The following is a 46,873-nucleotide window of genomic DNA, read 5'->3' on the forward strand; positions in this document are numbered from 1 at the left end:
TTAACATAATCGGCAGGTTAAAAATCCAATGAGGTCAGGATGGAAAGCAAGACAGAGATCGACGAAGAAAGATATATTATTCCGAATAAGTTACACGCTGTTTGGCTTGGTAAAGTTCTAGATGAAGAAGATCGATCTAATATTCTTGCCTGGAGCTCAAAAAACAAAGATTACGAAAGCAATTTATGGATAGATTCATCAACGTACGCTCCGGACGCTAAACCCGAACTCCTGGAGCTCTTAAGCTGGGCTAAAAAGAATAACATTAAACTATGTGATGTAAATCCCAATCCGCCTTGGAAAATTAAACATGCCAATTACATTCGTCGCCCTGATGTCTATGCAAGAATGATCTACAGACAATATTACGATGATGAGATTGCAGGCCAGTACCCGAATTTTGCCGCAGCCTCTGATATGTTAAGAGCAACCATTTTGGATACTGATGGTGGAGTCTATTACGATGCACGCGATATGCCGCCAGGTAAACCTCTGCCTAAACTATTTAAGGCCAAAAATGATTTTTTATTTCATAGTTATCTTGGTACTTACAACAATGATTTGCTAGCGGCTGCTCCAGGCTCAGTCGACCTTCATAATTACATGGAATCAATAAAAGAAAATTATAGGCGTTTGTATAAAGGTTCGCCTCAGTTACTCGAAGCACACCGCAATCCCAATCGAGAAGCTGTTAGCTCAGGATTTAGTGCCCGAAGAAGTTCTACTATCAACGTATCAGGTCCCCTGGCACTGGTAAACTCCCTCAAGAAAGCTTATCGGGACTGGACAGATGCGTTACATCTTTGTAGTTTTCCTCAAGCATACTATACCCAACCCGCGACTCAGGACGTCAGTTGGTTTGATCCTAACTTACTCGAAGATCAGCAACATATACTCATTATTTTCGGTAACTCTATTAAAGATCACCTGGCAGATAATTTTCTTAAGACCAAAATTCAGTCCCTTTCCAACCAGCCAATGTTTCAAAACTCTGCTTTGAAGAAGGCATTAACGCAGCTTCAGCAAGGTTTATTGGCTTTTGATAGTTCACAGATGACACTTACTGAACTTTATAAGACCTGCACCTCTGACATAGAGCGCAGCAAACACTATCAAGAATTAAGCCCCAAAGACAAAGCACTGTATGAGGATATATCGGGTACTATAGGAAAATGCATGGAGTCTGCCAGCAAGTTCATTGAGTTGGGTCAACATAAGCAACTGGATGCAAATACAGTCTTTGAAATGCTCAGCCGAATTGGCCCTCACGCTAAAGTAGATATGTCACAACGCGTCGATCTGAGCCAATTTATAACTGATGTATTATTAACAGAAGATGGCAATCCTAATTTAAAAACCCTAGACGTATATGGTATTAAGTACACCCCTCCAGAATCGGAGCCGAACCAGACTACCATTTCTAATATCTAGCTGTTGGCTCTAATGAGGATGGATACTGCATTTTCTCACTCTTATCTTCTGAGGGCAGCAGCTCCAGCGATACAAGCACCTACAGCCGCTACACCGAGTACTAGCGCAGGTTTGAAGAAACTGAAGTGATTTGGTTTTTCTTCCGCTCTCTGCGCTTGCAGCTCTTGCAGCATCGTTGGACCATTGGGCGGGCTTGCGTTCACAACAACCCCTTTTCTCGCTTTAATAGTAACTTTAGAAAATGGGATATTGTCTTTTGTTACTTCCAAGGTGTAATCACCGGGTGGGACATTGAGAAAAGCAACACCACCATCCAGTGAAGTCGCTTCCAGTGTTCTAATAAAGGGATTGGTTTTATGGATAACAGGGAATATACCAAAATAAAAAGGCTTTCTATTAACATCCGGTGATAAAGTGGCTTTAACGCCTTCAACACCTTGTGGAATATCATCCATCGTTGTGTCTGGAGGTGTAATGGTTGCAGCAATCTGGCAGGCTTGTGGATCTTCAGTCACACCCATGGCGAAAGAAAGGAATGTATAAGCCAGGTTTGAAGGCACCTGAAATGAAATGTTCTTTAAATAATTTTCATTGTTTATTCCCTCTGGCGGGGGTATCAGCGTTGCTGTTTGTGTTGTCCTATAGCCAGACCAGAAAGACCCTGGCTTCTCAAAACGTAAGGTAATGGCTTTCCCAACAGGCCATTCAAAGGGCCCAAATCGTCCATTAGCATCCGTCTTAAACGCTATCGCTTCATTTTCAACAACAGTAATCGTTGCATCCGCGATAGGCTCACCGGATATAAATGAACGGGCAAATCCAGAGATTAGGACAGTACTCATCATAATTCCTTTTAAAATGATATTGAAATCAATACGGTTAGATATTATTTCACTGTAAAGATTTCCACCGAAAATGTAAATCTTAGACCCGAATACGAAACCTGGGATAAAGATTCACACCAGCATTCCATCCTAATTTTATTGAATGACTAAAAAAATTTATCTGTGTTATTTTTTGATACAATCAACTCCTGATAAGATCGCTGTGCTTTGAAAACAACCTGTCAGTACTTGCGTAATTAGCCCTCAAAAGCGTTCTCACAATCTGCTGAATCAGTTTATTTAATCAGGAGTTTAAAACTTGAATTATTCATTTCATTTTAAAAAAAATACTCAACTCATTATTAATACAGGTATTTTTTTATTTTTATTAAGTCTATCCTCTTTTGCAAAACCACCTCATGACTTTCAACAAGCCAAGCGTCAAGCTACAGCGATTTTTGATTCTCATCGTGAAACACTCTATTGTGGCTGCACGTACAATCAGCAACATCAAATTGATCTGGCAAGTTGTCATATGAACGCAGCACAGCCCCATAAACGTGCTGCACGTGTTGAATGGGAACACATGATGCCAGCTGAAAATTTTGGCAAGCAATTCAAATGTTGGCGAGAAGCCTTATGCAGGAAAGACGGTAAGCCTTATAAAGGACGACGATGTTGTGAAAAAATAGATCCTGATTTTAAGCAAGCCGAAGCCGAGCTTTATAATTTATGGCCTGCTGAAGGAGTCGTCAATCAGGCGCGTTCTAATTACCGCTACGCTGAACTGGCAGGCAATACCGATTTTTTAGGTTGCTCTTTTAAGATTGATAGAAAATTACGTCAAGTCGAGCCCGATGATCACATTAAAGGAGTCGTAGCACGTGCTAATTTATTCATGGCTGATAAATACAACATCAAGCTCAGTGCCGCGCAAAGACAATTATTTGAAATATGGGATAAGCGTTTTCCTCCCGACGCCTGGGAAAAACAATGGGCATCCAAGGTCGCTGCCATTGAAGGTTATACAAATCCCTATATTCAGGCCTGGACAAGAGTAACAGCGTAGACCCGAATGCCATTACATGCTACCTGAGAGGCCATCGCGTGTTGGCCTCAACTTAATCTAAAATAGAGTTGCCTAAAACTGAAAACCTAAAGTCACGGCGACATCATTATTATTTGGCATCATCTCTCTTACGCCTGATTTAACTGCTTTTAAGGATTCAGATTCAATAAGTTGAAAGAATAAATGCTCTTTACCTACAGTAGCAAAGATTTTATTAGCAAAGGTTTTAAGTAAATTTTGGATATAATCACCCCAATCAAGATCATTTTCCAAAATTGGTTTGGCAATTCTTATCGCGCTCACACATTCTGCTTGAAAGTCTTTTTCCATTTTAATGCTAAATTCTTCTTTAGATAACTTATCTCTGTATCTATCCCGGCTTGATTCCAATCTCTCTAATAAGCGATTGGCTTCTTTATGGGCTCTAGCATAATTATACTGATCTACAACAGTCAATTTTATTCTTAGCTCCACTAAAGCCTGCTCAACAGGAGCTAATCTCGTAGTCACCTCTAATTTCTTTTGGTCTTCCAAATAATTAACAACAGCTTGACTCTCATATTTTCTTGCAAATTCCAGGAGTTCAAAGATGCCTTTATTAGGAAGCCCCTCTGCCTGTGGTAATTGAAAAAATTGGGTTACCAAGCCCAAATCAGACGTCGAAATAACGGATTTCATCAATTCGATAAATTGCTCACTTTCTAAAGACTTATCAACCTTTTGAATACCAAGTAATAATTGCTTTAAAAAATTAATGTTTACTTAAGAATAGGGGAATTTTTCCTTTTTTATGCATCACTTTGAATAATCCGATGATCTGTAGTGCTCAAGTAACACTATATTCCGTTGACGTTGCTTCTAAGGCACACCAATATGAACTAAGGATAAATAATGAAGCGTCAAAATGCATATTAATTAATATCCCTGTTTCAAGCTCCAAGATACTAATTACAGATAAAAAGAACTGGGCGTAGAAACATTCCCGGTCCAATTTGTAACTTGACAGCACCGTTCAGAAACTACATTCGTATCCAGTAAATACATTAATCCAATTCCTCAGCTCGATGCATTTCTTTACTTAATTTTAGAGCCTCAAAATCAATATTCGTGACATCAGGAATAGCCAGTAAATCGACAATAGTTTTTTCGGCTTTATCAAGTTTTAAATAATCTTGCATTGCAAGAAATACAAAGATAGCAATAGACATATTAACGTCTCACAATGCAATTATTTACCTGCCTATATTGTAGCCAAATAGTGGGTACATAATTCCCGCAACGCGGAGAGCCATCGTTTAAAAAATTTCGCTGGTTTTAAATACTTTATCAATCGCCATTAGGCTTTCCAATAAAGGTTTTATTTTGTCCAATGGCCAGCTATTTGGCCCGTCGCTAAGTGCTTGATCAGGGTTCGGATGGGTTTCCATAAAAATACCAGCAATCCCTGCGGCGACAGCTGCCCTGGCCAATACAGGGACGAATTCACGTTGCCCGCCTGATACGCCATTATTGCCACCAGGTAGCTGAACAGAATGGGTGGCATCATAGACCACAGGACAGCCTGTTTCACGCATAATTTGTAAGGAGCGCATGTCAGAAACTAAATTGTTGTAACCAAAACTTACACCACGTTCACAAACCATAATCTGTTCATTCCCCGTTGCCTTAGCTTTGGCAACAACATGTTTCATATCCCAAGGAGATAAAAACTGCCCTTTCTTGATATTCACAGGCTTATTCATTGCGGCCACTTTTTGAATAAAATTGGTCTGACGGCATAAGAATGCGGGGGTTTGTAATACATCCACAACACTGGCAACCTCTAACAAGGGGGTATCTTCGTGAACGTCAGTCAATACAGGCACACCAATCTGTTGTTTGACCTTTTCTAAAATCAATAAACCTTTCTCAAATCCAGGGCCACGATAACTGTTCATTGACGAGCGATTTGCCTTGTCGAAAGAGGATTTATAAATAAAAGGTAATTTTAACTGGCCGCATATTTCTTTTAGATAACCAGCTGTTTCCAGAGCAAGTGCTTCACTTTCAATAACGCAAGGGCCTGCTATCAGAAATAAAGGAGAATCAATACCTACTTCAAAATCACATAATTTCATGCTTTCTCCTTTTGTCCGTGATAACTACGCGCCGCTAAAATAAACTGCTGGAAAAGTGGATGGCCATCTCGCGGTGTAGACGTAAATTCCGGATGAAACTGACAAGCCACAAACCAAGGATGGTCGTGTAGCTCAATCATTTCAACCAAGGTATTATCCGCAGAACGTCCCGAAACAGTTAACCCATTTTCTACCAACGCATCAACAAATTGATTATTAACTTCATAGCGATGCCGGTGCCGTTCCACAATTTGTGGTTTGTTGTAAATCTTATAGGCCTGGGAATCCACATCAAGTTGACACATCTGAGCACCTAAGCGCATGGTGCCGCCAAGATCCGTATTTTCATCACGCAGATTGATACTGCCATCTTCTGCCATCCACTCAGTGATCAAGCCAATAACAGGATAAGGTGTCGTTTTATCGAATTCAGTCGAGTTGGCTCCTTTAAGCCCCACGACATTACGAGCATATTCAATAACCGCTGTTTGCATGCCTAAACAAATACCCAGGAAAGGAATTTTTTCTTCGCGCGCATATTGTACTGTTCTGATTTTTCCTTCAATACCCCGCTCACCAAAACCGCCAGGTATTAAAATGGCATCAACAGAAGCAAGCAATTCAGTACCATGTTTTTCTATTAATTCAGCATCGATATAAACAATTTCCACTTTTGTTTGTGTATGAATCCCTGCATGCAGCAAAGCCTCATTAATCGACTTATAGGCATCATTTAACTCGGTATATTTACCCACCATAGCCACTTTGACCGTCATTGTCTGGATAGCTTGCGCATCGACAACTCGTTGCCACTCATGTAAATCAGCCGGCTTAAGCGTCAGGCCTAATTTTTTCACCACAATCTCATCCAAACCTTGGTCATGCAGAATCATGGGAATTTGGTAAATACTCTTGGCATCTTCTAAGGAAATAACCCCTTCCTTTTCTACGTTGGTAAATAGCGCGATTTTTGCTCTGTCACTTAAAGAAAGAGGTTTCTCAGAACGACAGATCAAAATATCGGGTTGAATACCAATCGAGCGTAATTCTTTTACTGAATGTTGTGTTGGTTTTGTTTTTGTTTCACCTGAAGTAGCGATATAAGGAACTAAAGTCAGATGAATAAACAGAGAGCGCTGTGAACCAAGTTCAATTCGCATTTGACGAATAGCTTCAAGAAAAGGCAAGGACTCAATATCTCCAACAGTACCCCCAATTTCAATCATTGCCACATCAAAGTTGTCAGCACCTTGCTTGATAGAACGCTTAATTTCGTTAGTGATGTGAGGAATGACTTGTACTGTTCCGCCTAAATAATCACCCCGACGTTCTTTTTTGATCACTGTTTCGTAAATTTTTCCGGAAGTGAAATTATTGCGCTTGGTCATGGTAGTACGCACAAAACGTTCATAATGACCCAGGTCAAGATCTGTTTCGGCGCCATCGTGAGTCACAAACACTTCACCATGCTGAAAAGGGCTCATAGTCCCAGGATCAACATTAATGTAAGGATCCAGTTTAATAAGCGTGACTGTTAAACCACGTGCTTCGAGAATGGCTGCTAATGACGCTGCAGCAATACCTTTACCCAGCGAGGAAACTACACCGCCGGTAATGAAAATATAATTTGTCATAGATGACCCCGTTTGGAATGCCGAAACCGCCGCACAAGCGGAATAAAAAGATCGCATGTAAACGGGATTTAATTTTAACAAAAGAAGAACAGAAATAACACACTATTTCCTCATCAAACTAAAATCCCTTAATTTGATCAGGAAAATCTTAATGCTTTGGCCTTATTATTACATTTTGCCAGTTTAAAATACCGGCTTTCATCCAGGCTATTATAAGCGTACCCATCGAAGCCCGGGAGCAGCCATAGCCGAAACCCGGGATTCAATATTACTTAGTCAAGGTATCCAATTGATTTAAAATTTTATACATTGCAATCGCACAATCGACCGCCTCTACCCCTTTATGACCATGTTTACCACCAAGACGATCCCAAGCTTGCTCATCACTGTCTGTCGTCAAAACACCAAAAATAACAGGGATATTGTAATCCAGGGCTACACGCTGACAACCATTACTGACTTGCTCGCACACATAATCATAATGACTGGTTTCACCCCGAATAACAGCGCCTTGGGCAATGATTACATCGGCTTGTTGTTGCATTGCCAAGCGTTTAACAACAATAGGAATCTCTACAGCGCCAGGTACTTCGACCACAATAATATCCTTCGCCTCAAAACCACATTCATTTAATCTTTGCAACGCACCACGTTTCAACTCTTCTGTCACTGCATGGTTAAACGAACTCACAACCAGTGCGATGGGGAAGGATTTTACCGTGCCAGACGCTTCAGCTCTAATATGCTTCATAATCATCCCTATTCAACTGTCAATAAATGACCAAGTTTTTCTTGCTTGGTTTTTAGGTAACCGCGATTTTCCCGAGTGGGTTGAATCAATAAAGGAACTCGTTCACTTACTTTCAAACCATATTTTTCAATGGCTTCGACCTTATGCGGGTTGTTCGTTAATAAACGCAATGTATCCACACCTAAATATTTTAGAATTTGAAACGCAACGGCATAATTGCGATTATCAGCTGGCAATCCCAACTGCAAATTCGCGTCTACAGTATCAAACCCTTGCTCTTGCAGAGCATAAGCCTTGAGCTTGTTAGCCAAACCGATCCCCCGGCCCTCTTGACGCAAATAAAGGAGAATACCGCCTTCCTCAGCGATCTGACTTATAGCCTGCTGTAATTGTGCGCCACAATCGCAACGGCAAGAGCCAAATACATCACCAGTAATACATTCAGAATGAATACGCACCAACGGTATTTTATTGGTTACTTTGGGCGCTTTAATAAGGGCAAAATGCTCTGCTAAATCCAGCTTATTGTGAAAAACAGTCATGGAGAAATCGCCATGATTCTGCAAAGGAATACGTGTCGTCGCAGCCTCTTCTACCAACGTTTCATGGCGAATACGATACTCAATCAAATCCTTGATAGTGACCATCGGAATATCATGTTTGCGAGAAAAACACGCTAATTCATCACGCCGGCTCATTGTGCCATCATCATTAATAATTTCACAGATGACCGCTGCAGGTTTCAGTCCTGCAAGAATGCTTAGGTCGACACTGCCCTCTGTTTGGCCTGCCCGTTCTAAAACACCACCTGCCCTCGCCCGCAAAGGAAATACATGTCCAGGAGAAATAACTGATTCAGGTCCACTGGCAGAATCAATCGCCACTTGAATTGTGTGGGCACGATCGTAAGCCGAAATCCCAGTCGATACGCCACTGGCAGCCTCTATCGAAACAGTGAATGCCGTACCATAGGGGGAACGATTTTTCTGTGCCATCATAGGCAACTGCAATTTATCAATCAATTCACTAGCCATTGGTAAACAGATAAGGCCCCGACCAAAGCGAGCCATAAAATTAATTGCTTCAGGGGTAATATGTTGCGCAGCAATCACTAAATCCCCTTCATTCTCGCGCAATTCATCATCCAGTAACATAATCATACGACCCGCTTTTAATGCCGAAATTGCCTGCTCAATGGTTGCAAAGGGATTTGTCATGCTTCAACCTCATTTTTTAATTGTCCTGCGATCTTGAGCTGATGTGCCACGATCCGAGTCAAATAATCAAATTCCACATTTAAACGTTGACCAATTTCTAATTGGCCCAATGTGGTCTTTGCCAAAGTATGTGGGACTAACATCAACTTGATGTTGTCTTCGTTCACTGCGTTGATGGTTAAACTCACTCCCTCCAAAGTAATGCTTCCTTTAGGCAAGAGATACATGCTAGCACAGGTTGCAAAATCACCAACAACCAACTCTACATACTCACCTATCGGGGCAATAGCCTTCAGACGCGCTGTCGTATCGACATGCCCGCTCACATAATGCCCCCCAAAACGAGCGGAAGCCAGCATAGCTCGCTCAAGATTCACCAACATACCAGCGCGGCATTGCCCCAGTGTAGTGAGGCGCAGTGTCTCAGGGGAAACATCAAAAGCTAATGATTGCTCATAATCGGGTAGCAAGGTTAGGCATACACCATTCACAGCAATACTTTCGCCTGTTTGTAAATCAGCAAAGGGAGATTTAATCAACAGACGATTGGCTACCTTACCGCTAATATTAGCCAACACCTCCCCCTGCTGTTCTATCAAACCTGTAAACATGTCTCCTCCTCTTGCCAATCAAGACATGCTATTACATTGTCAGACTTCACCTGCCACGATACGGCTTGCTTGGTAGTAAAACAGACCTCTCCCTGGAATGCTGGCGTTGCATTTTCTCCGAGTACCTCAGGAACGAGATAAAGATAGGTTCGCTGCACCAATTTCTCACGATGCAAGGCAGAAAATAATGCGCCCCCTGCTTCAACCCAAACATCATGGTATCCCAACTCGCCCAATTGATTGATTACAAGCGCCAAATCAAGTAATCCTTCTCGAGCAGAAATACCGTAATAGCTGCAATTAGAGAAAGGGTTAGTTACTGCATAATTTTCATCATGAAAAATATGACAATGTTCAGCACTGCTAAAAATCCTGGCATTTTTACTTAAAGACAAGCGACTATCTATAATTGCCAGGCGTTTACCTTGCTCCCTATCTTTTAAACGAACATTCAGTAAGGGATCATCCTGAGCAATTGTTTTCGCTGTAGTTAAAATCACATCGGTATACAAGCGATGCTGGTGGGTAAATTCAGCGCAATCTGCATTCGACAATCGACACCGCTGCCCATCAACGCCGGCAATTTTGCCATCCAAAGTCTGTGCTATCTTGGCCGTAACCCAGGGGCGTTTTGTCTTTGTCCAATGATTGTAGCTTTGATAGAACGCATCAATTTCCTGTATAGGATAATGTAAGGCTTCAATGCCATTCTTGCGTAATATTTCAGGGGTATTATTTGCCCGGACAATAGGATTAGGGTCAGAAAAACCGTAAATCACCTGTGTAATACCATGACCAAGAATAGCCATCGCACAAGGCGGCGTTTTTCCCCAATGATTGCAAGGCTCCAGAGTGACATAGAGACTGACATCCTGTAAACCTGCTGGAATTTTCGCTACCAGAAGTTGCTCGGCATGGGCAGTTCCAGCCCCTTGATGCCAAGCACGAGCGATGATTTCGCCTTTGTGTACAGCAACAGCTCCAACGCTGGGATTTGGCGCACAATTACCCCGTCCGAACCAGGCTTGTTCGAGGGCGGCCAGCATAAAGTATTTGTGCATAGTTAAATCACTACAGAAAAATGCGGAGATGATAACAAATTATTCAATTTTTGAGTAGTCTGAGGTTGATGTAATGTCATGTAAGATAAGGTAGTAAAGTTAGAGGGAATATTGTATATATAAAAAAATATTTTTCCGCTAATTTTTTAATTTTCTCGAAAAATCATTATGTTTGAACAAAATACCAGCGATCTGCATTGCCATCTCAATGGAAGTTTTAGTCTTCCATATCTCTATGAGGTTGCCAAAAAGAACGGTTGTTTAGATAAATATATGAGACTTGTAGCCTTGCGAGAGGCCTATCTAAACAAAACCCAAAAGCAACCTGAAGAAGGTTATGCCAAGGAAGATATCAATTCTATCTGGGAAATATTTGCTTTAATTCAAGCAATTATACAAACTCCCGAAGATATCAGTTTGGGTACGCTGGATGTTATCCGTAGTTCTGCGGCTAAATATATGGAGATAAGAACAACTCCAAAAGAAATGACCGATAAATCCAAGGATGATTATATCGATGCGTTTGAACAAGGCTTATTGGCTGCAACCCAATCCACGTCTAAAAAAGCGTTTGGTTTGTTAAGCCTGGATAGAACTGTCCATAGTTTTTCAGAAGCACAACATTTTATCAAGCGAGTCGTTCAAAGCCCAGAAGGCGTGCTTAAAGGGATTGATATCTCTGGCAATCCGATTGCACCAAGAACCTTACGTGGTAAGGAGCTGGAGCAATTAATCGAGTTGGCACTGAACTCGAAGGTTGGGTTGGCAATTCATATGGGAGAGGCTGATACGGCTGTTGAACGCGAAGATACAGATACCATCTTATCCGCTCTGGAGGCTTGGGTAAAAACCAATGCCCCACAACAAGCAAATCCACTTTTTGGCAAAGTGAGGCTAGGTCACTGTATTTTTTTAACTCTCGAGCAGAAAAATCGAATTCGCGCATTAAATATTCCTATTGAAGTATGCCCTACCTGTCATAGCAAACTTAACTGGCATAAAGAAAAATCGCCCCATCCAGTGACAGGGGTTTATTCTGATGTCGAACAGCCTGTTACCTTTGCAACTGATGATGAATTTGTTTTTGGTGCTGGTATAAAAACAGAATATCTCAAGGGATTAGGACTTTTCAGCAACAAGAATGAACTATCCAAAAAGCAAATCAAAGAAAATCAGGCACAATTCCGTTTTGCCTAAAAGCATAAATTTAAAAAGGGCGATTATTTTTCATCGCCCCTGTTGTCTATGGTATGATAAGTCCATGTTACTATTGTCATAGACCTTGGATGCCAGATTGTAACCAATCAACGCTGAAAGCCATTTGGTCGCCACTTGGTGAGCCGTTAATAATTGCTCAAGTAATGAGCTTGTTTAATCGAAGAGCAAGTCTATGAACTTATTGCGACTTTTTAAACGACAGGGATTTTCTTCAGGTTTCATGCGCGGCTGCTTGTGTTTTTTTCTCGTTTTTATTCAGCTATTACCAACTACAGGGCTTGCTTTTTCCCCTTATTCGACTCGTGAGCTTGAAGAGTTAGAAAAAGAATTTATTCAGTTAATTAACCAGTCAGACAGTATCGAGCGCGATGCCCTGGCCAATCAGTATATTAATCATTTAGGTAAAAAACTGGCACGCTTAGCCCATATGCCTACGCCCTATTTTTTTATTGTTAAATCAAATGAGATCAACGCCTTTGCCGGTCCGGGCGGTTATATTGGTATTAATACGCAATTAATTCTTGCCACTGATAATGAAAGTGAATTAGCCGCTGTTATGGCTCATGAAATTGCTCACGTTCGCCTTCATCATCTCTACCAGAGGATTGAGCATGAGAAACAGATGCGTATCCCCCTCCTTGCCTCGTTGTTAGCATCCGCCGCCTTGGGCGTCGTTAACCCTACGCTAGGTAGCGGAGCATTGATGGCCTCCATGACTGGTTTTGCGCAAGATAATATTAATTTTACCCGTGCCAATGAAAAAGAAGCGGATCGAATCGGCATTGGTATGCTTATAAAATCAGGTTTAGATCCCCGTGGTATGGCTGGTTTTTTCAAGAAAATGCAACAGAACTCTCGTTATTACTACACAGCCAATATTCCTGCCATCTTAAGAACTCACCCCCTGGATGAGGAGCGTATTGCTGAGGCAGAAAACCGCAGTCAGAATTTGGGGAAAACACAATATACAGATAGTCTGAATTATCGTTTGTTTAAAGAATTGATTCGCGTTTCAGTCACCAACAATAACAAGCAATTGCTTGATTATTATCAAATTCAATGTCAAAAACGCAATAGTGGTCCAGCCTGCCAATATGGTTATGCATTAGCACTACTCGATACAAATCAGTTCCAACAGGCACAGGCACGTTTAACTTCCCTACTCGCCCAGGATCACGATAATCTTTTTTATCAAATTGCCATGGCGCAGGCCGAAACCGGGAGCAAGCAATTTGAAATTGCGTTAAAACGACTGAGTGATCTACAAGCCAACTACCCGGAAAATTACGCGGCAATCATGGCTCATGCTCAGGGATTGCTGGCAGCAGGGAAAGCTGAGCAAGCAGCCTCTGTATTACTCAAAGGCTCAAGACTATTCAAAAGAGATTTACCCCTTTGCGAAGAGCTTGCGCAAGCACAAGCTGCATCCAAGCAAAAAAGTTATGCTTATTTTACTCAGGCGCAATGTCAACTTTTACAAGGCCGCCGACGAGATGCTATGCGGCAACTAAAACAGGCAAAAATACTCGCCAAAAATGACCGTTATCTACAGGCTCGTATTAGTGCCATGATGGAGGAAGTTAAGTTTCTCTCCGAGGACTAAGCTTTAAGCGCGGTTTGATTTCCGAGCATCGCAGCGATGCATACACGCCAGTAGGATAAGTACCAAGATATAGAAATAATTAAGGACGGCGTCCTCCCTTAGGGTTGAATACCAAACCAACCACCCGTATCCCCCCCTGCCCAACATTCAGTTGCTCTACAAGCATCTATCTTTTGCGAACACAGTCTTTTGAATTCGCCAGCTGCACTAATATCCTGATTTTTATAGCCGTGTGGTTGACAGATCCGCCCCAGATAAACTCCGCGAACACGAATTTGGCCCATCACTGAAATATTTGGCCCTACCTCATAAATACCGGGACTATGTGAATAACAAGCAATATAACAACCTGGGACTTGGTTATAACTATTGTCTGTGGGTAGCATTCTTTGTATTGCGCCGGGGTAGGGGTGATTGATAACGCCCTCACTTTCGAGAACATAAACAGGATACGGCGAAGGTAAGAGGTATTTATTGGCTGTATTTTCGCTACTGAAAGCCGCTCCAAGTAAAGTAAACAGAAAAATGCTTACTAATCCATTTAGTAATGTCTTCATGATTCGTCCATTAATCGCTTGCTAGACACCCATAGCCATAGTATAGAACCGATTATTGAATAAGAAAGAAAATGGATTAGAATACCTGAAAAATAGATCAGTTGAGATTCCTGATGTCCGAATCGAGCGAATTAATTATCCGTCAAACTCAGAATTGGATTCATTCATTTATTATCAAATTCAATATCTGTCCTTTTGCTAAAAGGGAGATAAATAAAGGCTCGGTGAGATTTCAGGTCAGTTTTACTGCAAAAGAAGAAGCCGCCCTCACTGAGGTGATGTCAGAAATTGAGGTTTTAGATCAACAACGAGAAGTAGAAACTACTTTGATGATTTTTCCCAGATTATTTACAGATTTTTTTCATTATCTGGATTTTGTTGATCTGGCTGAGCAACTACTGGTGCAGAGTGGTTATGAAGGCATTTATCAAATAGCCTCTTTTCATCCCGATTATTGTTTTGCTGATGTTGATTTCAATGATGTTTCAAACTATACAAACCGATCACCTTACCCAATGCTCCACTTGTTGCGCGAAGAAAGTGTTGATAAAGCGATTGATTATTATGGCGATACGTCAACAATCCCCGAAAAAAATATTGCAACAATGCAACAATTAGGTTTAGAAAAGATACAAAAACTACTGTCAGATTGTATGAACACCAATCACTCTTCTTAGCCAGTCTTAGAATGTATAGGCTATGTGAATCCTGGTTGTTTTATAGGCAATTTTATCTATACTTTTAAGTAATCATCCCAAATACGATGATAAAGGACATGAAAATATATCGTTTCACGATGATTTTATTCTGTATTTTTATTTCACCATTGCTAACGGCTCAAGAGAAAGTGCTTAAAATTGCTGTTGCAATTTATGATCCCCCTTTCGTCATGCAAATAGGCAATAACCAATTCTATGGCTTTGATATCGCTATGATGGAGGATGTTTGCAGGAGGATTAACTACACCTGTCAATTTATTGCTACACCAAACAATCGATTGATTGAAAGAGTCCGAAACAGGCAAGCTGATTTGGCAGTAAGTTCAATTATCATCACGGTAAAAAGACTCCAACAAGTTAATTTCTCCTTGCCCTATTTAGTTAGCCAGGCTCGCTTTCTTGGTCCTGCAAAATTAGCTGCTCAACCTTTCGATATCGATTTGTTAGATAATAAAAAAATTGGTATTACTGATAATGCCTTTTTATCACTTATTAAAATGATGGGAGTCAAGAAGCCTAAAGTTATCTTATTTGAGCATGATAACCTGATGATTCAGGCTTTAAGATCGGGAGCAATAGACATTGCATTCGTTGATAACCCTACTGCGCATTACTGGCATATGAACTCATCGGGATCCTTAAGGGCTATGGGCGAACCTATAACTTTTGGTGCTGGGATAGGTATAGCGGTGAATCGAAATAATTTCAAGCTATTAAGTATTATTAATCCAGCCTTACTTGACTATCAAAATAGTGAAGCCTTTAAAGAGGATTATCACAAATACCTGCTTCATTTTTCTACTGACACATCCCCACAAAATGCTACTAATTTGCCATAACACTAAACAGTCCATAATCAACTATACTAATTAAATAACATTCATAAGAGGAAAGGTTCGATGCTTTATAGATTATTAATTAATTATCTACGTATAAAACTCATGCGAATTATTCTAAATCGTATAGCTAACAAGCTCGTACAGACAAACTATATGGGGCAGACAGGATTTCTAGCCACTATAGCCAGGTTTATAGCCACTCATTTTCTGAATTCTCCCCGGGGAGCAAAATGAAAGATAAACCGCTTGGAGGTCGTTACAGAAAAGTAGAACACAGTAATCTATTTCACCGGTTAATTGTCAAGTTTAATAACCACGGAAGAGGAGTGGCAAATGGCCCAGTATATTTATAAAGGATTTAAAGTTTTTTATGATATAAAGCCTGTATCCGGCCCTACTAACTTATATAAAGCGGATGGCTATGTAGTATGTTGCCTGGACAAAAAAGGACTTACACCACCTCAAAAGTTTCACACAGAATACCGTACTAAGACAGAAGTGCAAAACGAAATTAAGAGACTACTTGAAAATTATGTAGATTTTGAGTGGAAGGAATTTCATGAAATGCACGGATAATTTTAATTCGTTTATCTACTGAATAAAAAGCAAGAACCACCAACAGGTGGTTCTTGTTGCTGACCAGGAGCTTTACTAGCCTCCCAAGGCCATACACTCTTAGTATAGCCAATAATCAGCATTTTGTCTGAGGCTTATGTTCCCTCTAAAATATTTCTTAGTTTCAGAGCTAATTGGTTTTTTGAAAAACAACCAAATTTTTCACGTAAATTTTCAAAATGACGTTCAACAGTACGTCTCGAAATATTCAACAAACTCGCAGTTTCATCAGAAGTTTTACCTTTGACAAACCATAATAAAATTTCTTTTTCACGAGGAGTAAGCTGTACATAATTATTTTTATCAAAATCTCCATGAAAAGTAGTTTTCAAAAAATTATTTTCGAAGAAAGTATTAATCAGCCCTATGCATTCTGCGTAATTATCACTATCTATATGGCATTTTATTAATTCGTTTTTAACTGGGGCAATTCTCTCATCAAAATAAATATTAAATTTTTTAAATATTTCAAGATTATTGAGATAAACATGATTAATCTCATGTTTTTCAAGTGGAGCATCAAATGAATAAAGTTTGAATCGCTGGTTATTAATAATTTCAAGTATTCTAAATGAATGGCCATAATTAAACTGGCTCAATAATTCAAAAACCGGCAAACTATGTTGTTTATATTCCTCTTGATAGACATCAATCAGGTAAAGTCCGCTTTTAGGATAGGTTTTTAAAATACTAAGAGGTGCGTTTATAACCAATTGATTATCAATGCATTTTTCTAAATAATCCCCATTACTGCCTACCCAAAAAAACTGTCCCTGCTCATTCATCTCAACATAACTGAAATGATTAATACCCGTTATTTTAAAAAGATGTTTGCAAATTTGTTGAACAAAATCGGTATAATTAACTAATTCGTAATTATTAATAGGACTAGAGGGGACTTTACGATACTTCATGATTGCTCATTCTTTATAAAAAAGACACATATTGTATAATAATACATCATTATGTTTACTTTATAGTAGCCAACTGAATAACGCTATCATTTTTATATTATATCAACTATAAGAAAAGAATAAAAAAAATATCTCTATTATTATGCATTTAGCGAGGAACTAATCGTTTAGAAATAAGATGTTAAACGAAAATTATTGCTCGTTAATTTCTTCACAGAATTCACCCTGGGGACAACAAATATTTCGGATTTTTTTTAATCATGCCAAATAAATTTAATTCACTTAATATTTCTATAAGACTATTGCGCTAGAATTAGGTGTAATTGTTTAAGAAATAGAACAAACTAATGACTGACCCTCATATGAATAAAAAAGTTAAAACGCTTGATAATGGCCAGACTACTGGCGAGTTGATTGCAAAGTCAAAAGAACCCGGTCGACCAGGCCTGGTCAGAAGTGACTCATTTAGCAATCGCATCGCTTTAAACCACTCTCGTTTTGCCAAGAGAGTCCATGACATTGGTTATGTCTATACTTTATATGCATTATTAGATGCTGAAATCCTGGCCTATACTGGTCTTAAATGGTTTTCTGATATCTTTGCCTCTAACAAGGGTTCTGCCAATCCACTACGTGACTGGCTTTTAACTCCTAGTGGAATAGCTATTGCCTCTGTAGAATCAGTCGCATTCATTGGTCTATCACTGCTCGCCAATAAAACGGAAGAAGATGATCCGAGGCCTTACAGGCAGGCTATTATGACCTTATGGCCCTACTGCCGGAATGTCATTAGTGAATTGAAAAATGCGAACAAAGGCGTACGCAACGCACTGAAAGTTGCAGCACTATTCCACGAAACCAGCTTAAATTCCATGATGATGCCTGCCGGATTATTGGTAGGTAGCGCATCCGTACTAAACCGCATTTGGTTCCGGCGTTTGCAAGATCAACGAAAAGAATTAAAGAATAATTTTAAAACTTTGTTAAAAGACATTGCTGCGCATGAATTGAATGACGCTGAAAAGCTGGATATCAATCTACTTAAAGAGCGAAAAGGTACTCTTAAAGAGTTTTACGATAAAATACCTTCCGAAATGAATGCTCAGCAAAGATATGCTTATTTATCAGCTGCTTATAATGGAATGCTCGAAGGCTTGGCCTATTATATTGCTCCACTGGCTTTAATGGGTTTTACATCTCCGGCTTTTATTCCTGTAGCATCCGTTTGTATTGTCTTGTCAACTGCTGCTATTACTGCTCGGGTTTATGAAGAATATGAATACCAACGCGGTTTGGAACTCGAAACGTTGGGAGTCAAATTACAACTAAAGAGACAGGAACTGGGCATCTTGAATGCTCAATTAGCTCTTTTCAAGAGTACTCAGGTTCCAGAGGCAGACAAAGACTCACAGCGAATACAACAAGAGGAACTCACTCGGCAATATGCAGAACTTGCTGCAGAAATTATCCATCTCGGTGACGAGCTGAATGCTAAAACTGCGGGCATGGTCAATCATGCTCTTCGTGGCGTAAAAAATGGTTTGGCAGTTTATGCCGTTGTTACCAAAATGCTTATGACTTCCTTGATGTTCTTTAGTGCCGTCCCTACTGCTTTATTAGTGAGTAACGCTGTTATAGGGGTCGCTCTTTTAGTGGGCTCTACTATTTACTCTTTATCGCAGTATTATAAAAAACTAACTAAAGCTCAGGAAAATCCTAATCAGCCACATATGGCCTTGGAAGATGTTTACTCCAAAGCCAACCGAATTTTAGCAGAATTAATTGAGACTCATACCATGGCGGCGACCCCTGGTACTGGATTTTACACGGAATGGCTTGATGTGGTACGTGCTTTCTTCTCCGGATTAAACAAGGGTCAAAAGCTGATTGGTTATATTCTTACTATCTCTTTCCTCGAAGTTAGCTTACATAATGACTTCCAGGATAAACCGATTGTATTAAAGACCTCTGTAGCACTTGGAATTTTCTGTTCGGTAGTACTCTCTTTACGTGTGTATGCGTTGAATTTTGGCTCTAAAGCCAACCTTGAAGTCGTGGATGGCATTGAAGAAACTTCAGAGGAGTTATTGTTTTTAGAAGGCATTGAAGACTTAATTGATGGCCAGGCAAAAGCAAAAAAACTAGAAACCGACAAGCAACCGAGTTTAGAAGAGTCAACTGAGACTGACTCTGGCATTTCAGAGATAGGCTACGAAATAGAAATGGTAGCACTGGAAAGTAATAGCCACGAAGCTGGTGATGATGTCATAACAGTTGGTCATGAAAAGAACCATACTGATAAAGCTGCTACAGTGATGCATGCTGTCGATAAATCGGCAACTGAATCTGCCAAATCAGAACCAAACCCTCCTCATGGTAAAAGACCTGGTGAAAGCGAAATTGATACAACAGCAATGAAAAAGAGTAAAACAATGCCAGAATCAACCCATACTGCAACTGAACGGCGACTATCCATACGTAACATGGTTTTGCAAGGTATGAGCTTTTTTACTGATGTTGTCCATCCACTAACGCACCACAAGCATGATACATCAGAGCTTATAACTCCCCCTCGTAAGGAGTAATTCTGAAACTTTCCGGCGAGGGTGACAAACTATTAGCCCTCCCCAACCTCGTATTTTTTTTTATTCGCATTAAAATTCCAAAGCTGATATATAATTAAAACCAAATCCAAAGCAAGGATCATTGGGGAACCTCCATGTGGCAGCTTCTTTTAGGTTTTTTACCCTGGATTCTTTTTTCCACTTTTTATGGTCAATCTCAGAAAGAAATTCTTTTAACACTAACAATTACCACCTTCGTCTTGATACTCACCGAATGGCGCCAACTTCTGAAAGGATTTATTTTAAGTTGGGGGACTCTATTATTTTTTGCCGCCATCTATGTATTGACGATTGTATTTAAAATGAATTGGGTGATCCAAAATGCCTGGATGCTTTCCAACCTATCCTTAGCCCTTATTGTCTGGATTTCATTATTAATCGGAAAACCCTTTACCTTACAATATGCCTATGAGCAAACCCCTAAGCAGGTTTGGCATACAAAAGGGTTTTGGCGAGTTAATCAACTATTGACTATTATTTGGGGGATTATCCTCAGCTTTTCTACCGTGATGTATTTTATTCCCTGGGGAGCTACAACAGCCTCTGAAATCGTTTATCAGATCCTTTCTTATACTCCTATGATTATCGGCATTTGGTTATCCAAAAAATTACCCCTTTGGTATCGCGAACGGCAATGCCGACTTCGCAATGAAGCGAATCCCTTTTTGCAAAACAATTTTGCACCTGTTCACGAGGAAAGTGACTTTCATAACCTGGTAGTCCAGGGAAAAATTCCCTCTGATTTACGGGGCTGCTACATGCGTAATGGACCCAACCCGGCTTTCGCTCCTATTTCCTATACTTTTCCATTAGATGGTGACGGTATGATCCACGCCATGTACCTGGAAGGTGAAGACGTTCGTTATCGCAACCGCTACGTTAAAACCAAAGGCCTGCTACTCGAACAAAAATTAGGTCGTGCGATTTATAGCGGTATTGCCATGCCGATTCCACCCGATCCACAACTTATAGGACCCAATGATGATCCTGGGCCTTTTAAAAATGGGGCTTTCATCCATATTATCCACCATGCCCAGCATTATTTAGCAATGTGGGAAGGTGGGCCTGCGTATGAAATGGATCATGAATTAAATACGATTGGTGAGTGGCTGGCCGGTACAACGCGCCCTCTTGCCGTAGGCCCTCATACACGCTTAGATCCAGATACGGAGGACTTATATTTAATTAACTATGATATTCAACCTCCTTTCCTGACTTGCCACAAAGTTAATCAGCAAGGGAATCTCATAGAAAGCCGCATTATAGAAAAATCGTGTAGTACTATGATGCATGATTTTGTTTTAACAAAAAATTTTTTGATTTTCTTCGACTGTCCGGCTGTTTTCGATCTGGCAGCCGTGGAGACTGGCGGAAATGTTTTGGAATGGCGCGCTGAGTTAGGGACTCGGATTGGTATCGCCTCACGACAGGATAAAGATAAATCGCCGCTTTGGTTGACTACAGATGCTTTTTTCGTATTCCATTTTGCCAATGCTTATGAGATTGAGAACAAAATCATCATCGATTACGTTCGCCATGGTCGCTTGAATTTTGGTGTACAAAATAATGTTGTCAGTTCACCACCACAAATGCATCGAATGGAAATCGATTTAACGGAAAAAACTTTTCAAGATTCGCTGCTTGCAAATTATATCGTTGAATTTCCTACAATTAACAATCACTATAATAGTAAACCTTACCATTTTATTTATGCCCCGACTCGCTTAAACAACCAACTCAAACCATCAACTTTTAATGGGTTGGTAAAATACGATTTGGCATCAAAAACAACCACCGTCCATGATTTTGGTGAGCAATATTCGATTGGTGAGGTAGTATTTGCACCTAAACCCCAAGCACAAAGCGAAGACGATGGCTATCTGGTATTTTTTGCCTACGATTCCAAACGCAACACAAGTGACTTTTTGATTCTGGATGCTCTGGATATCACGAAAGCACCTCTTGCTGTCATTCAATTACCACGGCGCGTACCCGAAGGATTGCATGGCTCATGGTTTGAAAAAATTGAAAAATAACTGTTATCTATTTATAGTGAGATCGGCGAAAATCGCCTTAAACACTTATGGAGATAAGACATGTTAACACCAAGGAATAGTGTTTTTTCCCTAAAAACCAAGTTGCAAAACTTAAATGAATGCATGGGAAAAAAATTGTTTGCAACTGTTCTATTTAGCCTACCTGCTTTCTTGCATGCTGGCCATATCGATGGCCTTCGCGGTAATCGATACTGTGAAATTCTCTTATCTCCAACGATGTTTAAAATGGAAGTTTACAATACAATAGGGCTCAATGATTGCCCGCCTAAACTATGGAATAAAATTTCGGTTAGTTCTGTTAAAGCTGAGACAAAAGCAGCCTATGTAAAACTTAATGGGCCTCGCTATTGGGTAATCGACGGCATGAAAAATTCGCAATTGGTCAATCCCCAGAAAAAAATTATTTCTGGTCTAGCCATGCGTGAGGCAGGAGTATTGCAGTTAGGATTATCAGATATTCTTAGTAGCGCCAAACCTTATCATGATCACACTGTCGATCGGCAAACAACCTGGGTTTATAAAGCGGGCAAACCAGTCTATGAACTGATTGATCCCAAAGGTCGCGTTTTTGTGATGCAATCTTATAGTGTTGAGAAAACGCCGCAAACTGCTGCAAGCTTGACGCAATTGGGTTCTAAACTGCAGCTGCCACAAGGGTGGAGTTACCGCACAGGCGTTCTAAAACAAACGACTGATTTAACTGCTATAAATAAAAAAGCCGTTGTGATTCAGGACGACTTTCTTAATACTTATCAATTAGCAACGCACGATTTTCTAAACCAGCAACAAAATGCCAATTAACTTGTTAGTACACAAACACGAATACCAAGGTGTTTGTGTACCGACGCTTCAAAAGATAAGTCTAACGTAAGTACTCACAAACCAAACTGACGAGCGGTACTACTGGTAAATTGGGTGTGGCAGGCGCCACCGGTTTAAAAAAACCTTGTGCAACAACTGTTTCGACTGGCGGAATTAAAGCAGCAAAAATAGCCCGTTCCCGCGCTTCACGTTGTACTCGCTTATTATCGATAATACCTGCAAAACCTGCTTTTACTCCTCCAACCAATCCACTAATAGCGAGATTTTCTATTTCTTGCGCAATTTCTTCCAAAAATTCTGGATAGAGGAAAAGAGCATTAAAATTAGCTTGTGTTAAAAGTCGAGGCTCTCCACCTACTAACCAGTCCTCCTCTACTTGTAACCAATATAACGCTCGAGCAATGACTTCAGCCTTTTCTTTATGTTTTGTTAGAAGAGCAAGATTCACTATGCCATGCTCCCCTTTAAGGAGGCCTGCACGGTGTAATGTGACAATAGCGCTAGCGAGATCTTTAGCATGCTCTGGATGTGCAACAAGCACTGTATAATATTCTTTAACGAGCTTCGCACTGGTTAGCGCAACAATACCGGCGGCAAGACTTGAGGCGTACTTTTTATGTTGAATGAGAAGATCGAAGTAAAACTGCCCCTGAGACCCGCGAAGCAATCTGGCATGCTCAAGCGCAGCCATTCCCTCTGCAATCGACCCAACATGATCCAGATTTTGCATAAGACACAGGTAGTTGGCTTTGCCTTGGAAATTGTTAAGCATACGCGCACGTTCTAAAACCTCTAGAGCGTTAGCAATTCCTTCAAGTTTCTCAATATCTTTCTGGTTTTCAAGCAGAATCGCTTGATTTTTTACCCCTTCGGAACCAGAAAGCTGCCCTGCTTTTTTTAATGCATTTAATGCTTTCTGAACTAATTGTTGCTGAACAGCCATAATTTTCTCACTCACGTGCTCAAGTCAAAGACAAGGAAGAATAAAAAGTGAAATTATTGTATAATATTTGACAAATAAGAACAATAAATTTTCTATTGCAAATAAAAAATAGTAACCATTGCTGCTATTTTTGACTCTGAAGGACAGTTTGCCTGGCTCCTGCATCACCTAAAGAAAGTCTTAGCAGCGGTAAATTGGGCGCTCTGCATCGGCCTTTTTCACAAATAACCAATGAAACCAAACCGATTATAGTACCAAAAATATAATAAGCAGCGGGAGCAATAAGATAACCTGTTTTTTCAACTAACCACATCATCACAAGTGGCGTTGTCCCCCCAAAAATTGAAATGCCGAGATTAAAAGCGGTCCCAAAACCACTGTAACGATATTGCTGAGGGAATAAAGAAACCATATAAGCATTCAGCGGCGCATAGCTGATAGCAATTAAAACTGACATCAAAACCAGCGCTTTAGTAATATTGACAATCTCACCAGAAATCAGGAGATGGAACACAGGGAAGCTTAGCAACATCATGCAAATCATACCCGTAATAATAATCTTTAAATGACCGATTTTATCGGCTATAAGGGCAATAAAAGGCTCCAGAGAGGCGTCTACTGCCAACGAGATGGTAATAATCAACGTCACCTGACTCAACGACAAATGAAAATAACTATGGAGGTAACTGGCAGTAAAAACATAAGTACCAAACGTCATAATACTAACTAACCAGGCAATACCTATAATGCCAAGCATGGTGAAAGGCATTTCTTTTAGAGCGGTTAAAAAAGGACGTTTTGGCTTTTGGTTTTCTTTAAGATGAGTATACTCCGGGGTTTCATTAACATATATTCGTAAAAAGAAAACAAGGATTCCAGCTAGTAATGCGACTGCAAAACCTAAACGCCAAGCCCATTCAGGCATAAATGAAGCAGTAAAAAAAGACGCAGCCAAGCCTGCCAAAATCATACCGATACTGTAGGCTGAACTGGTTAAGCAGCCATAAAATGCCTTTTTGCCAGCTTGGGCATGTTCAACCAGAAAAATAGCCGAGCCGGTAAATTCAGCACTGGCAACAAACCCCTGCAGCATGCGAAATAACGTAATTAAAAGAGGGGCTGCCAAACCAATTAGATGATAACCGGGGATTATAGCAATCATTGCTGTCGGTATTGCCATCGCCAGAATACTAAAGGTTAGTGCCTTTTTTCTGCCATAACGATCGCCCACATAACCGAAAAAAATTGCCCCCAGCGGTGCCAAAAGGTAGCCTACGGCAAAGACACCAAAGGCACTAAGAAGCGCCGCATAACGATTGTCATTGGGAAAATAGGTAGCGGCTATAATAGGTGCAAAATACCCGAAAAGAGCAAAATCATACCATTGCAAGGAGGTACCCAACACACCAGCCCATAAAGCCTTGATAGACGACGTTTGCTTATTCATGATTTTCTGTCAGTTTATCAATGCAGGTTTTTTCGCATTTATAAATGGCCAAATCAGCAAGTTCAATAGCACCCATGCTTTTATAGAAATGACTTGCTGCACTATTATTCCGCTTTACCCACCATTCAACACGCGAACAATTTTTGGCTTTTGCTTCCCCAGCAACGTAAGTTAATAGCGCTTTACCAATACCTTGTCCCCGGAATTCCGGTGAAACAAAAAGATTTTCCAGATAAATGCCAGGGACAGCATTAAAACAAATATTGTGGTAAGTGATGTTGTACATGGCTATCCCAACCACATTTCCATTAACTAGGGCAACAGCAACAAAATGATAAGGATTAACACCAAATAACAACTCCCCCAATTGCTGCTCAGTAATTTGAATCTTATCCAGGATTCCCTCATGTTTAGCGAGTTCCCTTATCAGAGAATAAATAGTTCCCAAATATCGAGGTTGGGCTTGAATGATTGCCAACATTAAACACCCTTGATCATTAGTTAGATGGATGAACACGAAAAAGATATAGTACCCGTCGCTACTTTGGCAACCCCCTCACCTGATTTTAAAAAATTAGTTCTACCTAATCCTATGTTGTGTTTAAAATAGTTCAAATTCACCTTGGTTACTAATTAATGAATACTCTCTTCCACCTTGCCTTTCCTATCCATGATTTCAACCTGGCAAAAATTTTTTACCACGAGCAACTTGGTTTCGAACTAGGCCGGGAGTCAGACCATGCCGTGATCATCCAATTTGGTTCGCATCAAATTGTGGCCCATAAAATCGATCTGCCCCTCCCACCACAACAAAGTATCTATCCAAGGCATTTTGGTTTAATTTTTACAGAAAAAACCGAATTTGATGCTTTTATTCAACGTATAAACGCCAAACAAATTAATTATGAAGTACCCCTTAAAACACGCTTTTCCAATACAAGAATTGAACATCAAAGTTTTTTTCTGAAAGATCCAAGTAATAATCTCATTGAATTTAAATATTATACTTACCCGTCCGCTATTTTTGGTGAAAAAGATTACAAGGAAATTGGCGAAAGCTAGCACTGATGTTAGTATTTATTGACTATTATCACGACCGGTATTTAACCTGTCAGGATCAGCTTTGTTTCAATCATTGATAGAAGGTTTTCTCAAAATGAACAAAATAATTGCGCATGGTTTTAAATTGTTATTTCTATTTTTTTTGCTCACTTCTACCGCTTTCGCCGAACCAGGTATTGTTGTCTTCCAAAGTGATTTTGGCATTAAAGATGGTGCTGTCAGCGAAGTAAAAGGCGTCATCTACTCTGTCGATCGTTCCCTGATCGTTTCCGATTTAACCAATGAAATCCCGGCTTATAACATTTGGGAAGCCTCCTACCGTCTTTATCAGACAGCCCCCTATTGGCCCCAGGCAACCGTATTCGTTAGCGTCGTTGATCCTGGAGTAGGTACAACGCGACGCTCCGTTGTCGCCTTGACAAAAAATGGTCAATATTTTGTCACCCCCGATAATGGCACTCTAACCCTCATTGATGATGCTTATGGGATTAAGGAAGTGAGAACCATCGACGAAGCAAAAAATCGTTTAAAAGGTTCTACCACCTCTTACACTTTTTATGGCCGAGATGTGTATGCCTATACTGCGGCCAAATTGGCTGCAGGCAAGATTTCATTCGCTGAAGTTGGTCCTGTACTGAAAGAACCAATCATCAAACTGCCCTACCAAAAAGCGACTATTGAAAACAATGCTTTGCACGGGACAATTGTTATTCTTGATGCTCAGTATGGGAATGTCTGGACTAACATTGATAAGAAACTGATGGAAACTTTTGGTCTTAAAGCCAATGAACCTTATCGGGTAACCATTTATCATAATAAAGTTAAACAATATTCTGGCGTCATCTCTTTACATAATACCTTTGGCGAAACCCAAAAATACGCTGATTTACTTTATTTAAATAGCTTGCTTAATTTGTCACTGGCGTCCAACCAAGAGTCTTTCGCCAAAAAACACCATATCGGTGCAGGTCCTGGCTGGACTATTACCATTGAAAAAACCAAATAAATTTAACAGCTCCCTCCGATCCTGGGTTTGCGACGAACCCAGGATTGCAGCCCTGGCGAACTAGCCTTAGAGTGTGGGGAAAGCTGGCGCACCGCCAAGAATTACCTATTCAGACCAAGAGCTGACGGAGTTTCTTAGTCACGGGGATCCAGATTAATGCGACTCAATTGGATTTCGATACAGGTTCATTTTTTGCCTTCGTGATTGATAGCGCTTAAATAAAAAATTCTCAAAATCTGAAGATCGCCGTTATTGCCATGAACAGGTTTCGAAGGGGGAACGCAAAACCAGCCTCGAGGCTGAACAGGATAAGAAGTGTGCTTACCTCATTGGCTGGTCTATCAGTCTTAAGTCAATTTATTATTTCAATGATTGCCAAAACGCAATATGAGCGCCGGTGGGATCAACAATAATGGCAAAACGTCCCAAATCCCCTGCTGGCGTGACAGGCATTTTGACTGTAGCCCCCGCATTTTTTGCTTTGGTTAAGATACTGTCAACATCATCGACTAAAATATAGCCCATCCAATGTGGTGGAATCTCATTTTTTTTATCATTAGGAATTTGCCAGATCCCGCCAAACTCCTTGCCGCCACCACATTTAATCATGGTGTAAGTCATATCTCCCATGTCGTGGTCAGTAAACTCCCATCCAAGCACTTTGCCATAGAAATCTTTTGCTGCCTTCACATTTGGTGTAGCCAATTCATTCCAACAAAATTCGCCGATCTTTGGTGTATCCATCATTTTCTTCCTTTTTAGTAAATCGACTTAGCAACGGAATTTAATCATAAAAGAAATCAGAAGTCTCTTGCGAACCGAATATCACCTCAGCTTAATGCTTTAAACCTTGCATATTTTGATATTTATGTTCAAAATATAATCATTATTTGCGTGCAGAAACTGCTAAATAAAAGAGATTATACGATGATTGGCCCCACAGCGATTCTGGATCAACTAAGCAACGATAAGAAGCCTACCTTCAGAGAAATACTGACCAGCTTAATCAATAAAGCGAACCGGGAGGAAATTTCTACTATTTTATTAGGAGAAATACATGATAACAGTCCTACCTGGCAAGCTATTCTTGCCAATTTAGATGTCTTATCCCGCTCCAAAAAAAGAGTGGTTTTAATTTTCGAACATCTTAACCAAGATTCAAACCCTGATTTTAAACGAGCACTTGGCAAAGCACAGAAAGGCTCAAATAATCCTTTAAAACATGTTCAAGCAATGCAAGAAAAAACTATTGATTCTTTCATTTTTTTCTTGGCCGTTACAAATGCCGGTATCCCCGTTTTAGGTGCAGAAAACAAGGCTAGCAATCCTTTTTACAAGCTCAAAGGCCAAATTCCCATGGAAACCCTTAGAGAGATGGAAAAATTTCAAAGAAGCCCAGATAGAATCATTAAAACAAATGAAACCTTCGCTAATTTCATTAAAGAATACTGTGGGGACGATATACTACCTATTTTTGTAGGTGGAGCAGCACACCCTATCCTATTAAAACAAGGGGATCTAATTTATGATCCAGGTATCCAAGGCAGAATTCCCAAGAGTGTGGCTATCTATTTAGTCGACTCAACCACTCCCACAAGCCAAGAAAACGCTCCTTATTATGCTACAGATCGTAATTCATCAGGTAACTATGATTATCAAGTAGAAACCAATAAACTGGCACTTTACAAAGACAGTTTTGATAGCATTCCCCAATTAATTGATAAAATAAAATTTTTATTAACTGCTCTTGATCAAATAATGAGAGGTCACGCCTTATTTTTTAAGGACTCTACTTTTCTTTTAAAAGAGGATACCAATGTCATTCTTTTGGCTTTCCAAGCTAGTGTACAGAAAGAAATTAAATTCCTCGAATTTGATGTTCTTGTTGAGCACTTGGTAACATTTAAAAAATCTCAGAACGATAATGATTCAAAACCATCTTTCTTTAAATCGAAGGACTCTATTTACACATGGGAATTACTAAAAACAGCGATTTATCACGACCTGGCTACCTTACTGCACGATGAGATTAAGCATCAAAGTATAACCAAGTATGTCAATAGCCCCACCAAGTCTCAATAGAAAATGGAACTTAATCATTGCTTAATCCTTATTTGAGTTCCTATTTCTTGATTTTTAATAGATTTTTCCAAAATTCCATTGCATTGAGCATTCTCTGTATGGTGCTCAAATCCTCTTTGGCTGGCTTGTACACTCCCCTGTTTCTCTTTGCAGTCCTTTCACTCAGCGAATTTCGAAAGAAGCCTGATATACCGAATAACCAACAAATAACCAAACTAAAAATTAAAATCACTATTTAGAAAGGAGTGGAACATCACGTTTGCCGATCTTTTATGCAAATATGGGCTATATTAATTGATAGGAAAAATAATAATTAAATAATCCAACTCAAGGAAATCATATGAGAAAGAAGCTATTACTGCTATTCGCAGTCACTACGACTTGTTTCTCCTTACCAACGTCAAACCTGCCTTTAAGCAATGACCTAATCAACAGGAATAATGTCATTGAGGGGATCATGACACTGGTGAGTAATAAATATGTCCCCAGAGCCACTATTAAATCTTTTAATGAAACTAAAATTGAAGAAATGTTACGTAAAAAAGCGCCAAACTTAAATACAATGGTTATTGATAAAGTACTGGCTACCCTGACTTGCGCCAAAGAATATAATGTCGCACACAATAATATCTTAACGATTATTGATTATTCTCTGCCTTCCAGCGAAAAGCGTTTGTGGGTATTTGATTTAAACAGCGAGGAATTACTATTTTATACTTATGTGTCCCACGGCATTAAATCGGGAACCTTATTGTCCAACTATTTTTCCAACAAATACGATAGTAAGGCCAGCAGCATCGGTGTTTATACGACTGACCAAGCCTATTACGGCCGTGAAGGCTTATCATTGCGATTAGATGGCCTGGATAGGGGCTTTAATGATAATGCGTCGAATCGCTCTATTGTGATGCATGGCGGCTGGTATATGGATGAAAATTTCATAAAAAAATATGGCAGAGCGGGTCGAAGTTGGGGATGTCCTGCCCTTCCTGTACACCTTACAACACCGATTATCAATACCATAAAAGATAATTCATTATTCGTGATTTATTATCCGAGTGATGATTGGTTTTTAAAATCAAAATTTTTAAATTGCCATCATTTTTCTCCTTTACAAAGTTCATACAAATTTGAGTCAGAAGAGAAACCACCTACAGAACAGCGCGAAGCCGTACTTTTTGCTGGCCTGAGTAAAAATAATGAAGCAATTGCCGTCATGGCTGCCGATCATTACGAACGGATATTCCATACCAAACCGCCCTTGGAACGCATGCTGCGGCGTCAAATTGAGAATATGGAATACATTGCCTTGAGTAATACTGAGTTTAAAAATCTGGTCTCCAGCAATGACAAAGATAGCTTGAGTTTTATTTATTTTGTAGTTCCTGAAGTTAAGATGCAACGCGGTTATTATGTCACTGAAATGAAAATTGTGCCCTTAGGCAGAATAAAAGAGGTCAGGCCACATATTGATTCGACCAACATTACTGAACCAGTTAAAAATTATACTGTTGATTTTGAGGAAAAATCCTCTGTTCACTTACGGACAACTGATCAGTTTATCCGTTGGTTAGGCCTCTAATTTGAGTGATCAGAAAGTCCTTGCCGGTTTACCCGGCAAGGAGATTAGCAATTAACTGTATATAGTAACAGTTTCAGTCATGCCCTTGGTTCCTTGATGGCTAGGGTTATCATCATTAGACCGCTCAAGAACTGGTAACTGTACATTAGTATCATCTTCTCTCGCCAATTCCTCAACAGTGGATTGGAATGTATCTGGTACATCACCCAGAGAAGCGCCTGGACGGTTAAAAAATCCGGCCAATTTACTCTTTTTCAGGGTGCTGACAGTCTCTGTTGCAAAAGCTCCCGAATTCCCTTGCGAAGCCACGCCCTGAGACATTACTGATGCTACAGGTTTTTCAAGTGGTTTCTTATTAAAAAATCCAGCCAAACTACTCTTTTTCAATTGTTTGACCGTTTCAGGGGAAAACACTTCTGATGTTGAAGCGCTTGTTTGCCGGGGCGCATCTTGAATATCAACATCAACCTTTTCAGCATAAAATTCCTTCGCAAAAGCTTCACGCTCCGCGCGTATAGCTTCCAATTTTTTAGACCTTTCCGCATAAATTTGCCGTGAATGAAGTACAGAGAGAGGCGTGTCTTTATGTTGACGCTCCTCGGCACGGTCATATCTTAATCCCACCATAGTATGTTCCAAGCTCTTACTCATATCTCGGCAGGTACCTTCTATTTCTAGCCCTTCACGCAATTCATCTCTATCTTCTTTGGTGTATTGGTAATAAGGATCGTCCTCAAGTTCTTTTTTCAAACCAGTACGTACTTCTTCTTGATAGCAGAGAGTATACGCTTCAATGATCCTTTCAGCATCGATTGAAGTTAGAAATTTTGGTACGCCAGCTAAACTTGAACCATTATGAGTAGACGCTTTATCATGTTTAACAAAATTTCTCAAATGTTGTGCAAGAAGCTCTGGAGTCACATCAGTATTAAAACGATAGTGATTGTGGTTGTGAGCAGCTTCATTAGCTGTCTGATGTTGTCGTTTTACGTGTAATGAATTGGTACCACGATAATAGCCTACACAACCTTCAGAGATTTCACGATGTCCCAAACCTGCTGTGCTATAGACCTCATTACGCCATTTCTGTGAAGTATAATCATATTCAAGTGGAGCAACCATTGACCAGGTGATACTTTGACGAGTGACGGAAAGATATAGACTAGCCGGCGTATACATATCACCCTTAAACGGGCCAAAAATATTACCGTATTTTTCTACATCGTCCAGGTAATCCTGATAAGCTTGAGTTGGCGCTTGATGACACTCACCATTAGGGGATGGAACATCTATACGAAAAGGCATAATATCCCCACTTTTTAGGGGAGAATAGACTAGAGGCAATAACTGCGGCCTTTCCTTACCTTCCTAATTCCATCAATGTGTTGGATGATTGCCTGCTTAAGACTAATTTCCGGTTAATAACAAAACAGGTGTCATTATATTTCACCAACCTTAATAAATTATTAATTATGAACATTAATTTCATTTTTATTTCACAATGTATTTAATTAGATCTAGTTCCAAAGGCGTGATTTACTATTGATAGTTGTCTCACCAGACGCCCACAGGTACTGATACTGCTGTCGCTCGCAGCAGGCTTTCTGTTGAAAAAGCCATTTTTTGTCCGTAAAAAGTCATTTAATATCAAAAAAAGTATTGTTATATCCTGAAATAGCTAGAAAACTAGTGACTACCCCTCAGGTAGTGCATACTATTGACAACAGTTGATAGGTTAAATTGATTTATAGGGAGCTCAGATGAGAAAAACAAGGATGTGTGTCCTGCTTACTTTATTAACTTTATTTGGCCTATCAAGCCTCCTCAACAGCTGCTCTTGGAACCAAAAAAAGCCGGTAACAACGGAAGATGATTATGGCGGTGGCGGATTAGGTGCAGGCAATGGCGGACCAGGTGGCGTGGGCGGTGTTGGCCGTTAATCAGTTCAAGTTTCCTGGTTGAAAAATCAATTGTTATTCAATGGCTGGCTTGTTTTGTCGCTAAAAATACCATTTTCAAACCAATCAAAGTAACCGCTGTGGGCGCATCTTGGTAAAGGAGAGTAACTGGATTCCACGTATAAAACACAACCTAGATAATTATTTAAATCCATTCAGGTGTGTTCCCTGCCTGATTGTAGGGAGCCATTTTGATATAACCGCCATATAAGTTGCATACTTTGTAAAGCTACTGTCGCATCGGTTAAAGGTTTTTGATTAGTTGTTATGCAGGTTAAAAAATGAAGCATTTCGTTGTGATACATTTCACTAATATCCACCTCTCCTTTAAACAACAGCTCCTCTTTAGTAAAACCGGTATAAAATTGCTTTGTATCTTTTGTACTGCCCTTGGAGTAGAGTGTAATCGCTGATTTATTAAAGTCAGCCTCCAACATCCCCTTTGAACCATGAGCTTGCATTAAATAATCATTACGAGTGCCACGCGCCCCCCAGGTACCAAAATAATAACCTAACGAGTTATCGGGGAATTTTAAGCAAACATTGGTTGTGCCTTCTTTTTCCATCCAGGGGGTTTCCTTGTTTGTACCCAGAAAAAAACCTTCAACCGGTTGCCCCAAGAACCACATCAATAAATCGATATAATGACAGCCATGACTGAACAGCTGTCCACCACCTAAGGTTTCTTGTTGATTATGCCAGTGATCCTGTGGAAATTCCGTATGCTGTTCAGTCCAAATAGACAATTGAAATAAGTCCCCACACTGTTGCTTGTCTAACAACGATTTAAATTGTTGCAATAAGGGATGAAAACGCATGCATAAAGCAACCATTAGAACGAGATTCATTCTTTTACTGATAGCGATTAATTCTTCGCACTCAATTTGTGTGAGAGCCAAAGGCTTCTCCATCAACACATGCTTGCCTGCTTCCAAACAACGTTTGCCATAATAATGATGTAAATGATTCGGTGCCGCAATGAGGATTGCATCTGTAGCGGCAATCACTTGTTCATCGAGGGAGGTTGCCAGGAGAGGATTGGCAAAATAATTTGCCATTTTCCTTGCCCTCTCCAGATTGACATCGACTAAGGCCGTCACTTCAAGCCCCTTTGCCCTAAGTGACTCGCTGGAAAATCCTTTATAACAATTTACAATATCGCCACAGCCAATAATGCCAAGCCTTATCATCTTGCCCTCTATCTATTATGTTTATTTATCAACCTGTTTACTACTGACAGAATTTGACAGCACCGTCATCTAAACTAGGTTAAAGACGCTGGATTCTGCCATATTTGCCGGACTTGAACCATCGGTTAAAACTTACCCTTTAAGTTTTAACCATCATGAATTTCGGGCTGATTACTGTTATCTCCCAGCTCCTGTTAATTAATAGTTATTAAGGAAAATGTTATGTCTGACAAAGAACCGTATTTAACCCACGTGCAAAATTTTATTGTTTCGGGACTAAGCGTAAGAACAAAAAATGATTACGAATTCGATCCCCAGCAGGCTAAATTACCTAAACTATGGGAACAATTTTATAATCAGGATATCGTCAAAAAATTTCTGCAAGAACAGAGCGATTTACCCCTATTTGGAGTCTACTCGAATTATGAAGCAGACTTTACAGGATCCTACACAGTTACTGCAGGGATAGAAATGAAGAGTAAACTGCTTTTACCTGAATTTAATTCCGTTACTATCGAGACAGGCAATTACCTCGTCTTCGAAAATCGGGGGCCCATGCCTCAGGCAATCATCAAAACCTGGCAAGAAGTATGGCAATATTTTTCATCAATAAGACCATTCAGAAGAACCTATATCACTGACTTTGAAATATACAAAACCCCTGAAGAGTGTGCTGTATATATAGGGGTTGACTAACTATCTGAATATACTCGTAGTTTAAAGGCCTGGATTAGGGCTTCTACCTTCATCCAGACGACGGCGTACTTATAGCATGATATTCAAGCGCCGCAACGAACGCAGGGAATCAAGCCATAAGCGCCCCAAGCGAAAAGAAAGGTCAGTAGTCCTTAAAACCTAAGGCTATTGGACGGTATCTCCGTATTTGTTTTCTCAAAAATTAATTCTGTAAGTTGTCGGCTAAGTTCTTTACGCAAACGCTCTTTCTCATCAAAATTATTAAATTGAATATTGGTGAAAAGAGCGCGGTAGATGTCATGGCTGTCATTAAAGGAAAAGGTACAAAGCCCATTGATCTCTCGTAATTGTTTACAGAGATATGTTAAGCCAGGGTTATCCTCTTCCAAGGGGAGACTCCTAGACAACGCCTTATCAAGTTCTGCTGCGGAAGTATAGGTTGCTAAAAGTAATAGCGAATCAAAAACTTCCAGGCGCTTGATTCTTTCTTTAACATCTGCGGTGCTATTTAACGACTTATGCACCTCATCGATAAAGTCTGTCATTCTTTCCAGTATTTCTTCCACAGCATTTTCTCCAATGCAGACAACACGCGTCTTGAATTTATCAAATCTGGCCTTTACATGCCCTATCCATCATTTCCGCTTGGATTCTGGGTGGAAGTCGCAAACAGCTTGCTCAGGTAAAGAGGCAAGGAATTTTTCTGCCATCCTATCTGCACTGATATCATGTAATAGCCGTTGTTTATGAACTTCTTTAAGGCTACCATAATGCCCATAGATTATAACTGTTGCCAACAATTCCTTTTCCATTTCGGTCGAATCTGACATTTTTTTCTTCAGCGCATCAACATCGTTCACTTCCATAACAATCTGCCCATCTGTTTCTTTTTTTACTGTTAAACAAGGTTTTTGATTTTCACCATTGAGTACAATTTGATAGCCAAAATTCATGGCGGCGAATAACGAATCAACCTGAAACTCCGCTTTTTTTAATTTTTTGAAAAATAGGCTGTCATCGCTCTTTGCACCGATATTAACACGCGCTTTATTAAAGAAAGAAGCCAATCTGACTAAAGCACCTTTTTCTTCGCTAATGGTCAACGTTTTCGTGCCATGGGTATCAACAGTCGCAATTAATGGCGGCACTGTCCCCTTGGGAATATTGGTGTCATAAAACCTGATAGTAGAATTAGGGGTACAATATCTTATTAGATTCAAACTGGCTGTTTTGTGCATGTTGATCAAACTGCTGGTGTTAACATGCCGGCCTTTATCAGCTGAGCCAGCATCTTCCTGCATTGCCCGTTCATAGGAGCGCCTGACAACCAAACTCATATCATCAAGACAAGCACAAACGACAATAGAATTATTATTTTTTTCCACCAGTTCCCGGTGAGACGGCTTATAAGTTACACCATCTACAATAACATTAGCTCTTTCTACCGTTTTTGCCTTCATCCGGTCTTCAACTATTTCGCTAATAAGAAAAGCACTGTCTTGGGTTCGAATAAAAACCTGTTCAATCTCCTGGTCTTCAAACCCCTCTGTAAAAGGCAAAAAGACACCACGATAATCGTCCGTAGCCAGTGAAACATAATCCTTACGATCTTCCCGATTAATATACTGGCTGGAAATGGTACTTTTACCGCTGGCTGCAGGCCCTAAAAAGACAAAGTCATGATTATCTGCGAGTGGATAGACCGTCTTTTTCTTAAGTCCATTCTGCTCAGTATAAACATCCAGATACTTATCAAGAAACTCTGTCATCGCTTTATTGATTGATTGTTTTCTTAACTTATTCTTCTCCATTTCAAAACAAGACGTGAATTTATTGTAGTACTCGTAGCTATCCTCTTCGAGCATGGGGTAGATGGTTGTCATTCTGGCTTTTGCCTTTTTCATGCATTCCTGATATTGGCCAGACTCATCACCAATATCCAGGGCCCTCATTATCTGATGCTCATACTCCATAAGTTCCGAAGTGTGTTTATCATAAATTAAAAGCTGTAATTTTTGAGCTATTTGGTTGAGATCCTCAACATCTACACGGTAGTCAGTAATTAACCTCGCAGCAATATGCAGCAAAAGCGCTGTTTGCATCTTTGGGACTAACACATCCGTTAACCATGCTTCCCTGGCAACTTGTGCATGCGCTAATTGGGTATCGATATCACCGGCCATAAAGCCAGGCTGCAAGATACGATTATGAGCTTCTTGCAGTTTTCTTTCACGCTCACTCCAACCGGTAAAGTCTTTAAGTGTTAAAACATGCCTCATGTTGTAATGTCGCTGCGCTTCCGCTCTAACCTCAGTTAAACTCGCAGAAAGAGGGTTGAATGGTTTCGTAGGGAAAGTCCACGTTTTATCCCATCGATCAGTTGCCTGCACTTCCTCGCGAAGTGTATCCAGTGATAAATGTTTATAACCATCAATCGTCACACCACGTCTTATTCTTACACTACTTAGGTGTTTAGTGGGTTTATCCTTTTTTGGACGGGTTTCACTTTTGTGGGATTGAATGATATCTATCAGTGATTTCTTTTTATGCAAATGAATCGTTGGCGTTTTAAGCTGCTCTGCAGGATTAGGCAATTTAACAGAACCAGCGTAATTAGGATTGTGTTTGACATTATAAAATTGCATACCTGCTTCCAGTACTTTTCTGGTGAAGTCATTAACACCATGAATTTCACCAGTCAGATTCCCCGGAATCACATCAAGAATCGTATTATTTCTATCGTAAATAATCGTCATTACATAGTCGCTGGGATTAACGTGCGTAAAAGCAATTTCGCTCATTTTATTTTTACCCAGAGGATCTAAATAAGAATGCGAATGAAACGCTTCTTTACCGCGTAATATATAAATGATCTTAACGTCCCTATCGCCACCATATTGAATTGCCACATCGAGTTTATCAGTTGCCGAACGTGTTCCATCAACACCGGTAGCCGCCAATGAATTGGCAGCCGTTGCCGAACGTACCTCATGTTTCTTGATGTTATTCTCTTGTCCAATAAGTAAATGACTGTCAGCAGAAAATTCACCGCTACGCGTAATTTTTTTGGCAAAGGCCCTTGTCTCTTCTAAGGTATTGGTTAAATTTCCCCCACGAAAAGACATGGGGGCTTCATTCAGCTCTAACTGATCATTTTCATAACTACGAACAGTATAATAATGATGAGTATTACTCTTTAACTGGGTAGAAACATGCTCTTTCATTTGCTCCCGAAATACGGTTAAAGGCGGTATATTTCCTTGGTCCCCCCCCAAGATCCTTATCATTTTTTTATTACTTACCTGGCGAACCTGGACACTGGAACTCCCATTAACAAGCGCATTGACTAAATCAACCAAATTGAGCCGCAAGGAGTCAGAAGAATCCATTGGATCGATAACATACCGAACCACTTTATCGTTCGTTGAATTGAAAATCATTTTTCTAACAAAATCGTCAAAATTTCCTTCTGTACTTGGAAAACTTTCACCCGATTTTATTAATGGCGTATTACCATAATATTCTTTTAGCCAGCTTAAATGCCCAACCAGCTTAAGTAATTTTTCATCTAACTCGTTATCTGTTTCATTGGGATTCGTATCTAATGATGCAATTAATTCAACAATCTCTCTCATTAAAAGAGAAACTGAATCAACTTGCTTTATAAATTCTTCATCTGTTGTAAAGGGTTCTTTGGCTTGGTGAGCAAAACGTTCCAAACTGCTAAAATAGCGGAGACAAGCACCTTCAGCGATATGACTTTTTAATCTGGGTAAATTACCCTGCTGCAACCATTGGTAGATACAAAATTTATTGGCTTCATCTTTAACCAAATCGACTGCAGGTAGATGTGATAGAAATAAATCATGGTGTGTATCACCAGCTAAATATTCAATTCCTTGAGCCTTTAATGAGGCCGTACTATGAAACGCCATAGTAGATGTGTGCCCTCTCTGTGCTGTTATTCTCAGAATCAAGGGTAAAGCTTCTCGCAACTCGTCTTCGGAAGTATTTTTATCAAGATGAAGGCTTAATTGTTCCCAGCGAAATGAAGCTGTAACTTTCTCACCATCAGGGGCTATCACAGTATAATAGAGCAGATCATCAATGATCTCGAGGTATAAAGTATTTTTTTCCAATACTCCCGAAGGAGGGGCTTTTAACCGCAGATCGCAGCTAATAGCGGTAAAAAAATGAAGTAATGTTTGTTTGCTAATCTCTTGGGGGGCTTGGACTTGATCGACCGTCGCTCTATTTCTATTGAATTCGTTGGCCAGGGTTGTTGTGAAGGATTTTAAAAATTTATCATACAAAGGGTTATTAACCACGAAATCAAGCAATTGATTATAGTCATCGCTGTCCTTAACTTTTTCAAAATTAGGAAAGTTTTTGGTTAATTTATCCTGCTCAAGTAAGAAAGCACTATAAGCCTTGTCAAATTGCTCAACGGTGGTAATACCTGCTAATTCTAATTCTTCGTGAGTCAATTGAGTCAACTGTTTGCCAGTGATGCGTAAAGCTAATTTTTGCGTGAACAGCGAATAATCAGGATTATTATTAAGCGTATCTAATACAGAGTCTAAGGCGGCCGCATTAAACACGTCCGCAGAGCCCAGTTGTTCAATCACCTCTTGTTCTATCCACACACCACTTTTTTCAGCATCCTGCAGAATAACCAAGGCCACCTCTGGCACAATATTGTCCCATTGATAGGGTTTCCCGTCGCGGCCTTCCTGGTAAGAATAGCTCGTAGCCGATAATTCAATTGCTTGACGCAAAGTATGGTGATACTGATAGCGTGGAATATCGGATGAATCTATGGGACTAAAATTAACCCGTTTTTTGGTATATAACTTTGGCATTCCTGACTCTTTGGCACATCAACTCTCTTTGATAACTTTTAGCACACAGAGATTAATATTTTATTAAGACGCATGAATTATTACAAAAGATAACCATCTTATTGACGGAAGTTATCGTATTATTTATTCCTCATTAAATATGCTCAAAAAATATGCTTTTCACTACTATCAAAAGTCTGTAGAGTAATGAAATACTTTTATTGGTTTGCTTTACTTAGAGTGCTGCATTGTGTTTCTGTAGGGTCGGAGGGGCCCAGTAAAAAATGGATAAAGAATGAATAAGACTATTACTAATGAAGCTTTTAACATCATTAAACAATTTAACCATCTCAATGCTTCACGGGCACCCATTACTGCCTTTTTACCAATTGTCGATGCAGACAATCTCCTTATCACACTTCGTGGCAGTAACATTGTTTTTAAAGGCATCGCGGGTTTTGCTGATCACCAAATTGGTAAACTGATTTATTTCGATCAGAAATTTGATTGTGAATTACAAAAAAGCCATATGCAGGGAAATAAAGTCATTATTGAAACAAAGGGCAGTTGGTATGCGAGAACCTGGCAATCCCCTGCGCCCTACAGCCAACAATTGATTGCCGATTTAAGTCATACGTGGGAATTGGAGAAAAAAGACAAACAATCAACTTATATTATTGTGACCCATATTTGTGAAACCTTTTCTTACCGAGCTGGTTTTTCGCCAACCGATATTCCCCGGGATTTTCATTTATCTTTATGAGCTCAGTTACTCTATTTAAATGAGATAATAGCTAATAAAGAACAGTCTGCAAAAAAAAATGCCGCACCAGAATCAAAACCCATCTTATTGAATTATTTCATTTAATCTCAATCTGCTCTCTATCCTGCCGTCAGGGCAGCAAGAATTTCCTTTCTTTTTAAGCTATGATAGCCATTTTTTACCGGGGAGATATAAAATCATGCCTTCAGTAAAAGAGGTCATTGATGCATTTACAGAAGGGTTCCAATATCTGGATGGCGATAATCAACGAAAAAGTCGCTGGTATGAAGTGGGTTATAAAACTTTTTTTGCCCAAAAGCCACTCACTCAAGATCTGGAAAATGCGGCTAAAACCTGTAAGAGGGAGCTGGGATGCCTACGTTCGTTACTAGGAGAGAACGATTTTACTGCAAATAAAAAGGCTTTCTTCGATATTATTGCGCGGGCCCTCAAAACAGCACAAGTTAAACGTTGTGGGGCGGCTTCAGTGAAAACTGATACTTTCCAGAGCGGTAATGAGTTCGTTCTTGAGCGTAATTTGGTACCGAAAAAAGCAGGTTTATTTGAGGAACAACTAACAGCGGGCCTCGAAAAAATTAAAACCAAACTTCCTGAGCTACGGTCTGAAATGGATATAGCCATTGAGAAAATAATTGCCAGTGAACCAAAACCCCTACTATTTTTCCATGAGAACAGAAAAACTATTAATGGCCGGATGTCCTCTTCAGAGACCCCTTATGTCCACGAACTTCAACATTCATACATGAACGCTGAAGCCCGTGAAGAGTATGCTAATAAAACAATTGAAACACTGGCATTCTAGAGCAGTTGCATTAGCTCGTCTTTAACGAGCTAATGCTCTTACTAAGGACGATAACAACAGCACCTATCTTCGAGAACACCTCTAAGAATCCTTTCCAATTTCCTCATGCAATCTATCTATAAAAAGCACCCTATCAAACCCGATCCCGCGATTTAAGACCCTCTTTTTTATACTAAACTTAGTATAGCGATCTATTAAAAGGAGTTTACCATGCACGAATCATTACATACCTTATTTCTGGCGCAAGCTGTTGGGCTTTACCTGGTAATTATTGCCATTATTATGTTAGCTCGTGCGAGGTATTATCAAGACTTGTTAACTCACGTCAAGGTAGGAAGTTCCGCTATTGTCGTAGCAGCAACCCTGGGGTTAATTCTTGGTATCATTCTCGTCCTTGTGCATAACCTTTGGATTTGGGAATCAGAAGTATTAATTACTATTTTTGCCTGGTGCTTGTTAATTAAATCGATACTTTGGTTATCTTTCCCAGAATTTATGGTAAACCTGACGCATAAAGTGTATTCAGGATCGGGATATTACGCCGTGGCAATTATAGCCGGAATCATTGGTATTGTCCTGATGGCACACGGCTTCTTTCTCTTTCAGGGGCATGTTTAATACCCTCAAACGGGATAGTGATCCCTATAACCGGATTAGGTTTTACTAATCCGGTTATAGAGCTGTTTTAACTTATCCATTACGACTATTTCTATATTTTATTGCAAAATAACCTGTTGTTCCTATGACCACTCCCCCTAATGCAAATAAAGAAAATTTTGTCAGTAGGCTCCATGATTCCTGACGTTTTAAAGCAGCCTTGGAATACTCATTAAACTTCATTTTTTGACTTTTTTCATTACAATCGTGTAAAGAGTCACTAAACTCACTGTTAAGCTTTTTACTTTTAAGATAGGTAACGATGTTATTATTTTTAGCATATTCATCATAAGCTGAGGTTGCTGGTAAACCCGTCTTTTTAGCATATAGTTTAAGCCCAATGTGTTTGTCTTTATAAGTGATACATAACCCTGTTGGGCTTGGTTTTGGATGATTTGGAATGACACTAAAAAAACTCAACCGGTTTTCGAGGCTGGCGACGGTTACTGCATTTTTAAAGAAATTATCTCCTGCCTGCGATAAACTTGAAGACAGCATCACGCTATGTGGAGTCAGCAAGAAAGAGAATTGATGGGCATAAGAAGCACTAAAGCAACTGCCTAAAACAATTACACCATGAACGCGTACGTTTTTTGCTTCTAAAGCGAGGCATATTTCCTCTACATCTTTTGCCTTTAATGCTGACAACATTCCCTGTCCATCCCAGGCCTGTTTAGGCCAACCATGCCCCCCGCCTATATACAGTACTCGCAATTGCTGATGAGGCTTAATTGCTCGCTCCGCACTAATTTTTACATAATCGCTTTCTGCTTTACCACAAGCATCCGCATTTAAGGCATTTGAGTAAATAATTAAGGTGATTCCCTGTTTTTTAATTTTATCTTGAAAATAAGCACGTATCTCTCTAGTTTCCTGAGCAGCGGAAAGGCTTTTGGGCTTATCCAAAGTGGTTCTTAATAACTCTGCCATAGCATGTAAAGGATTAGGATGCACAAAACAATCTGATTTGATTTGGTTCCACTCACTCGTAGTTAAGCTTGCTTTATTAAGAAGTGTCTTTAGCTCAGCCAACTTTAATCCAGCCAGATAAGGTTGCCTGGCATCTTGAACAGTCAGTTGATTAACTTTTTTTTGAAATCGCTGACCATCCGTTGCTACTGTTACAAGATACCATGTTGTCTGGACCTCATCATAGACAAAGCGAATCTCATTTCTAACCGCAGGAATATCTTCCACCTTTTTGCTGGTATTAGTGGGTTTGACAATAAATTTATCAAAGGTAAAACATACGCCATCTCTCTCATAGTATACCTTGGCCATTCTAAGTAGTTTAGCGGCTCCTGGAGATGCCTTGGCAATCTCGGCAGTGAAATTCATTCCATTATTAATTTCAGCCAAATTTAGAATGTTTAACAGATCAGCATTTTCAAGTGTTGCTGTGTTTAGAAAAAATATAGATTTACCCATGACAAACCATTTTGATTTAAAAAATCGCAATGGTAACAACGGAAAATTAAGTAAACATTATGAACATATTGAATTGTTATTGTTTATTCAAAAAAATGCCTGGATAGTCTGAATTTATTTTTCACAGCCCCAATCGTCCCCCTGACGTCGATGACTATCGAGCCGATAGGGGAGGATTTTTATATTGTAACCAAAGCAGGATAAAACCAAGGATTGGCATGAAAATATCGGTCCAAAAAATAATACCAGCATTTCCGGGCGCATAATTATCGGCAATGAGCATTTGGTAAATATGCCCCCCTGCTGCCCCCCATAAAAACATGGCAGGAGCAATCACTGTCGCCGCACGAAAACCGAGCTTGCTCGAAAAACTAATGATACCAATAACAGCAAAGCCCAGGCTGGCAAAACCCACCTCAAGTTGAAAGGGGCTTTGCGCCCAACCAATGAATTGGGCTGCCATATCACCTAAAAAAACATGCATGACAAAATTATATAAATAGCTAATGCCGACGTTAAACAACAGAAAATAAGAAAAAAGAACGTCAATAACTTCCGCCTTCTTCAACCTGGATTTTAATGTAAGTGCAAACGCGGCAAACAGGACACTTAGAATAAATAGTGTCAGGGTAAAATTACTCAATGCAAAGATTATGAGTTGTTGCATACAATATCCTTATAGAGACTTTTCATTAGCGCAAATCAATTTTTACAGACATCACTCAGATCCCGGAACATGGTCAAACAGAGCTTTTGATGTACTCTATTAATTTTTAAAAATAAAATAGGCTGCTCCCACCATACATAGGCTTGCATACAGGAAATTAACTCCCAACGGTTTATTCATGTAGAAATAGGCAAATACTACAAATACACTCATTGTAATAATTTCTTGTAATATTTTCAGTTGCCCTAAATTGAATTCTTTATAGCCCAAGCGATTCGCAGGCACTTGCAAGGTATACTCAAAAAATGCGATAGCCCAGCTTACTAAAATAGCCAGATATAAGGGTTTATCATTAAGATTTTTTAAATGACCATACCAGGCAAATGTCATAAAGATATTGGAGCCAATCAGTAAAAAGATAGTCTTCATTCGGTTTCCTTGGTATTTAGACCATTACAGTCGATAGATATAGCGTACATTATTCTTCTATGCTAAGTTGAAAGATATGGCAAAGGAAAATCATATCATGAATAAATTTATCGTCAGCTTACTGTTATTACTATCATTCACTTCTGTTCAAGCCGAAGATATTCCTGAAGTACAGATCCAGCAACAACAATTCGATCAGAATCTTTGTGTACAACAAAGCGTAGAGCGATGCACTGGAGTCAGGTGCCCGGACTCAAAGGATGATAACTGTATACAAATCTGCACCGAGATGGCTAAAAATGAGTGTCGCTACGCTGGAGAATAACTCCCCCTCTAATCAGGACAAATAGCTACCCACTCATAAGTATTCTTGTTGGCATTAAAGACTTTTGATGTAGGGCAGGCTGTATTCCCCATTGGTGGTGCTGCAGGGTTCTGCGAGGGGCATATCCCGGGACAAGGCTGGTCAAGAAAGATTGTACTGGCACAGAGCCTTCTATCCGACAAGTCGCAAGTACATCTACAAGCAGTGACAGCTTCTGCTTGAAAAGAAGATAAAAAGAGAATCAATAGAGCGAAGGTTTTCATCTGACTAATCCTTTTTCCATGTGTTCTCTGTTGAACTTGGTCAGCTCTTCCTTGTTCGTTTCATAAATTATAGACTTATTGTATTGTTTTTGCACAAAAGATAACTGGGCGTTACTCCCCTTCATTGTAAAAAAGAATTAGCAGGGATTCAGCCTGCAGAATTTGTAGTTTCCAATTTATAAAAAGCGATACCTCGTCCCTTTAATTAACCTTCGCTCTCCCGCCTAAGGTGAAAGCAATTGTTGACTCCAACCACTTGTATTTTTCACATAGTTTATCATTTCAGAAAATGATTCTGAGCCTAAGGTATAAAAATACATCGTGTCAGGGAATACACGAAATCCACTATAAAATTCACTCATGGGGAGCGATGGGACATCTTGATATTGTTGTTTAAGTACTGCAAGTTTTTTGTCTAACTCAACAAGGGAATCGATAGCCTTACCTGAGGTAGACGCATAGGTAGAAAAACGTAATTGGCGTTCGCGTGGAAGAGCTCGCCAGTAAATTTCATTTTCTTGTAAAGAAAGCGGCTTGGCAACTCCTTCCAGGATAATCTGTCGCTGCTGCATTGCAAACCAAAAAGTCATTGAAACCTGTGGATTCTCCGTTAACTCGATAAACTTTCTTGTTCCCCGCTGTGTAAAAAATAAAACGCTCTCACTCTCCTCCTCAATCGCTTTAATTGCTACCACACGGCTATGCGGAATACCCGCAGAAGTCACCGTCGATAAAACAGCTCTGTCAGGACATACTGAGCCGGCGTTAGCTTCCTGGGCTAACCAATCCGTTATAAGATTAAAAGGCATTTACTCTCCTGGTGGCATCAATGCCGAGAGTATAACTGACAGGAGGAAAAGCTAGAATAAGACTATTTACAAAGAGGCAGTTATTTAGATTTCCAACGACACAAGAATCGCTTCATTTCAAAATAAATGACTCGTAGTAAATCAAACAGGGCAAATTCCCAAATTCCAACCCACAAATTAGGACGTCCCCCTAACTGCAATAATCGTTCATTACATTGACTGCAAAAGTAAATTTGAATAGGCGAACTACTCAACTGCTTCACTATTTCTATTTTTGGAGTCACACGAATACCGCATTTCTTACAAAAAAATTTCATAGTCATCTCATCAGCCATTTGGCTTAAATTTAGAAAATGTCTCATTCAATTTGGCATAAAGATCCTGTAATGGATTTGCCTTTTCCAGAAGATGGTGAACTTTCTCTAGTTCAAAAAGAACAGGATATCCTTTTTCATATAAGACAGACCAATATTTAAAACTTTTTTGCAAATTTTGAAAATTTGTTATCTCTTCTGACAGTTTTTTTGCCAGTATATAACTTGCTATATCATCCCCTTTGTTAGCTCGAACTTCTATGCGTGCAAGATAGTCTTGGGGTGATTCTTGTTTATCAGGCTTATATTCTGCAGCACCAGCTTCTTTTTCCAAACTGGCAATACCCTTATTAAAAAAGGTAAGCATTCCCGCATGTTGCTTATAAAATTTTGAAGTGAATTTTTTTAATTCCCATTGTTTAGGATCTAATTCAGTATCAACATAGGCCTTCGAATCAGCAGAAATAATCATTTCAAGACCATGGGTTTTGATACTGTTTTCTAATTCCCCCTTCCATGTTTCCAAGCCTGAAATTTGTATTGTTTTAAGTTGAGGGACCAATTTAAGTAATTGAGTAACCTCTCCTTCCTTCAGATAAGCCAAACCAAGATCAATACTGGTAATTTTTGCCAGATCCGTGTGATGACTTAACACTAAAAGAGGGTTTGCATGTAAAGATAAATTAAGATGACCCTCGTTGACTTTGGGAATATGAAGTTCTTCTTTTGTCAGTACATAAACTAAATTTCCCTCTTCTAATTGGCTAGGCTGATATTGAGCATGCCACCCAATTTTTTTGGCAATCTTACGGGTAATTAGGTTCAATCACCATTTAATTATGCCCAAATAGCAATGGCAGCGAGAGCAATGGACGAGATAAAAATGGAGTCACAACGGTCATATC

45 protein-coding genes are annotated in these 46,873 nt (G+C 39.7%); 20 read left to right on the forward strand and 25 right to left on the reverse strand.

Going from position 1 to position 46,873, the window contains the following annotated elements; genetic code table 11:
• Window positions 1–39 precede the first annotated feature (39 nt).
• Window positions 40–1,431, forward strand: a complete 1,392-nt coding sequence (locus tag Lfee_RS05565) for a TcdA/TcdB catalytic glycosyltransferase domain-containing protein (protein WP_058444711.1) — start codon at window positions 40–42, stop codon at window positions 1,429–1,431.
• Window positions 1,432–1,472: 41 nt separating this feature from the next.
• Here Lfee_RS05565 and Lfee_RS05570 read toward each other — a convergent pair whose 3' ends face one another.
• The gene (locus Lfee_RS05570; RefSeq protein ID WP_238584868.1) at window positions 1,473–2,273 is read right to left on the reverse strand and encodes a carboxypeptidase regulatory-like domain-containing protein; all 801 of its coding nucleotides are present in this window, start codon (window positions 2,271–2,273) and stop codon (window positions 1,473–1,475) included.
• Between the two features lie 301 nt (window positions 2,274–2,574).
• Between Lfee_RS05570 and Lfee_RS05575 the strand changes: the two genes are divergently transcribed.
• On the forward strand, window positions 2,575–3,324 hold the full coding sequence (locus Lfee_RS05575) for an endonuclease (protein WP_238584869.1): 750 nt from the start codon (window positions 2,575–2,577) through the stop codon (window positions 3,322–3,324).
• A 72-nt stretch (window positions 3,325–3,396) separates the two neighbouring features.
• Here the strand turns inward: Lfee_RS05575 and Lfee_RS05580 are convergent, their stop codons facing one another.
• The 8 genes from Lfee_RS05580 to ribD all read right to left on the reverse strand — a co-directional run bounded on the left by Lfee_RS05580 (window position 3,397) and on the right by ribD (window position 10,715).
• Window positions 3,397–3,969: a hypothetical protein gene (locus Lfee_RS05580; RefSeq protein WP_193786943.1), complete on the reverse strand. Its 573-nt coding sequence runs from the start codon at window positions 3,967–3,969 to the stop codon at window positions 3,397–3,399.
• 398 nt (window positions 3,970–4,367) lie between these two features.
• Entirely contained in the window at window positions 4,368–4,532 is a 165-nt protein-coding gene (locus Lfee_RS16920; RefSeq protein ID WP_156413361.1) for a hypothetical protein, read from the reverse strand.
• Between the two features lie 87 nt (window positions 4,533–4,619).
• Entirely contained in the window at window positions 4,620–5,441 is an 822-nt protein-coding gene (gene kdsA / locus Lfee_RS05585) for a 3-deoxy-8-phosphooctulonate synthase (protein WP_058444717.1), read from the reverse strand.
• The gene (locus Lfee_RS05590) at window positions 5,438–7,075 is read right to left on the reverse strand and encodes a CTP synthase (RefSeq protein ID WP_058444719.1); all 1,638 of its coding nucleotides are present in this window, start codon (window positions 7,073–7,075) and stop codon (window positions 5,438–5,440) included. The genes kdsA and Lfee_RS05590 overlap by 4 nt, the downstream gene beginning before the upstream one ends.
• Window positions 7,076–7,343: 268 nt before the next feature.
• On the reverse strand, window positions 7,344–7,826 hold the full coding sequence (ribH, locus tag Lfee_RS05595; RefSeq protein ID WP_058444721.1) for a 6,7-dimethyl-8-ribityllumazine synthase: 483 nt from the start codon (window positions 7,824–7,826) through the stop codon (window positions 7,344–7,346).
• Between the two features lie 8 nt (window positions 7,827–7,834).
• Window positions 7,835–9,043: a bifunctional 3,4-dihydroxy-2-butanone-4-phosphate synthase/GTP cyclohydrolase II gene (locus tag Lfee_RS05600; RefSeq protein WP_058444723.1), complete on the reverse strand. Its 1,209-nt coding sequence runs from the start codon at window positions 9,041–9,043 to the stop codon at window positions 7,835–7,837.
• Window positions 9,040–9,654 carry a riboflavin synthase gene (locus Lfee_RS05605; protein ID WP_058444725.1) on the reverse strand — a complete coding sequence of 205 codons (615 nt, stop codon included), beginning with the start codon at window positions 9,652–9,654 and terminating at the stop codon, window positions 9,040–9,042. Before Lfee_RS05605 ends, Lfee_RS05600 begins: the two co-directional genes overlap by 4 nt.
• Window positions 9,639–10,715 (reverse strand): bifunctional diaminohydroxyphosphoribosylaminopyrimidine deaminase/5-amino-6-(5-phosphoribosylamino)uracil reductase RibD, encoded by a 1,077-nt coding sequence (ribD, locus tag Lfee_RS05610; protein WP_058444727.1) that lies wholly within the window; start codon window positions 10,713–10,715, stop codon window positions 9,639–9,641. Before ribD ends, Lfee_RS05605 begins: the two co-directional genes overlap by 16 nt.
• Before the next feature lie 168 nt (window positions 10,716–10,883).
• Between ribD and Lfee_RS05615 the strand changes: the two genes are divergently transcribed.
• Window positions 10,884–11,912, forward strand: coding sequence for an amidohydrolase family protein (locus tag Lfee_RS05615; protein WP_058444729.1), 1,029 nt, complete (start codon window positions 10,884–10,886; stop codon window positions 11,910–11,912).
• A 241-nt stretch (window positions 11,913–12,153) separates the two neighbouring features.
• Entirely contained in the window at window positions 12,154–13,536 is a 1,383-nt protein-coding gene (locus tag Lfee_RS05620; RefSeq protein ID WP_238584871.1) for a M48 family metalloprotease, read from the forward strand.
• Window positions 13,537–13,634: 98 nt separating this feature from the next.
• Here Lfee_RS05620 and Lfee_RS05625 read toward each other — a convergent pair whose 3' ends face one another.
• Window positions 13,635–14,093, reverse strand: a complete 459-nt coding sequence (locus Lfee_RS05625) for a hypothetical protein (protein WP_058444733.1) — start codon at window positions 14,091–14,093, stop codon at window positions 13,635–13,637.
• 113 nt (window positions 14,094–14,206) lie between these two features.
• Between Lfee_RS05625 and Lfee_RS05630 the strand changes: the two genes are divergently transcribed.
• From Lfee_RS05630 to Lfee_RS05640, 3 genes are all read left to right on the forward strand, one after another.
• Window positions 14,207–14,770: a DUF1415 domain-containing protein gene (locus tag Lfee_RS05630; RefSeq protein ID WP_058444735.1), complete on the forward strand. Its 564-nt coding sequence runs from the start codon at window positions 14,207–14,209 to the stop codon at window positions 14,768–14,770.
• A 98-nt stretch (window positions 14,771–14,868) separates the two neighbouring features.
• Complete coding sequence (locus Lfee_RS05635) at window positions 14,869–15,651, forward strand: transporter substrate-binding domain-containing protein (RefSeq protein WP_064088327.1); 783 nt, start codon at window positions 14,869–14,871, stop codon at window positions 15,649–15,651.
• A gap of 333 nt (window positions 15,652–15,984) precedes the next feature.
• On the forward strand, window positions 15,985–16,227 hold the full coding sequence (locus Lfee_RS05640) for a hypothetical protein (RefSeq protein ID WP_058444739.1): 243 nt from the start codon (window positions 15,985–15,987) through the stop codon (window positions 16,225–16,227).
• A 134-nt stretch (window positions 16,228–16,361) separates the two neighbouring features.
• On the opposite strand, the gene Lfee_RS05645 is transcribed toward Lfee_RS05640, so the two are convergent.
• Window positions 16,362–17,180, reverse strand: coding sequence for a helix-turn-helix transcriptional regulator (locus Lfee_RS05645; protein ID WP_058444741.1), 819 nt, complete (start codon window positions 17,178–17,180; stop codon window positions 16,362–16,364).
• Between the two features lie 362 nt (window positions 17,181–17,542).
• On the opposite strand from Lfee_RS05645, the gene Lfee_RS05650 reads away from it, so the two are divergent.
• From Lfee_RS05650 to Lfee_RS05660, 3 genes are all read left to right on the forward strand, one after another.
• Entirely contained in the window at window positions 17,543–19,765 is a 2,223-nt protein-coding gene (locus Lfee_RS05650; RefSeq protein WP_146751375.1) for a hypothetical protein, read from the forward strand.
• 134 nt (window positions 19,766–19,899) lie between these two features.
• The gene (locus Lfee_RS05655) at window positions 19,900–21,840 is read left to right on the forward strand and encodes a carotenoid oxygenase family protein (RefSeq protein ID WP_058444745.1); all 1,941 of its coding nucleotides are present in this window, start codon (window positions 19,900–19,902) and stop codon (window positions 21,838–21,840) included.
• Window positions 21,841–21,900: 60 nt separating this feature from the next.
• Window positions 21,901–22,662, forward strand: coding sequence for a YggN family protein (locus tag Lfee_RS05660; protein ID WP_058444747.1), 762 nt, complete (start codon window positions 21,901–21,903; stop codon window positions 22,660–22,662).
• A 61-nt stretch (window positions 22,663–22,723) separates the two neighbouring features.
• Here Lfee_RS05660 and Lfee_RS05665 read toward each other — a convergent pair whose 3' ends face one another.
• The 3 genes from Lfee_RS05665 to Lfee_RS05675 all read right to left on the reverse strand — a co-directional run bounded on the left by Lfee_RS05665 (window position 22,724) and on the right by Lfee_RS05675 (window position 25,554).
• The gene (locus Lfee_RS05665; RefSeq protein ID WP_058444749.1) at window positions 22,724–23,626 is read right to left on the reverse strand and encodes a hypothetical protein; all 903 of its coding nucleotides are present in this window, start codon (window positions 23,624–23,626) and stop codon (window positions 22,724–22,726) included.
• A 124-nt stretch (window positions 23,627–23,750) separates the two neighbouring features.
• Window positions 23,751–25,073, reverse strand: a complete 1,323-nt coding sequence (locus Lfee_RS05670) for an MFS transporter (protein WP_058444751.1) — start codon at window positions 25,071–25,073, stop codon at window positions 23,751–23,753.
• Entirely contained in the window at window positions 25,066–25,554 is a 489-nt protein-coding gene (locus Lfee_RS05675) for a GNAT family N-acetyltransferase (protein WP_058444753.1), read from the reverse strand. The genes Lfee_RS05670 and Lfee_RS05675 overlap by 8 nt, the downstream gene beginning before the upstream one ends.
• Before the next feature lie 155 nt (window positions 25,555–25,709).
• On the opposite strand from Lfee_RS05675, the gene Lfee_RS05680 reads away from it, so the two are divergent.
• Together Lfee_RS05680 and Lfee_RS05685 are read left to right on the forward strand one after the other, a co-directional pair.
• The gene (locus Lfee_RS05680) at window positions 25,710–26,135 is read left to right on the forward strand and encodes a VOC family protein (protein WP_058444755.1); all 426 of its coding nucleotides are present in this window, start codon (window positions 25,710–25,712) and stop codon (window positions 26,133–26,135) included.
• A gap of 94 nt (window positions 26,136–26,229) precedes the next feature.
• Window positions 26,230–27,141 carry an SAM hydrolase/SAM-dependent halogenase family protein gene (locus tag Lfee_RS05685; protein WP_058444807.1) on the forward strand — a complete coding sequence of 304 codons (912 nt, stop codon included), beginning with the start codon at window positions 26,230–26,232 and terminating at the stop codon, window positions 27,139–27,141.
• A 360-nt stretch (window positions 27,142–27,501) separates the two neighbouring features.
• Here the strand turns inward: Lfee_RS05685 and Lfee_RS05690 are convergent, their stop codons facing one another.
• Window positions 27,502–27,885: a VOC family protein gene (locus Lfee_RS05690; RefSeq protein WP_058444757.1), complete on the reverse strand. Its 384-nt coding sequence runs from the start codon at window positions 27,883–27,885 to the stop codon at window positions 27,502–27,504.
• Between the two features lie 183 nt (window positions 27,886–28,068).
• Here Lfee_RS05690 and Lfee_RS05695 point away from each other — a divergent pair, with 183 nt between their 5' ends.
• Entirely contained in the window at window positions 28,069–29,223 is a 1,155-nt protein-coding gene (locus Lfee_RS05695; protein WP_058444759.1) for a hypothetical protein, read from the forward strand.
• Window positions 29,224–29,563: 340 nt separating this feature from the next.
• Complete coding sequence (locus Lfee_RS05700) at window positions 29,564–30,805, forward strand: murein L,D-transpeptidase catalytic domain family protein (protein WP_058444760.1); 1,242 nt, start codon at window positions 29,564–29,566, stop codon at window positions 30,803–30,805.
• Between the two features lie 51 nt (window positions 30,806–30,856).
• Here the strand turns inward: Lfee_RS05700 and Lfee_RS05705 are convergent, their stop codons facing one another.
• Window positions 30,857–32,110: a hypothetical protein gene (locus Lfee_RS05705; RefSeq protein ID WP_058444762.1), complete on the reverse strand. Its 1,254-nt coding sequence runs from the start codon at window positions 32,108–32,110 to the stop codon at window positions 30,857–30,859.
• 455 nt (window positions 32,111–32,565) lie between these two features.
• On the opposite strand from Lfee_RS05705, the gene Lfee_RS05710 reads away from it, so the two are divergent.
• Window positions 32,566–32,745 (forward strand): hypothetical protein, encoded by a 180-nt coding sequence (locus Lfee_RS05710; protein WP_058444764.1) that lies wholly within the window; start codon window positions 32,566–32,568, stop codon window positions 32,743–32,745.
• A gap of 173 nt (window positions 32,746–32,918) precedes the next feature.
• Here the strand turns inward: Lfee_RS05710 and Lfee_RS05715 are convergent, their stop codons facing one another.
• Window positions 32,919–33,953 (reverse strand): Gfo/Idh/MocA family protein, encoded by a 1,035-nt coding sequence (locus Lfee_RS05715; protein ID WP_058444766.1) that lies wholly within the window; start codon window positions 33,951–33,953, stop codon window positions 32,919–32,921.
• A 222-nt stretch (window positions 33,954–34,175) separates the two neighbouring features.
• On the opposite strand from Lfee_RS05715, the gene Lfee_RS05720 reads away from it, so the two are divergent.
• Entirely contained in the window at window positions 34,176–34,649 is a 474-nt protein-coding gene (locus Lfee_RS05720) for a GyrI-like domain-containing protein (protein WP_058444768.1), read from the forward strand.
• Window positions 34,650–34,801: 152 nt separating this feature from the next.
• Here the strand turns inward: Lfee_RS05720 and Lfee_RS05725 are convergent, their stop codons facing one another.
• Window positions 34,802–35,215 (reverse strand): hypothetical protein, encoded by a 414-nt coding sequence (locus tag Lfee_RS05725; protein WP_058444770.1) that lies wholly within the window; start codon window positions 35,213–35,215, stop codon window positions 34,802–34,804.
• 69 nt (window positions 35,216–35,284) lie between these two features.
• Window positions 35,285–39,511, reverse strand: a complete 4,227-nt coding sequence (locus tag Lfee_RS05730; RefSeq protein WP_058444772.1) for an ATP-binding protein — start codon at window positions 39,509–39,511, stop codon at window positions 35,285–35,287.
• Between the two features lie 274 nt (window positions 39,512–39,785).
• On the opposite strand from Lfee_RS05730, the gene Lfee_RS05735 reads away from it, so the two are divergent.
• The 3 genes from Lfee_RS05735 to Lfee_RS05745 all read left to right on the forward strand — a co-directional run bounded on the left by Lfee_RS05735 (window position 39,786) and on the right by Lfee_RS05745 (window position 41,694).
• Entirely contained in the window at window positions 39,786–40,253 is a 468-nt protein-coding gene (locus Lfee_RS05735; protein WP_058444774.1) for a hypothetical protein, read from the forward strand.
• 199 nt (window positions 40,254–40,452) lie between these two features.
• The gene (locus Lfee_RS05740; protein WP_058444776.1) at window positions 40,453–41,076 is read left to right on the forward strand and encodes a hypothetical protein; all 624 of its coding nucleotides are present in this window, start codon (window positions 40,453–40,455) and stop codon (window positions 41,074–41,076) included.
• Between the two features lie 210 nt (window positions 41,077–41,286).
• Window positions 41,287–41,694 (forward strand): hypothetical protein, encoded by a 408-nt coding sequence (locus tag Lfee_RS05745; protein WP_058444778.1) that lies wholly within the window; start codon window positions 41,287–41,289, stop codon window positions 41,692–41,694.
• Between the two features lie 72 nt (window positions 41,695–41,766).
• Here Lfee_RS05745 and Lfee_RS05750 read toward each other — a convergent pair whose 3' ends face one another.
• From Lfee_RS05750 to Lfee_RS05760, 3 genes are all read right to left on the reverse strand, one after another.
• A complete protein-coding gene (locus Lfee_RS05750; protein WP_058444780.1) occupies window positions 41,767–43,161 on the reverse strand; it encodes a hypothetical protein in 1,395 nt (464 codons plus the stop codon).
• 154 nt (window positions 43,162–43,315) lie between these two features.
• Window positions 43,316–43,828: a DUF6790 family protein gene (locus Lfee_RS05755; protein ID WP_058444782.1), complete on the reverse strand. Its 513-nt coding sequence runs from the start codon at window positions 43,826–43,828 to the stop codon at window positions 43,316–43,318.
• Window positions 43,829–43,927: 99 nt separating this feature from the next.
• Window positions 43,928–44,257, reverse strand: a complete 330-nt coding sequence (locus tag Lfee_RS05760) for a DMT family protein (protein WP_058444784.1) — start codon at window positions 44,255–44,257, stop codon at window positions 43,928–43,930.
• Window positions 44,258–44,630: 373 nt separating this feature from the next.
• Here Lfee_RS05760 and Lfee_RS17390 point away from each other — a divergent pair, with 373 nt between their 5' ends.
• Window positions 44,631–44,804, forward strand: coding sequence for a hypothetical protein (locus Lfee_RS17390; protein WP_156413362.1), 174 nt, complete (start codon window positions 44,631–44,633; stop codon window positions 44,802–44,804).
• 265 nt (window positions 44,805–45,069) lie between these two features.
• Here Lfee_RS17390 and Lfee_RS05770 read toward each other — a convergent pair whose 3' ends face one another.
• The 3 genes from Lfee_RS05770 to Lfee_RS05780 form a co-directional block, all read right to left on the reverse strand.
• On the reverse strand, window positions 45,070–45,654 hold the full coding sequence (locus Lfee_RS05770; protein WP_058444788.1) for a pyridoxine/pyridoxamine 5'-phosphate oxidase: 585 nt from the start codon (window positions 45,652–45,654) through the stop codon (window positions 45,070–45,072).
• A gap of 80 nt (window positions 45,655–45,734) precedes the next feature.
• Complete coding sequence (locus Lfee_RS05775) at window positions 45,735–45,971, reverse strand: hypothetical protein (protein ID WP_146751374.1); 237 nt, start codon at window positions 45,969–45,971, stop codon at window positions 45,735–45,737.
• A 10-nt stretch (window positions 45,972–45,981) separates the two neighbouring features.
• Window positions 45,982–46,794 (reverse strand): hypothetical protein, encoded by an 813-nt coding sequence (locus Lfee_RS05780; protein ID WP_058444792.1) that lies wholly within the window; start codon window positions 46,792–46,794, stop codon window positions 45,982–45,984.
• Window positions 46,795–46,873 lie beyond the last annotated feature (79 nt).

It is taken from the genome of Legionella feeleii (assembly GCF_001467625.1).
In the GTDB taxonomy this organism is placed as follows: Bacteria; Pseudomonadota; Gammaproteobacteria; order Legionellales; family Legionellaceae; genus Tatlockia; species Tatlockia feeleii.

Coding starts and splice junctions, on each gene's coding strand:
- Lfee_RS05565 (WP_058444711.1), top strand. CDS start 40: ATGGAAAGCAAGACAGAGATCGACGAAGAAAGATATATTATTCCGAAT.
- Lfee_RS05570 (WP_238584868.1), bottom strand. CDS start 2,273: ATGAGTACTGTCCTAATCTCTGGATTTGCCCGTTCATTTATATCCGGT.
- Lfee_RS16920 (WP_156413361.1), bottom strand. CDS start 4,532: ATGTCTATTGCTATCTTTGTATTTCTTGCAATGCAAGATTATTTAAAA.
- kdsA (WP_058444717.1), bottom strand. CDS start 5,441: ATGAAATTATGTGATTTTGAAGTAGGTATTGATTCTCCTTTATTTCTG.
- Lfee_RS05590 (WP_058444719.1), bottom strand. CDS start 7,075: ATGACAAATTATATTTTCATTACCGGCGGTGTAGTTTCCTCGCTGGGT.
- ribH (WP_058444721.1), bottom strand. CDS start 7,826: ATGAAGCATATTAGAGCTGAAGCGTCTGGCACGGTAAAATCCTTCCCC.
- Lfee_RS05600 (WP_058444723.1), bottom strand. CDS start 9,043: ATGACAAATCCCTTTGCAACCATTGAGCAGGCAATTTCGGCATTAAAA.
- Lfee_RS05605 (WP_058444725.1), bottom strand. CDS start 9,654: ATGTTTACAGGTTTGATAGAACAGCAGGGGGAGGTGTTGGCTAATATT.
- ribD (WP_058444727.1), bottom strand. CDS start 10,715: ATGCACAAATACTTTATGCTGGCCGCCCTCGAACAAGCCTGGTTCGGA.
- Lfee_RS05615 (WP_058444729.1), top strand. CDS start 10,884: ATGTTTGAACAAAATACCAGCGATCTGCATTGCCATCTCAATGGAAGT.
- Lfee_RS05620 (WP_238584871.1), top strand. CDS start 12,154: ATGCGCGGCTGCTTGTGTTTTTTTCTCGTTTTTATTCAGCTATTACCA.
- Lfee_RS05625 (WP_058444733.1), bottom strand. CDS start 14,093: ATGAAGACATTACTAAATGGATTAGTAAGCATTTTTCTGTTTACTTTA.
- Lfee_RS05630 (WP_058444735.1), top strand. CDS start 14,207: ATGTCCGAATCGAGCGAATTAATTATCCGTCAAACTCAGAATTGGATT.
- Lfee_RS05635 (WP_064088327.1), top strand. CDS start 14,869: ATGAAAATATATCGTTTCACGATGATTTTATTCTGTATTTTTATTTCA.
- Lfee_RS05640 (WP_058444739.1), top strand. CDS start 15,985: ATGGCCCAGTATATTTATAAAGGATTTAAAGTTTTTTATGATATAAAG.
- Lfee_RS05645 (WP_058444741.1), bottom strand. CDS start 17,180: ATGAAGTATCGTAAAGTCCCCTCTAGTCCTATTAATAATTACGAATTA.
- Lfee_RS05650 (WP_146751375.1), top strand. CDS start 17,543: ATGAATAAAAAAGTTAAAACGCTTGATAATGGCCAGACTACTGGCGAG.
- Lfee_RS05655 (WP_058444745.1), top strand. CDS start 19,900: ATGTGGCAGCTTCTTTTAGGTTTTTTACCCTGGATTCTTTTTTCCACT.
- Lfee_RS05660 (WP_058444747.1), top strand. CDS start 21,901: ATGTTAACACCAAGGAATAGTGTTTTTTCCCTAAAAACCAAGTTGCAA.
- Lfee_RS05665 (WP_058444749.1), bottom strand. CDS start 23,626: ATGGCTGTTCAGCAACAATTAGTTCAGAAAGCATTAAATGCATTAAAA.
- Lfee_RS05670 (WP_058444751.1), bottom strand. CDS start 25,073: ATGAATAAGCAAACGTCGTCTATCAAGGCTTTATGGGCTGGTGTGTTG.
- Lfee_RS05675 (WP_058444753.1), bottom strand. CDS start 25,554: ATGTTGGCAATCATTCAAGCCCAACCTCGATATTTGGGAACTATTTAT.
- Lfee_RS05680 (WP_058444755.1), top strand. CDS start 25,710: ATGAATACTCTCTTCCACCTTGCCTTTCCTATCCATGATTTCAACCTG.
- Lfee_RS05685 (WP_058444807.1), top strand. CDS start 26,230: ATGAACAAAATAATTGCGCATGGTTTTAAATTGTTATTTCTATTTTTT.
- Lfee_RS05690 (WP_058444757.1), bottom strand. CDS start 27,885: ATGGATACACCAAAGATCGGCGAATTTTGTTGGAATGAATTGGCTACA.
- Lfee_RS05695 (WP_058444759.1), top strand. CDS start 28,069: ATGATTGGCCCCACAGCGATTCTGGATCAACTAAGCAACGATAAGAAG.
- Lfee_RS05700 (WP_058444760.1), top strand. CDS start 29,564: ATGAGAAAGAAGCTATTACTGCTATTCGCAGTCACTACGACTTGTTTC.
- Lfee_RS05705 (WP_058444762.1), bottom strand. CDS start 32,110: ATGCCTTTTCGTATAGATGTTCCATCCCCTAATGGTGAGTGTCATCAA.
- Lfee_RS05710 (WP_058444764.1), top strand. CDS start 32,566: ATGAGAAAAACAAGGATGTGTGTCCTGCTTACTTTATTAACTTTATTT.
- Lfee_RS05715 (WP_058444766.1), bottom strand. CDS start 33,953: ATGATAAGGCTTGGCATTATTGGCTGTGGCGATATTGTAAATTGTTAT.
- Lfee_RS05720 (WP_058444768.1), top strand. CDS start 34,176: ATGTCTGACAAAGAACCGTATTTAACCCACGTGCAAAATTTTATTGTT.
- Lfee_RS05730 (WP_058444772.1), bottom strand. CDS start 39,511: ATGCCAAAGTTATATACCAAAAAACGGGTTAATTTTAGTCCCATAGAT.
- Lfee_RS05735 (WP_058444774.1), top strand. CDS start 39,786: ATGAATAAGACTATTACTAATGAAGCTTTTAACATCATTAAACAATTT.
- Lfee_RS05740 (WP_058444776.1), top strand. CDS start 40,453: ATGCCTTCAGTAAAAGAGGTCATTGATGCATTTACAGAAGGGTTCCAA.
- Lfee_RS05745 (WP_058444778.1), top strand. CDS start 41,287: ATGCACGAATCATTACATACCTTATTTCTGGCGCAAGCTGTTGGGCTT.
- Lfee_RS05750 (WP_058444780.1), bottom strand. CDS start 43,161: ATGGGTAAATCTATATTTTTTCTAAACACAGCAACACTTGAAAATGCT.
- Lfee_RS05755 (WP_058444782.1), bottom strand. CDS start 43,828: ATGCAACAACTCATAATCTTTGCATTGAGTAATTTTACCCTGACACTA.
- Lfee_RS05760 (WP_058444784.1), bottom strand. CDS start 44,257: ATGAAGACTATCTTTTTACTGATTGGCTCCAATATCTTTATGACATTT.
- Lfee_RS05770 (WP_058444788.1), bottom strand. CDS start 45,654: ATGCCTTTTAATCTTATAACGGATTGGTTAGCCCAGGAAGCTAACGCC.
- Lfee_RS05775 (WP_146751374.1), bottom strand. CDS start 45,971: ATGAAATTTTTTTGTAAGAAATGCGGTATTCGTGTGACTCCAAAAATA.